The sequence below is a fragment of the Pseudomonas sp. DVZ6 genome, assembly GCF_024259445.1.
Classification (GTDB): Bacteria; Pseudomonadota; Gammaproteobacteria; order Pseudomonadales; family Pseudomonadaceae; genus Aquipseudomonas; species Aquipseudomonas peradeniyensis.
Map to the genome: position 1 here is coordinate 1 of NZ_JANCLM010000044.1, position 52,373 is coordinate 52,373.

Consider the following 52,373-nt stretch of genomic DNA (forward strand, 5'->3'; position numbering starts at 1 on the left):
TCGAGCGCCGCCCGCGCGGCGCATCGCGGCACAAGGCCGCTCCTACATCTGTTTCGGGCCAATTATGCCTGTGAAAGTATCGGCGCCTGCCTTGGTGCATGCCTCGAGTCGTGCGCAGCGACAGTGGTGACCACGCTGAAACCGCGTCGGACCAACAAGGCGGACCAGGTAATGGCACAGGATTGACTGGCCCGAAACAAATGTGGGAGCGGGCTTGTCCCGCGATGCGCCGCGCGGGCGGCGCTTGATCTCATAGGCGCCATAGAACCCTCGGTGAACACTTCTGGAACACAACACAATCCCACGGCGAACACCTCCCACACCCAACCCAACCCCACGGCGAACACCTCCCACACCCAACCCAACCCCAAGCCAGCCACCTGCCAGCCCCGACACCTATATAAAGCAGCCCAAAAAGCAAAGCGGAGCGGCCTCTCGGCCGCCCCGCTTTCACCCCTGCGCCTTACAAGCTCGGGAACGCAAACTGCGAAGCCTCATGGCTGGCCCGCTGTGGCCAGCGCTGGGTGATCGCCTTGCGACGGGTATAGAAGCGCACACCGTCCGGGCCATAGGCATGCAGGTCGCCGAACAGCGAACGCTTCCAGCCACCGAAGCTGTGGTACGCCACCGGCACCGGCAGCGGTACGTTGACCCCGACCATGCCCACTTCAATATCGTCGCAGAACAGCCGCGCAGCCTCACCGTCACGGGTGAAGATGCAGGTACCGTTGCCGTACTCGTGCTCGTTGATCAGCTGCATGGCCTGTTCCAGGCTGTTCACCCGCACCACGCACAGCACCGGGCCGAAGATCTCTTCCTTATAGATGCGCATCTCGGGGGTGACCTTGTCGAACAGGGTGCCGCCGACAAAATAGCCATCCTCGTTACCGGCCACACGGTAGCCACGACCATCGACCACCAGCTTGGCGCCAGCAGCAACGCCGTCATCGATGTAACCCACCACCTTGTCACGCGCGGCGGCGGTCACCAGCGGCCCCATGTCCAGGCCACAGGAAGTGCCGGCACCGATCTTCAGCGCCTTGATCTGCGGTTCCAGCTTGGCGATCAGCGCATCGGCCACCTGGTCGCCAACACACACAGCCACCGAAATGGCCATGCAGCGTTCGCCACAGGAACCGTAGGCCGCGCCCATCAGCGCGCTGACGGCGTTGTCCAGGTCGGCGTCTGGCATCAGCACCGCATGGTTCTTCGCGCCGCCCAGGGCCTGGACGCGCTTGCCGCGCTTGGTGCCCTCGGCATAGATGTACTCGGCGATCGGGGTCGAACCGACGAAGCTCAGGGCCTTGACCTCCGGCGCCTCGATCAGCGCATCAACCGCTTCCTTGTCGCCATGCACGACGTTGAGGATGCCCTTCGGCAGGCCGGCCTCCAGCAGCAGCTGGGCGATATACAGGGTCGAGCTCGGATCGCGCTCGGACGGCTTGAGGATGAAGGCGTTGCCGCAGGCGATGGCCAGCGGGTACATCCACAGCGGCACCATGGCCGGGAAGTTGAACGGAGTAATGCCGGCGACGATGCCCAGCGGCTGGAAGTCGGACCAGGCGTCGATGTTCGGGCCGACGTTGCGGCTGTACTCACCCTTGAGCAGTTCAGGGGCAGCGCAGGCGAACTCGACGTTCTCGATGCCACGCTTGAGCTCGCCAGCGGCGTCTTCCACGGTCTTGCCGTGCTCCTCGCTGATCATCTGCGAGATCTTCGCCTCGTTCTGCTCCAGCAACTGCTTGAAGCGGAACATCACCTGGGCACGCTTGGCCGGTGGGGTGTTGCGCCAGGCCGGGAAGGCGGCCTTGGCCGAATCGATGGCCTGCTGGATGGTGGCGCGGCTGGCCAGTTCGACCTTGCGCACGGCCTGGCCGGTGGACGGGTTGAAGACATCGGCGGTGCGCTCGCCCTTGGTGACCAGCTCGCCGTGGATCAGGTGCTGAACAATGCTCATGCAGAACTCCAGATAAAGAAGGTAGAGACAGGCGCGTGGTACTCACGCGCCCGACGTCAAAATCAGAAAAGTCAGTCGACCTTGTTCAGGGCTTCGCCCACCGCGTCGAACAGGCGATCCAGCTCTTGCGGCTGGGTATTGAAGGTTGGCCCGAACTGCAGGGTGTCGCCACCGAAGCGCACATAGAAGCCGGCTTGCCACAGCTTCATGGCCGCCTCGTACGGACGGACGATGGCATCACCGTCGCGCGCGGCAATCTGGATGGCGCCGGCCAGGCCGTAGTTGCGGATGTCGACGACGTTCTTCGTGCCCTTCACACCGTGCAGCAGCTTCTCGAAGTGCGGCGCCAGGTCGGCGGCGGACTGCACCAGGTTTTCCTTCTGCAGCAGGTCCAGTGCGGCGATGCCGGCGGCGCAGGCGACCGGGTGCGCCGAGTAGGTGTAGCCGTGGGGGAATTCCACCGCGTACTCGGGGGTCGGCTGGTTCATGAAGGTCTGGTAGATCTCGCTGGTGGCGATCACCGCGCCCATCGGGATGGCGCCGTTGGTGACCTGCTTGGCGATGCACATCAGGTCCGGGGTGACGCCGAAGGCTTCGGCGCCGGTCATCGCGCCCATGCGACCGAAGCCGGTGATCACTTCGTCGAAGATCAGCAGGATGTTGTGCTGCGTGCAGATCTCACGCAGACGCTTCAGGTAACCCTTCGGCGGCGGCAGCACGCCGGCGGAACCGGCCAGTGGCTCGACGATCACTGCGGCGATGTTCGAGGCATCGTGCAGTTCGATCAGTTTGAGCATCTCGTCGGCCAGGGCGATACCGCCCTCTTCCGGCATGCCCTTGCTGAAGGCGTTGACCGGCAGCACGGTATGAGGCAGGTGGTCGACGTCCAGCAGCTGGCCGAACATCTTGCGGTTGCCGTTGACGCCGCCCAGGCTGGTGCCGGCGATGTTCACACCGTGGTAACCACGGGCACGGCCGATGATCTTGGTCTTGGTGGCCTGGCCCTTCAGACGCCAGTAGGCACGGACCATCTTCAGCGCGGTGTCGGCGCACTCGGAGCCGGAGTTGGTGTAGAACACGTGGTTCAGGTCACCTGGCACCAGGTCGACGATCTTCTCGGCCAGCTGGAACGACAGCGGGTGGCCGAACTGGAAGGCCGGCGAGTAGTCGAGCGTGGCCACCTGGCGAGCCACCGCTTCGCTGATTTCCTTGCGGGTATGCCCGGCGCCGCAGGTCCACAGCCCCGACAAAGCGTCGAAGATCTTGCGGCCCTTGTCATCGACCAGGTAGTTGCCTTCAGCTGCCACGATCAGCCGCGGGTCGCGCTGGAAGTTGCGGTTGGCGGTGTACGGCATCCAGTGGGCGTCCAGCTTGAGCTGGCTGGCCAGACCGGCCTGGGCGGTTTCGGGCATGTTCATCGGGCGATTCCTCGGAAGACGATTAGGCAACGATGGGTGTTGTTGCAGCTAAATTGTCACGGCGATAAAGTTCGAAAAACCCAGCATTTCTAATCTTCAGTCAGCGGATAACTAAACTAATGAGCCGACGCCCCGATCCCCTCGCCCAGGTCAGCGATTTCGACATCCGCCTGCTGAAAATCTACCGCAGCGTCGTCGAATGCGGCGGTTTCTCGGCAGCGGAAAACGTACTGGGGATCGGCCGCTCGGCGATCAGCCAGCAGATGAACGACCTCGAGCAACGCCTGGGTCTGCGTCTGTGCCAACGCGGCCGCGCCGGTTTTTCGCTGACCGAGGAAGGCCGCGAGGTCTACCATTCGGCGCTGCAACTGCTCAGCGCCCTGGAAACCTTTCGCACCGAAGTGAACGGCCTGCACCAGCACCTGCGCGGCGAACTGAACATCGGCCTCACCGACAACCTGGTGACCCTGCCGCACATGCGCATCACCCATGCCCTGGCCGAACTGAAGGACCGCGGCCCGGACGTGCGCATCCAGATCCGCATGATCGCGCCGAGCCAGGTCGAGCAGGGCGTGCTCGACGGCAGCCTGCATGTCGGCGTGGTGCCGCAGACCAGCCCGCTCTCGGGGCTTGAGTACCAGCCGCTGTACAGCGAGCGCTCGCTGCTCTATTGCGCGGTCGGCCATCCGCTGTTCTATGCCGACGACCAGCAGATCGACGACGATCGCCTCAATGGCCAGGATGCGATCGCCCCGACCTTCCGCCTGCCGGCCGACATCCAGGCCCATTACCAGGCCCTGCGCTGCACCGCCAGTGCCTCGGACCGCGAAGGCATGGCCTTTCTTATCCTGACCGGACGCTACATCGGCTACCTGCCCGACCATTACGCGATGTTCTGGGTGCAGCAGGGACGCCTGCGTGCGCTCAAGCCCGCCCAGCGCTTCTATGACCTGGGCCTGAGTTGGGTGACCCGCAAGGGCCGCCGGCCGAACCTGGTGCTGGAAAGCTTCCTCGAGAGCCTGGCTGCGACACGTTGATACGCATCTGTACCGCTAATGCTTGTCACTTCGGCACAGGCAGGTAATCTGTCGGACATCCGTAACGACCCGCCCGGAATCGTCCATGACCCTAGAAGTCCCTGCGCATCGCTCCCCCGCCTCGGGCAAGCCCGCCGGCCGCATTCGCCAGAAGAACGAACAGGCCATCATCCAGGCCGCCGAAGACGAGTTCGCCCGGCACGGCTACAAGGGCACGAGCATGAACACCATCGCGCTCAAGGCCGGGCTGCCCAAGGCCAACCTGCACTACTACTTCACCAACAAGCTGGGCCTGTACATCGCGGTGCTGAGCAACATCATCGAGCTGTGGGACAGCACCTTCAACGCCCTGAGCGTGGAGGACGACCCGGCCGAAGCGCTCAGCCAGTACATCCGCACCAAGATGGAGTTCTCCCGGCGCAACCCACAGGCCTCGCGGATCTTCGCCATGGAAGTGATCAGCGGCGGCGAATGCCTGAGCGAGTACTTCAGCGCCGACTACCGCGAATGGTTCCGCGGTCGCGCCGCGGTGTTCCAGGCCTGGATGGACGCCGGCAAGATGGACCGGGTGGACCCCGTGCACCTGATCTTCCTGCTCTGGGGCAGCACCCAGCACTACGCCGACTTCGCCACCCAGATCTGCCAGGTGACCGGACGCAGCCGGCTGACCAAGCAGGACATGGAAGACGCCAGCAACAACCTTATCCACATCATTCTCAAAGGCTGCGGCATCAGCACGCCCGCCTGACCCGGACTTATGCCTTCTACCCTGCTCGAGCTCTGCGAGTTCCGCGAGGACATCCGCAAGAGCCGCTTCATCACCCTCGCCGGCCCGATCAGCAGCCCGGCCGAGGCCATGGCCTTCATCGAACGCCACAGCGACCTGGCGGCCACCCACAACTGCTGGGCCTGGAAGCTCGGCGGCCAATACCGCAGCAGCGACGACGGCGAGCCTGGTGGCACGGCCGGGCGCCCGATCCTGGCCGCCATCGAGGCCCAGGACTGCGACCAGGTGGTGGTCCTGGTGATCCGCTGGTACGGCGGCATCCAACTGGGCACCGGCGGCCTGGCCCGGGCCTATGGCGGCGGCGCCAACAAGTGCCTGCAGCAGGCGCCCAAGCGCTTGCTGGTACAGCGCAGCGAGTTCACCTGCAGCTGCACCTTCAGCGAACTGGCGCTGGTCAAGCTGCGCCTGGCGGACGTCGGCGGCCTGGTGCTGGACGAACAGTTCACCGCCAACGGCGTCGACCTGCGCATCGCCCTGGGTGACAGCCACCTCGAGGTGCTGCAGCAGCAGCTCGCCGACCTGAGCCGTGGGCGCATCCTGCTGGAACGGGCCTGAGCATTGCCCACAACTACTGTGGGCCTGCCTGTGGATAAGCTTGGGGTATTCCGATACAGGCCTTGTGCGGCAAGGCCTGTAGAGCATTGAGCATATTTTGATCACAATTGTGTGACACAGACCCAAGTCACTGAAAGCCGATGAGTTATCCCCAGGCGTCAGCGCCATCATGCCCTGGAGCGAGTACTTCCAGGCCGCTGCGCTTGCACACAATTACTGTGGAGCAGCCTGTGGATAACCCGTGAACCACCCTGCCAGACCCCGGCGCCACCGGCCTTTCATACCATCGATCATTTTTTGATCAGTGGTGACGGGGCAACCGACCGGAAGCTGGTTTATGCTCGTCACCCAGGCCTTCCCCTGCGGAGGGCAATCTCCCCCCGCTGTCGCGCGGTGAGCGAAACCGCTCGCCCCGCCCTTGATATGGAGTATCGCTATGACCGCCAACAAGAACGCCCTGATCATCGGGGCCTCCCGAGGCCTTGGCCTGGGCCTGGTGCAACGCCTGCGCGAAGATGGCTGGAACGTAATCGCCACCGTGCGCGATCCGCAAAATCCGGGTGCGCTGGGCGAAGTCTCCGGGGTGCGCATCGAGCGCCTGGAGATGAACGACACTGCCCAGCTCGACGGGCTCAAGCAGCGCCTGCAAGGTGAAGTGTTCGACCTGGTGTTCGTCAACGCCGGGGTGATGGGCCCGCTGCCGCAAGACCTGGAAAGCGTGCAGGTACAACAGATCGGCGAGCTGTTCATGACCAACGCCGTGGCGCCGATCCGTGTGGCCCGCCGCCTCGCCGGCCAGGTACGCGAAGGCAGCGGCGTACTGGCGTTCATGAGCTCGATCCTGGGCAGCGTGACCATCCCCGACGGTGGCGAAGTCTGCCTGTACAAGGCCAGCAAGGCCGCGCTCAACTCGATGATCAACAGCTTCGTGGTCGAGCTGCAGCGCCCCGACCTGGCCGTGCTGGCCATGCACCCGGGCTGGGTGAAGACCGACATGGGCGGCGAGAACGCCGAGATCGACGTGCTCACCAGCACCCGTGGCATGCTCGAGCAGGTCAAGGCCCAGAGCGGCAATGGCGGCCTGCGCTTCATCAACTACAAGGGCGAGACGCTCATCTGGTAATCCCGGGCGATCCTGGCCTGGGTGGGCGCATTGCCCGGCCAGGCCCTGTAGAATGGCGGCCAACCGTACCTGATCGAGATTGCACACATGTATGAATGGCTGAACGCCTTGCCCAAGGCGGAACTGCACATGCACCTGGAGGGCTCGCTGGAGCCCGAACTGCTGTTCGCCCTGGCCGAACGCAACAAGATCGCCCTGCCCTGGGCGGATGTCGAGACCCTGCGCAGCGCCTACGCCTTCAACAACCTGCAGGAGTTTCTCGATCTCTACTACCAGGGCGCCGATGTCCTGCGCACCGAGCAGGACTTCTATGACCTGACCTGGGCCTACCTGCAACGCTGCAAGGCGCAGAACGTCATCCACACCGAACCCTTCTTCGACCCGCAGACCCACACTGACCGGGGCATTCCGTTCGAGGTGGTGCTCGAGGGCATCAACCGGGCCTTGAAGGATGGTCGCGAGCAGTTGGGCATCAGCAGTGGCCTGATCCTCAGCTTCCTGCGCCACCTGAGTGAAGACGAAGCGCACAAGACCCTGGACCAGGCCCTGCCGTTCCGCGACGCCTTCATCGCCGTGGGCCTGGACAGCTCGGAGCAAGGCCATCCGCCAAGCAAGTTCCAGCGCGTGTTCGACCGCGCCCGCAGCGAAGGCTTCCTGACCGTGGCCCACGCGGGCGAGGAAGGCCCGCCCGAGTACATCTGGGAAGCCCTCGACCTGCTGAAGATCCAGCGGATCGACCACGGCGTGCGCGCCATCGAGGACGAGCGCCTGATGCAACGCATCATCGACGAGCAGATCCCGCTGACCGTCTGCCCGCTGTCCAACACCAAGCTGTGCGTGTTCGAACACATGGGCCAGCACAACATCCTCGACATGCTCGAGCGTGGCGTGAAGGTCACGGTCAACTCCGATGATCCGGCCTACTTCGGTGGCTATGTCACCGAGAACTTCCATGCCCTGCACCAGCACCTGGGCATGACCCAGGACCAGGCACGCCGCCTGGCGCAGAACAGCCTGGACGCACGGCTGGTCCGTTAGCCGACCTGCCGGGCCGGGAGGCAGGCGATCGCGTTGATTTGCTGCTGGCCGAGCGGTGTGAGCTGTACCGCCCGGCTGCCTTCCTGCTCACGCACCCAACCCGACTGGGTGAACAACCGGAGCAGGGCCTTGCCCAGGCAACCGCCCAGGTGCGGGCCCTGATCGTTCCATTTGCTGCAATGGCAGATCACGCAGCCGTGCCGGTCACCGGCGGCCAACGCGTCGATGAACACCCCCAGCGCCTCCAGGTGCTCCTTGCCCTCCTGGCTCACCGACAGGTACTGCTCGTTTCCTTCCAGCCAACCGGCCACATGCAGGCGGTGGAGCAGCGCGGCGGCCACTTCGCCGCCCAGGTGGTCGCCACACAGGCGCGCTTTGCGCATCGACAGGGGAATCTGCAGCGTCGTGCCCTGCTCTGCAGGTAAGCGGGTCGCCAGTTGAACGCTGGCCAGCGCCTCCACCGCAGTGCCGACTTCCGGCGCGGCCAGGCGGAAGAAGCGCTTGCGGCCACGCGCCTCGTGCCTGAGCAGCCCGGCACTGGACAACAATGACAGATGCGCGCAGGCCGACGAGGTGCTCAGCCCGGTGAGTACGGCAAGCTCGTCCGCCGCACGCGGGGTGCCATCGATCAACGCCCACAACATGGCGCTGCGCTTGGGATCGGCCATCAGGTTGGCGACCTGACTGATGCTGCGGACTGCGTTCATGAACCTGAAGCTCCCTGTTGAATCCCGCCTGCTGGCGAACGCTGCAGATGCCCTGCCTCCGGTGTGGGCAAGCGCGGGATGGTTCGTGTGCCGGAGGGTGGACGCCAGCCCCGGGAAACGCTCATCCCGCGCTGGTCGCCGGAGGCAGTATAAGCCGCTGGAGGGTGCTCGCCGTGAGGGAGGCATGCCCCGGATGGGTCGGGATTTGCCTCCCCAAAAACGTTCTGAAAGATGCGTCTGTCAGAGTGACAGACGGCTGATTCTGCTCATCCCCCGTACTACCGTGGCTCTAGCGGGAACGAGGCTGACAGTCGCTATCAGGGGGGTCGATGCATCTGACAAGGAGGGGGAAAATTTCCGTCTTGCAAAACAGAACGTCTCCCTACTTCAGACCGTCATGACCGTCAGTCAGGGGACTGATCCCGGTCATGGCACGGGCCGGGGGCGGCGCTACACTAGATCCGCTCCCGCTCACTGGAGGTGGATCGCGATGAAGATTGTCGTCAGTGCGTCGAACCGGAATCCCGCCTGCCCCTGGCAGGTCCAGCTCGACCAGCATGTGGTGAGTTTCCGTAGCGAGGCCGAGGCGCGATCGTTCGTCGCCCTGCTGGAGGCGCGTCTCAACGCGCCCCACCCGCTCACGCAGGCCGGCTGGCCTGCAGGCGCCGGGTCAGCATTGCGACACTGACCACCAACGCGCCGCACAGGCTGATCACCAGCGCCATGGGCACCGCGCTGCCGTCGTGCAGCACCCCGACCAGCGCCGCCGCGCCCGCGGCGACGCTGAACTGCAGGCAGCCCATCAGGGCCGAGGCGCTGCCCGCCCGCGTACCTTGCCCGCTCATGGCACAGGCCGAGGCATTGGGGATGATGCAGCCGAGGCTGGCGATGCACACGAACAGCGGCACCAGTAATGGCCAGAGCTGTGCCGGGCGCAACGCCGCGACCACCAGCAGCGCCAGCGCCGCCACCAGGTACAACCATACCGCCCGCGCCAGCAGGAATGCCGGGCCGCGCTTGGCCAGCAGCCGCGCATTGACCTGGGCCATCAGGATGAAGCCGGCGGCGTTGGTGCCGAACAGCCAACCGTAGTGCTCGGGCGGCACGCCGTAAAGCTTGATGAATACGAACGGCGAACCGGCGATGTAGGCGAACATCCCGGCGATAGCGATGCCGCCGGTCAGCGCATGGCCGACGAACACCCGGTCGCCGAGCAGGCTCAGGTACTGGCGCAGCGCGCCCGACAGCGGCTGGCGTGGAATATGGGCCGGCAGGCTCTCCGGCAAGCCCAGGCCGACCGCCAGCAGGCACGCGGCGCTGAACAGGCCCAGGGCGAGGAAGATCGATTGCCAGCCGGCCACGTTGACCAGCACGCCACCGAGCATCGGCGCGAGGATCGGCGCCAGGCCCATCACCAGCATCAACTGCGAGAACACCTTGGCCGAGGCCACCGCGTCGCACTTGTCGCTGACGATCGCCCGCGACAGCACCATCCCGGCGCAACCGCCCAGAGCCTGGACGAAACGCGCCAGGATCAGGCTGTCGAGATTGGGCGCATAGGCGCAGGCCAGCGATGCCACGGTGAACAGGCCGACCCCGAACAGCAGCGGCAGGCGCCGGCCGAAACGGTCGGCCACCGGCCCGTAGGCGAGCTGGCCCAGGGACAGGCCGAGGAAGTAGGCGGCCAGGGTGGCCTGCACATGCTTTTCGTCGGTGCCGAAGGCATGCGCCATGGCCGGGAAGGCCGGCAGATAGAAGTCGATCGCCAGAGGCCCGAACGCACTGAGGGCGCCGAGAATCAGCAAGGTTCGCAGGTTCATGGAGAATCCATAGCAGGCTAAGCAAGTTTGCTAGTCTACCTGCACTGGATCGCCCGGCGTTGAAAACCTTTGTAATAATTGATCCTGCGTGTCCTGTAGGAAAAGGCAGAAAACAGGGTTGCAGCAGGATCGGCGTGGGAGGATCTGCGTGGGAGCGGGCTTGCCCCGCGATGAGGCCACCCAGGCCAACATCATTGCCTGTTCTGGCGCTATCGCGGGGCAAGCCCGCTCCTACAGAGGTCGCCTTATCAGGCCACTTCGGCCTGATACCCCTCTTCACGAATCGCCGCCAGGATCTGATCCGCCGCCAGGGCACTTTCCACCCGCACCTGCCGCGCCGCCAGGTCCACTTCCACCCGCGCCGCCGCATCCTGCTCCTGCACCGCCCGGGTCACGCCCTTCACGCAATGGCCACAGGTCATGCCTTGCACATTGAACACTTGCATCGAGGTTGCCTCCTTGTGGGTTTTGCCCAGTCTCAGCCTTGCCATCGGGGCAAGGTCAAGTTCCGCGGAAAACGGCCGGGCTGGAAATCCGCGCGCGGCTCGGCCAAGCTGCGCCTTTGACGATTTTGGCAAGCAGGAGATTTTTCATGATCAGGGCAGCATTGGGCCTCGTCGGATTGCTGGGCGCACTGGCCGTCGTGCCACCGGTCAGCGCCGAGGGCAATTCGGACTACAGCGTGCTGATCATTTCCCGGGAACGCCTGGAAGTGGCCACCAGCTGCGAGATCGGCATCTACCTCAACGACCAGTTGTCCGGTCGCCTGTTCCAGGAGCAGGCGACTTCGTTCAACCTGCCGCCGGGCCCGGTGGATGTACGCCTGCGCCTGCTGCCAGGGCAGGTACCCGGCTGCGCGCCGGGCGTCGAGGACCAACGCAGCACGCGCCTGACCCTGCAGGCGGGCCAGATCAACAAGTACCGCATTGCGATGGGGCAAAATGGCCTGGTGCTGAAGCGAGCCGGCCTGGGCTATTGACCTTGCCCGCATGGCAAGGTTGATGCTGGAGGCCAGTCCACGGAGGAGAGAGCCATGCCCGCATCCACCACCTTCGACCTGCCGATCGCCGGCATGACCTGCGCCAGTTGCGCAGGTCGGGTCGAACGCGCCCTGCGCAAGGTCACCGGTACCGAACACGTCAGCGTCAACCTCGCCACCGAGCAGGCCCGGGTCCAGGCCCCGGCCGACAGCCTGCCGGCACTGGTCGGCGCGGTGCGCGACGCCGGTTACAGCGTCCCCACCCGCACCCTCGAACTGCAGATCGGCGGCATGACCTGCGCCAGTTGCGCCGGCCGGGTCGAGCGCGCCCTCGGCAAGCTGCCGGGGGTCGAGCAAGTCAGCGTCAACCTGGCCAGCGAACGCGCCCACCTCGAAGTGCTCGAGGGCGTCGACGACGGCGCGCTGATCGCCGCGGTCGAGAAGGCCGGCTACAGCGCCACCCTGCCGCGTACTCCCCACGATGACCAGGCCCAGGCCCGACGCCGCCTGCGCAACGAACGCCTGGCGGTCGGCGCCGCCCTGCTGCTGGCCCTGCCACTGGTGCTGCCGATGCTGGTGCAACCCTTCGGCCTGCACTGGATGCTGCCGGCCTGGGCGCAGTTCCTGCTGGCCACCCCGGTGCAGTTCATCCTTGGCGCGCGCTTTTATGTCGCCGCCTGGAAGGCCGTGCGCGCCGGTGCCGGCAACATGGACCTGCTGGTCGCCCTGGGCACCAGCGCCGGCTACGGCCTGAGCCTGTACCAATGGGCCAATGCCCACGCCGGCATGGAACCGCACCTGTATTTCGAAGCCTCGGCGGTGGTGATCGCCCTGGTGCTGCTGGGCAAGTACCTGGAAAGCCGCGCCAAGCGCCAGACCGCCAGCGCCATCCGGGCACTGGAAGCCCTGCGCCCGGAACGCGCCGTGCGCGTGCTCGACGGGCGCGAGGAAGACGTTGCCATCAGCCAGCTGCGCCTCGACGACGTGGTGCTGGTCAAGCCCGGCGAGCGCTTCCCGGTCGATGGCCAGGTGCTCGAAGGCAGCAGCCATGCCGATGAAGCCCTGATCAGTGGCGAAAGCCTGCCGGTGCCCAAGCAGCCCGGCGACGCGGTGACCGGTGGCGCCATCAACGGCGAAGGCCGTTTGCTGGTGAAGACCCTGGCGCTGGGCACCGAGACCGTGCTCGCCCGCATCATCCGCCTGGTCGAGGACGCCCAGGCGGCCAAGGCGCCGATCCAGAAGCTGGTCGACCGGGTCAGCCAGGTGTTCGTCCCCGCGGTGCTGGTACTGGCCCTGGTCACCCTGGTCGGCTGGTGGCTGGCAGGCGCACCGCTGGAAACCGCGCTGATCAACGCCGTCGCCGTGCTGGTGATCGCCTGCCCCTGCGCCCTGGGCTTGGCCACGCCCGCCGCGATCATGGCCGGCACCGGCGTCGCCGCCCGCCACGGTATCCTGATCAAGGACGCCGAAGCGCTGGAGCGCGCGCATGCGGTCAACCGCGTGGTGTTCGACAAGACCGGCACCCTCACCTCCGGCAGCCCGCGCATCGTCCATCAGCAGGCCAGCAGCGGCGACGACAACGAACTGCTGCGCCTGGCCGGCGCCCTGCAACGTGGCAGCGAACACCCCTTGGCCAAGGCGGTGCTCGATGCCTGCGCCGAACGCGATCTTGACGTACCGCAAGTGGCCGACAGCCAGTCCCTCACCGGCCGTGGCATCGCCGGCCAGGTGGATGGCCGCGAGCTCGCCCTGGGCAACCGCCGCCTGCTCGACGAGAGCCGGTTGGTGCCGGGCGAATTGGCGGCCAGCGCCCAGGCCTGGGAGGCCGAGGGCCGTACCTTGTCCTGGTTGATCGAGCGTGGCAGCCAGCCCCGCGTGCTGGGCCTGTTCGCCTTTGGCGACAGCCTCAAGCCCGGTGCCGACCAGGCCATCGCCGCCTTGCATGCCCGCCACATCAGCAGCCACCTGCTGACTGGCGACAACCGCGGCAGCGCCAAGGTGGTGGCCGAGGCCCTCGGCATCGACGACGTGCACGCCGAAGTGCTGCCGGCGGACAAGGCCGCCACGGTGGCCGCACTCAAGCAGCAGGGCGTGGTGGCCATGGTCGGCGACGGCATCAACGATGCCCCGGCGCTGGCGGCCGCCGATATCGGCATCGCCATGGGCGGTGGCACCGACGTGGCCATGCAGGCGGCCGGCATCACCCTGATGCGCGGCGACCCGCGCCTGGTGCCCGCCGCCCTGGAGATCAGCCGCAAGACCTACGCGAAGATCCGCCAGAACCTGTTCTGGGCATTCATCTACAACCTGATCGGCATCCCCCTGGCCGCGCTGGGCTACCTCAATCCGGTGCTGGCCGGCGCCGCCATGGCGCTGTCCAGCGTCAGCGTGGTGAGCAATGCCCTGTGGCTGAAGACCTGGAAACCCACCGCCATCGACCAGGAGGCCCCATGAACATCGGCCAGGCCGCCCGCCGCAGCGGGCTCAGCGCCAAGATGATCCGCTACTACGAGTCCATCGGCCTGCTGCGTCCCGCCACGCGCAGCGAAAGCGGCTACCGGCTGTACCAGCAGGAGGACCTGCACAGCCTGGCGTTCATCAAGCGCTCGCGCGACCTGGGTTTTTCCCTGGAGGAAGTCGCCAGGCTGCTGACCCTGTGGCAGGACCGCCAGCGCGCCAGCGCCGACGTGAAGGCCCTGGCCACGCAGCATATCGAGGCGCTGAACAAGCGCATCGAGGAGCTGGTGAGCCTGCGCGACACCCTTGGCGAGCTGGTGGCCCACTGCCAGGGCGATGACCGGCCGGATTGTCCGATCCTCAAGGACCTGGCCAATGGCAGCGGGTGCTGTCACTGACGGCGGCCACTCCTGAAGAAACACGCAACCCATTGATTTAGCTTGACCCTGTGGGAGCGGGTTTACCCGCGAAGAATCCAGCGCGGTGTATGGCACCGGCTCCGCCGGTGTTCGCGGGCAAGCCCGCTCCCACAGGGTAAGCGACTCTCTCTCGGTGTTATTCCCTGCGCGACAGCGCAAGGCAATCTCTTACAGGCGCAGTTCCCCCGGGGTCGCGCCGAACAGTTGGCGGAATGCGGCGATATAGGCCGAGGTCGAGTCATACCCGCAGCCCAGCGCGGCCTGGGTGACGCTCTCCCCGGCCTCCAGCAGCGCCAGCGACGACAGCAGGCGCATGCGCTGGCGCCAGTTGCGAAAGCTCAGGCCTGTCTCGCGCTGGAACAGGCGCATCAGGGTCTTTTCCGATACCCCGAGTTGCACCGCCCACTGCTGCAGGGTCTGGGGCTGGTCGGGGGCGGCGATCAAGCCGTTGCACAACGCCAGCAGGCCCGGGTGGCGCGGCAGCGGCAGCGAGAAGCCCACCTGCGGCAGGGTGTGCAACTGGTCCAGCAACACAGCCACCAGCCGCGCCTCGGCACTGTCGCCTTCCGGGTAGTTCACCGCGAAGGTGCAGAACTGCTTGATCAGCTCCCGCGCCAGCGGCGTGACCTCCAGTACCCGGCATTCGCCCGGCGCCCAGGGGCAGGCGTCGCGGCGCACGTACAGGCTGCGCATCTCGGCCTGCATCGAGGTCAGCACTTCATGTTCGGTGCCGGCGGGGATCCACACGCCCCACTGTGGCGGGGCGAAGTAGCTGCCATCGCTGGTGTAGACGCCAAGCACGCCGCTGATGGCGTAGGAAAACTGCACCCAGTCGTGCTGGTGACGAGTAGTCCAGGACCCGGCGCCCAGGCTCTCGGCACGGGCGTAGAGCGGTCTGGGCAGGTGGTCCAGGGCGGGGATGGGACGTGGTCCGGTGATCGACATGTTGAGGCCTGGTGTCTCGGGTCGGACAAGGGTACCAGCCAACTGATGGAACAACACAAGACGCAAGGATTTAATCGGAACGGCGTGGGAGCGGGCTTGCCCCGCGATCCGTATCGCGGGGTAAGCCCGCTCCCACGCTGGTGATGCTTGCCGGTGCGAAAGCGAAGCCAGCTTATTTCCGAGACAGGGCACTAGCGCTCGACGATCGCCGTCACTCCCTGCCCGCCCGCCGCGCAGATCGAGATCAGCCCACGTCCCTTGCCACGCTCGCCCAGCAGCTTGGCCATGTTCGCCAGTATCCGCCCTCCCGTCGCCGCGAATGGATGCCCCGCAGCCAGCGAGCTGCCCTTCACGTTCAGCCTGGCGCGATCGATCGACCCCAGCGGCCCTTCGAGCCCCAGGCGAGTGCGGCAGTAGTCGGTATCCTCCCAGGCCTTGAGGGTGCACAGCACCTGGGCGGCGAAAGCTTCGTGGATCTCGTAGAAGTCGAAATCCTGCAAGGTCAGGCCATTGCGCGCCAGCAGCCGCGGCACCGCGTACACCGGCGCCATCAGCAGGCCTTCCTGGCCATGGACGAAATCGACCGCCGCCGCCTCGCCGTCCACCAGGTAGGCCTGCACCTTCAAGCCCTGCGCCTCGGCCCAGGCCTCGCTGCCGAGCAACACCAGCGAGGCGCCATCGGTCAACGGCGTGGAATTGCCCGGCGTGAGCGTGCCCAGGCCGCTGCGCTCGAACACCGGCTTGAGCTTGGCCAACTGCTCCAGGGTCAGGTCGGCGCGCAGGTTGTTGTCCCGGGTCAGGCCAAGGTAGGGCGTGAGCAGATCGTCGTGCCAGCCGTCGCGGTAGGACGCCGCCAGGTGCTGGTGGCTGAGCAGTGCCAGTTCATCCTGCTCCTCGCGGCTGATCTGCCAGGTCTGCGCCATGCGCTCGCAATGCTCGCCCATCGACAGCCCCGTGCGCGGCTCGCCATTGCGCGGCAGCTCGGGCTTGAGCAGGCCCGGGCGCAGTTTCAAAAAGGGCTTGAGACGCTCGCCGAGGCTCTTGCCGCGCTTGGCCTGCAGCAGGACCTGCCGCAGCCCTTCGCTCACGGCGATGGGCGCGTCCGAGGTGGTGTCGACGCCCCCGGCAATGCCGCTGTCGATCTGCCCCAGGGCAATCTTGTTGGCCACCAGCAACGCGGCTTCCAGGCCGGTGCCGCAGGCCTGCTGGATGTCGTAGGCCGGCGTCTGCGGCGACAGCCTTGAGCCGAGCACGCACTCGCGGGTCAGGTTCATGTCACGCGAATGCTTGAGCACCGCGCCGGCCGCCACCTCGCCCAGGCGCAGGCCGTGCAGCCGGTAACGCTCCACCAGGCCTTCGAGGGCCGCCGTGAGCATCGCCTGGTTGCTGGCCTTTGCGTAGGCGCCGTTGGAGCGGGCGAAGGGAATCCGGTTGCCACCCAGGATTGCGACCCGGCGAATTGACTGCATGCCTGTTCCTCCTGAAACAATTTGAGCCTTAAGCCTAGGTTCTTTTCACGCATCCGAACGACCCTGCCACAAACTTGGTCCACACTTGCATGCTTGCCTTCAGGGAGAACCGTACATGAGCGACCGCTATCTGGGCTTTGCCAACTCCACCCTCGGACGAAAACTGGTCGATGCCCTCGGCCTGCCCCGCCCGGTGCCGCTGGAGCGCTGGCAGGCCGGACGCCTGCGCCCCATCGAGGGCGCGCTGGTGCTGGGCGGCGGGCCGCTGGCAGGCCAGGTGGCGGCGATCGCCCCGCGTCTGACGGCCGACTGCTACGGCTTCGGCAGCCAAGCGCTCGAGGCCCCCGCCTGGGTCGCGGGTCTCGGGCCGAAGCTCAAGGCGGTGGTGTTCGATGCCAGTCACCTGTCCGACAGCGATGACCTCAAGCAGTTGCGCGAATTTTTCCAACCCCTGCTGCGCAGCCTGGCCTCCAGCGCCCACGTGGTGATCCTCGGGCGTGCGCCAGAAGCCGTGGTCGATGCGCAGGCCAGCGTCGCCCAGCGCGCCCTCGAAGGCTTCAGCCGCTCGCTGGCCAAGGAGCTGCGTAATGGCGCCACGGCCAACCTGCTGTATGTCGCCGAAGGCGCCGAAAGCCAGCTCGAGGGCGCGCTGCGCTTCTTCCTTTCGCCCAAGAGCGCGTTTGTTTCCGGCCAGGTCCTGCGCTTGGCGCCCTGCGCCGCCCAGGTACAGGACTGGACTCGGCCGCTGGCCGGCCGTCACGCGCTGGTCACCGGCGCCGCCCGGGGTATCGGTGCGGCGATTGCCGAGACCCTGGCCCGGGACGGCGCCGAGGTGACGCTGCTCGATGTGCCCCAGGCCCAGCGCGACCTTGACGCCCTCGCCGCGCGCCTGGGTGGCCGTGCCCTGGCGCTGGACATCTGCGCCGCCGATGCCGCCGCGCAGTTGCTCGAAGCCCTGCCCCAGGGCCTGGATATCGTCGTGCACAACGCCGGCATCACCCGCGACAAGACCCTCGCCAACATGACCCCGGAGTACTGGGACGCGGTGCTGGCCGTCAACCTCAAGGCGCCCCAGGTGCTGACCGAGGCGCTGTTCGAGGGCGGCAAGCTGCACGCGGATGCGCGCATCACCCTGCTCGCCTCGGTCAGCGGCATCGCCGGCAACCGTGGCCAGTCCAACTATGCGGCCAGCAAGGCCGGGCTGATCGGCTTCGCCCAGGCCTGGGCGCCACGCCTGGCCGAACAGGGCGCCAGCATCAACGCCGTGGCGCCGGGCTTCATCGAGACGCACATGACCGCGGCCATGCCCATGGGCCTGCGCGAGGCCGGCCGGCGCCTGAGCTCGCTGGGCCAGGGCGGCTTGCCGCAGGACGTCGCCGAAGCCATCGCCTGGCTCAGCCAGCCAGGCTCGGGCGCGGTCAATGGCGAGGCCCTGCGGGTCTGCGGCCAGGCCTTGATGGGAGCCTGACCATGACCCGACCCTGGCACGACCTGCACAGCCCCGACTCACGGCTAAGCCTGTACCTGCGCGCCCTCGGCAAACGCAAGATCCGTGGCAGCCAGCTGCCGGAGCAGGGCCTGCGCTGCTTCCTGCGGGTCGATCCCGCCAACCTGGCGGCCTACCGCCGGCTCTGCCACTTCGCCGACGACGGCCGCCTGCCGGGTACCTACCCGCACATCATGGCCTTCAGCTTGCAACTGCAGCTGCTCACCGCCGAGGCGTTTCCCTTCCCGCTGCTGGGGCTGGTGCACCTGCACAACAGCCTGCAGGTGCTGCGCCCCCTGGGCGGCATCGACGGGCTGCGCTTCGCGGTGTATGCCGACAACCTGCAGCCCCATGAAAAGGGCGGCACCTTCGACCTGGTGACCGAGGCCGAGGACGGCCTCGGCCTGCTCTGGCGCGAGACCAGCCGCATGCTGGTGCGCGGCCTCAAGCTTGACGCGCCAGTGGCCGACCTGACCGAAACGACGCCCGCCGCGCTGCCCGAGGCGACCCGCTGGTATGCCGACGGCGATATCGGCCGGCGCTACGCCAGGGTCTGCGGCGACTACAACCCGATCCACCTGAGCAGCCTCACGGCACGCCTGTTCGGCTTCCCCAGGGCCATCGCCCACGGCATGTGGAGCAAGGCCATGGCGCTGGCGGCCTTGCAGGGGCACCTGCCCAAGACCGGGTATGCCTTCGCGGTGGACTTCCACAAGCCGGTGCGCCTGCCTTCGGAGGTGATACTGAGCGCCAGCGAGGCGGGGCCGAGCGGCGAGCTGCGCCTGGATGGCCACGGCGGGCTGCTGCATATGCTCGGCAGCTGGCGCACGCTCTGATCGGGCTTGCTTTGCAAGGCACCTCGCCGGAAGCTATGCGCCACGAGGAGACCCCGATGAACCTGCAAGAACTGACCGAACGCCTGCACCGCATCCGCGACACCAACGACTGGCGGGTGTTCCACAGCCCGAAGAACCTGGCCATGGCCGCCAGCGTCGAAATGGCTGAACTGGTAGAGATCTTCCAGTGGCTGAGCGAGGACCAGTCCCGCCAGCTGCCCGCCGACAAACTCGCCCATGCCGGCCAGGAAGTGGGCGATATCGTCCTTTACCTGTTGTTGCTGTGCAGCGAACTGGGCCTGGACATGGACGAGGTGGTGCGGGCCAAGCTCACCGACAGCGAGAGGCGCTTCGGCAAATGAACGACCGTCACTTCGATGAACTGGCCAGCCGCTTCGCCGAGAAGATCTACGGCGGCGCCAAGGGCGCCATCCGCCTGGCGGTGCTCCAGGCCGACCTGGCCGAAGCCCTGCCCGACCGTCCACTGCGGGTGCTCGATATCGGCGCGGGGCTCGGTCACATGGCCCTGTGGCTGGCCCAGCGCGGCCACCAGGTGACCCTTGCCGAACCCGCCGCGCCGATGCTCGACGGTGCCCGCGCGCGCTTTGCCGAGGCCGGCCAACAGGCGACCTTCATCCAGGCGCCCTGGCAGGACCTGCTCGGCCAGCTCACCGAGCCGTACGACCTGGTGCTGTGCCACGCCGTGCTCGAATGGCTGGCCGAGCCCGAGAGCATCCTGCCGGTCCTGCATCAACTGACCGCGCCGGGTGGCTGGTTGTCGCTGGCCTTCTACAACCGCGACGCGCTGGTCTACCGCAACCTGCTCAAGGGGCATTTCCGCAAGCTGCGGCACAATCGCCTGGCCGGTGAAAAGCAGAGTCTCACGCCACAGAAACCACTTGATCCGCGCGAGCTCAAGGCGCAACTTGAAGCTCTGTGGAAGGTCGAAAGCGAGAGCGGTGTACGGGTATTCCACGACTACATGCCCAAGGAGTTCCAGGACAAGGCCGAGCTGCTCGATCTGCTGGAGATGGAACTGGCGCACCGCCGCCATCCCAGCTTCGCCGGCCTGGGCCGCTACCTGCACTGGATGTGCCGCCCCCACTGACCCGCTTGCCAGGAGGATCCATGCCGTATCGTCTGCTCTGCCTGGCCTTGCTCCCCCTCGCCCTGGCCGCCTGCCAGGGCAGCAACCCCTATGTCGCCAGCGGCAAGCCGCTGCCACCAGCGCCGCACCAGGCCGCCAGGACCTTCGATGCCAGCGCCTATCCCGCGCCGGTACGCGATTACGGCCGTTATCGCAGCTGGAGCTGGCGCAACAACCAGCCACCCGCAGGCCTGGTCAACGCGACGCCGGGCCAGCTGGCCGACGCGGTGAGCGGCGCCCTCGACCAGCACGGCCTGCGCCCGGCCCACAATGCCCCCGCCGACCTGCTGGTCAGCGCCGACGTACGCCTGGAACGGCGCCTGCGCCAGGTGCGCGACTACGACTACGATCCCTACTACGGCCCCTACCCCTACGGTAGCGTCGGCTACGGTGGCTACCGCAACGGCTATGGCGGCTACGCCAGCGTGCCGATCGTGCGCACCTACGAAGTCGAAGTGATGGTGGTGCGCATCGACCTGTTCGATGCCCGCAACGGCCAGCCGGTGTGGAGCGCCAGCGCCGAAAGCGGCAGCGACAAGGACTCGCCGCGTGAACGCGAAGGCGCCCTGCGCGAGTCGGTGAGCAAGGCGATGAACGGCTATCCTCCAAGCTAACGTTCAACGGAGAACCACCATGTTGCGCCGTCTCGTTCTACTGTCCTTCGCCCTGCTGCTGGCCGCCTGTTCGAGCAACAACGTGCAGCACGACTTCGATGCCAGCCGCGATTTCGCCGCTTACCGCAGTTGGGCCTGGCTGGAGCCGGGCCTGCAATATCGCCCGGACGACCCGCGGATCAAGAGCGACCTGACCGAGCAACGCATTCGCCAGGCGGTCGCCGGCCAGCTCGACCAGCGCGGCCTGCGCCCGGTCCAGGGCAATGCCCGGGCGGATGTGAAGGTGCGCGCCTACCTGATCGTCGAGGACCGCCAGCAGCAGATCACCACCAACTACGGCGGGGCCTGGGGTGGCTACTGGGGCGGTTACTGGGGCGGACCGATGTACAACGAGACGCGCAGCGTCGACTACAAGGTGGCGACCATCCAGGTCGACCTGTTCGACGGACGTGACGGCAAACTGGTATGGCGCGGCAGCGCCGAGCAGATCATGAACAACTACCCGCCCAGCCCGCAGGAGCGCAACGCGGCGATCCAGAAGACCGTGACCCAGGTGCTGAGCAACTACCCGCCGCATTGAACCTTGTGCTGTCGCGTGGAGGACAGCGTTGCAAGCACCACCAGCGTGGGAGCGGGCTTGCCCCGCGATCACCGGCAAAGCCGGTGCCATGCACCACATCGCGGGGCAAGCCCGCTCCCACGCGGCTCCAGCCAAATCAAAGAATTTCGGTATGTTCCATAAGGGCGTAACAGCAGACAAGGCAACTTGCCATCACCTTGACTACACTCCTTGCACCGCCGCCGTGCTGCCGGGCCACAGGCCGGCAAAGGAGTGCCCGTGGTTCCCCGTTCCGCTGTGCGCCAACGCGGCGCGATCGGCCTGATGGCCGCGCTGACCATGGGCCTGGCCCTGGTGTTCATGCTCCTGACCGTCGACAGCGGCCGCCTCTACCTCGAACAACGCAAGCTGCAGCGCATCGCCGACATGGCCGCCCTGGAAGCCGCCGAACACGGCGGCGTCTGCAGCGGCAGCGGCCCACAGGCCTCCACCCTGGCCCGCACCGCGGCCACCCGCAACGGCCACTCGCCCTTCAATCCACTGATCGCCAGCTGCGGCTACCTGCGCACCGGCATCGACAACCTGCGTACCTTCAACGCCGATAACGCGCGCAACGAGGCGATCAAGGTCGAAGTCAGCAACGTGGTGGTCACCAGCGTCGCCGGCGGGGTGTACGCGCTGGTCCAGGGCGGCGCCATCGCCCGCACCACCACCCTGCGCGCCAGCGCGGTGGCCGGCAGCCCCGGGACGCCCCAGGCGCGGCTGAGCATCCGCACCACCCTGGCCACCGTCAACTCGACCCAGGGTTCGGTGCTCAACGCCCTGCTCAAGGCCCTGGGCGGCTCGGCGCAGCTCGATGTGCTGGGCTGGCAGGGCATCGCCAACACCCAGCTCGACCTGTTGAAGTACCTCGACCAGCTGGCCGTGGACCTGCACCTGGATATCGGCGACTACCAGCAACTGCTCAATGCCGACACCAGCGCCACCGTGCTGCTGCAGGCCGCGGTCAAGGTGCTGCAGCAAAGCGGCGCCGCCGTCGATGTGATCACCAACCTGGGCAAGCTGGCAGCGGACCTGCCGGTGGGCGGCCTGCAACTGGGCGAGCTGCTCGACCTGCAGAACGGCACGGCCCAGGCCGGCCTGGATGCCAGCATCCAGCTGCTGCAACTGGTGCAAGGGGTGATCCAGCTGGCGGCCAGCGAGCACGCGGTCAACGCCGACCTGCCGATCAATGTGCTCGGGCTGGTCAATGGCCGCGTGCAACTGCGGGTGATCGAGCCCCCGCAGATCTCGGCGGTGGGCGACCCGCGCACGGACGAGCTGCGCATTCATACCGCCCAGATCCGCGCGTTGGTGTCACTCGACCTGCCCCTGCTGAGCGGCATCGCCGGGCTGCTCAACGCCGTGCTGGACCTGGCCGCGCCACTGACCAATGTGCTCAACAACCTGCTCAGCCTGAACCTGCTGGGCACCGTGCAGTCGCTGACCTGCGCCCTGGGCATTCCGTGCAAGGTCAGCGACATCAAGCTGCTGGACGGCCAGGTGCATATCGATATCGGCATCGAAGTGGCCGAAGGCAGCAGCCGCCTGCGCCCGGCACCCCCCGACAACTACACCTGCACCCCGAAAAGCCTGACCACCCTCACCCAGCGCTCGGCGGCGAAGATCGCCATCGGCAGGTTCGATTCCCCGGCGGACTTCCTAAGCAACGGCACCACCGTGGTCAAGGCCCTGCCGGTCATCGATATCGGCACCAATGTCTGCAGCCGCCTGCTGATCCTGCCGCCGTCCTGCGGCACACGGGTGCCCTATGCCGGCGGTGGCATAGGCCTGCGGGTGGACAGCAAGCTGCTGGGCAATGGCCCGGTCGAAAAGACACTGCTGTTCAGCGGCGCCCACGCCCCGACCGAAATCGGCCAGGAACCTGCCTACCAACCCATGGACAGCGACCAGGCCCAGGTGGTGGCGAGCCTGTCCGACACCCTGGCGGGCATCCACCTGGAAGCCTACAAGCCCACCGGCAATGGCGGCCTCGGCCAGGTGCTGGTGCTCACCGCCGGACTGCTGGACGGGGTGAAGAACATCCTCGAACCGGTCATCAAGAACCTGCTCGGCCCCCTGCTCGATCCCCTGGTCAACGGCTTGCTCAAGGTGCTCGGCATCGACCTGCTCGACGCCCAGGTCGGCACCAACCTCAGTTGCGCCAGCGGCCACGCTCAACTGGTGCTGTGAAGGGGCAGCTCGACCCGCAAGCACGCGCCGTCGGCGCCGTTGTCCACGCTCAGGCGGCCTCCCATCTGGCTGACGATGCCATGGCTGACCGACAGGCCCAGCCCGGTGCCGACCCCGGCCGGCTTGGTGGTGAAGAAGGGTTCGAAGATCCGCTCGTGCAACTGCGGATCGATCCCGCCGGCGTTGTCCTCCACCAGCAGCCATAAGCATCCGCCATGCAGCGCCTGGCGTACCCGGATCCACGGCTGTGCCACCTGCTTTTCCAGCAAGGCGTCACGGGCGTTGACCATCAGGTTGATCAGCACCTGTTCCAGCTGGTCCTGGTGCCCGAGCACCTGCGCCAAGGCCTCCGGCGGTTCCAGGCGCAGCGTCACGCCCTTGCCGCGCAGGCCTTCCTCGAGCAACGCCCCGGCGCCTTCCACCGCGGCCCAGGCGGCGAAGCACTCGCGCTCGACCGCCGAGCGCCGGCCATACACCCGCATATGGTCGACCAGTCGGGCGGCGCGCTCGACCTGGGCCTCGATACGGCGCAGCTTGTCCTGCAGGTAGGCCTGATCGGCGGCGCCGTTCTCCAGGCGCTTGAGGGTGTTGGCCACCGCCATGCGCATCACGTTGAGCGGCTGGTTGATCTCGTGCAGCAGGCCGGTGGCCAGCTCGCCGAGGGTCGCCATCTTCGCGCCCTGCAGCAATTGCTGCTGGCTGCGCCGCACCTCGGTGTTGTCGCGCCCCACGGCCTGGACCTCCAGCAGGTTGCCGTCGGCGTCGAACAAGCCACGGTCGGCCCAGACCCACCAGGCATGCTCGCGGCCGGGCAGTTGCAGGCAGATCTCCGCGCTGCTCACGGGCTGCTCCGGGGTCAGCGCCCGCAGGCGCAGGAGAAAGGCCTCGCGCTGGCCGGCAGACAGCCACTGCCCCAGGTCCGCACCCTGCAACTGCTCGGGCGTGCAGCCCAGGTAATCGGCCAAGGGTCGGTTGCCGAACAATACGGTCAGGTCCGGGCGATAGCGGCAGATCATCGCCGGCGAGTCCTCCACCAGTACGCGGTAGCGCTCCTCGCTCTGGCGCATGCGCTCGGCGGCTTCGGTGGCTTCGCTGACGTCCAGCCACAGGCCGACCACCTCCAGCGGCTGGCCAAGGTCGTCACGCAGCAGGCGGGCCTCGTCGAGCATCCAGTGATAACCACCAAGGTGATCGCGCAGGCGATAGCGGCAACGCACCTGGCCATCACGCAGCAGGCTGCGGGTGCGCTCCAGCCACAGCGGGCGGTCGTCCGGATGCACCGCCAGGCCCGGCTGGCGCGCCTGCTCGCTGTCGGCCGCCCAGCCCAGCAACGGCGCCAGGCTGGCGCTGTAGAAGTCGCTGTGCAGTGCGCCTTCGGCATAGCGCTGCACGTAGATCACCGCGGGTGAGCGGGCGATGAGGTTCTCCAGGCGCGCACGGGCCGCGCCGGCCTGCTGCTCCTGGGCCTTGAGGGCGCTGATATCGAGCAGGAAGCCGCGCAACTGGTCGCCCCGGCCCTGGCCGGCCCAATGGAACCAGCGCGGCGGCGCCAGGGGATCGGGGTCCGGCAAACGCACGCTGAGGCTCAGCGCTTGCCCGTCACGGGCCTGGTCCAGGGCCAGTTGCGCCGGCTCGCGGTCCGCCGGGTGCAGGCGGGCGAGCCATTGGCCAAGGCTGACCCGGTTCGCCAGCCCGAGGGTCGCGGCCAGGGCCGGGTCCAGCTGCAGCTCGCCGTGCGCCGGCCATTCCCACCAACCTGCGCCCAGCTGGCGCTGCAGATCATCAAGGTGATGGGCCTGATGCTGCAGTTGCTGGCGGCGATGGCGCACCAGCAGCGGCTCGGTCAAGGTCCGCACCAGCGCCAGGGCCATGTCGACCGGGGGCGCCTGCCGCGCCCCGGCGCACAGCACCCAGGCCTCGGCCTCCAGGCCCTGGCGGTAGGGCACCAGGAACAGCGACGTACCACCGCACAGGGCGAGCAGTTCGGGGTCGTCATCAACATCGATCAGGGTATGGGCCGGCCAGCGGTCCAGGCGCTCACGCAGCCTGGTATCGTCAGGCCAGGGCCAGGTCTCGTCGCTGCTGGCGTAATGGCGCCAGCCACCCGGCTCGCGCAGCATCAGCCGCAGCGCGGCCGCCTGCCAGTGCTCGGCCAGGCTGTGCAGCTGTTCGCGGGTCGTCTGCAGCAGACGCTCGCTGCCGCATTCGCGCAGGGCGTGGCCGATCTCGCTGAGCAGGGGGCGCTGACGATCCCAGCGCTGTTCGCGCAACAGGTCGCCGATATCGAACAGCTGCAGCATCCAGCCCTGTTCATGGCGCTGCAGCCAGCCACGGGTGTGCAACGCATGGCCCATGACGGTGTGAAAGTCCAGGTCCAGGGGCTGGCCCTGCCAGTCGGCGGGCTGCCCTTCGAGCACCAGCCAGCTGTGGCGTTCCAGATAGTCATGCACCTGCGCGCCTGCCTGGCCGGGCAGCGCCAGCAGGCTGCGCAGCGGGCCGGCCAGGCGCAGCACCCGCGCCTGATCGTCGAGCCACAGTTGCAGGCCAATGGCCGGCGTTACCTCGGGCGTCTGGGACGGGGCAGGCGCGGCAAACCAGCGATCGAACAGGCTACCACTCACAGTTGCAGGCTCGCCTGGGCCTGCAGCCGCGCGGGCAGCTTCGGTACGTCACCGACCACCGGCAGCACCAGGGTCGGCAGCACCCGCGTCAGGCGCGAGCGCGGGTAGTCGATCACCACCGTGAGCACCTTGTCCACACCGACCGTGACCCGGGTGTCGGTGAGCACGTTGAACCCCAACGCGTTGGGCATCCACGCCAATTGCTGGCCGATCACCTGGCGGGCCAGCCCCTGCACGTCCAGCTCAAAGGTCTGGCTGGTCGGGTCCACGGCCACGCAGCGGCGCACCGCCTCGCTGCTGGCCTGGTTGAACGACTGCAGCATCAGCATCGGCAGGGCGTAGCTGACCAACCCGTAGAACACCGCGAAAAACACCATGAATACCGCGACAAACTCGATGGCTGCCGCGCCTTTTTGCCGTCCCGCCGGGCTTGCTTTCATGATCGCGTCTACCCTGACTGTGAGACCTGTCTGAAAGCATAGAACCGTTCAACGAATAGGGATGGCAATTTGCCAATGCAAAGCATTGTTCTCCTGATGTGGCTTGCCTTGTGCACCGAACAAGATGTCCGTGAACGGCAAATCTCCAACGCCCTTACCCTCGGGGTCGCGGCGTGCGCCCTGGCCTGGCTGTTCGCCACCGGACGCAGCTGGATTGGCGCCGACGCCAGCGAGGCCGGCTGGGCCCTGGCCATCGTCATGCTGCTCACCCTGCCCGGCTACATGCTCGGCCGCTTCGGCGCCGGCGACGTCAAGCTGATGGGCGCCCTGGCCCTGGCCACCAGCCCGCAGTACGTGCTCGGCACCTTCATCGGCGCCGGGGTCACCGTACTGGCCTGGATGTTCGGCCGGCGGCGCCTGTGGACCCTGCTTAATCCCAAGGTGAAAAAGCGCCTGCAGGCGCTGGCCGAACAGGTCGGCGACAAGCAGCCCTTTGCCCCGTATGTGCTGGCCGGCTTCCTGTTGACGGCCGTCTGGATCCAATAACCGACCGCTGGGTCGCTTCCATGAGCTAGATGCATGTACATAATTGCAAAGTGCGACTACTTTTCTACCTGCCAGAGCCTCTGGCCCGGGAGCAGAGCCGATACAACAGGGAGTTGATCGTGAATAAATCTGTCAGTGAGGTGAAAGTGCTGGTGGTCGACGACCAGCCAGTGATCGTCGAAGAGTTGTGCGAATTTCTCGAAAGCGAGGGCTACCGTTGTGTGCCCGCCCATTCCACCGGCCAGGCCATCGACTGCTTCAAAGCCGACGAGACCATCGGTTTGATCCTGTGCGACCTGCACATGCCCGAGCGCGATGGCATCGAGCTGGTCCGCACCCTCAAGCAGATCGCCGGGCCGCAGCGCATGTTCGAGGCGATCATGCTGACCGGTCGCGCCGACAAGCAGGACGTGATCCGCGCGCTGCGCGAGGGCTTCGCCGACTACTACCAGAAACCCATGGACCTCGACGAACTGCTCGAAGGGGTGCGCCGACAGGAAGCGGCGCTGCTCGAACGGCGCCGCAACTTCCGCGAGCTGGGCAGCCTCAACCAGCGCCTGCAGGAGCTGGCCGAGTCCATCGACGATCTCTACCAGGACCTGGAAAAAGCCCGGGGCCAGGGCACCCACCGCCGCGCCAGCGACGCCGAGGACGGCGAGGCGGAGCTGCCCGCCGCCTTCGAGAAGCTGTCACCGCGCCAGCTTGAGGTGGCCCGGCTGGTGAGCAAGGGCAAGACCAACTACCAGATCGCCTGCGAGCTGGGCATCACCGAAAACACGGTGAAGCTCTATGTGTCGCAGGTGCTGCGCCTGACCCACATGCACAACCGCACGCAGCTGGCGCTGGCGTTGACCCCGCGTTCGTCGCCGGTGCACCAGCGGTTTACCACGCACTGACCTTGTGAGTACCGCCTCTCTGTAGGAGCGGCCTCGTGCCGCGAAAGGGCTGCGAAGCAGCCCCTGGGCTCCTGCGTTCATGCAGAGATTGCGGGGCCGCTTTGCGGCCCTTTCGCGGCACAAGGCCGCTCCTACACGCATCGTGCCAGTGTTGTGCGATATCAATTGTTCGACGAACTGATCTTGGTCCAGCGATAGAAGTCAGGAATCGCGTACTTGTAGCTGTCCAGCCAGCGCTGCATGGCCTGGTCGCGCTCCTTGTCGGTCTGTTCCTGGCGCACGCTGGAGGCCTGGCGATTGCTCGCCTGCACCTGCAGCAGGGCCTCGGTGGCGGTTTGCGGACGCGGTTGGCGCGGTGGTTCTTCGGCCTGCGCCAGCAGCGGTGTGGCCAGGCAGGCCAGGACGATCCAGGGCTTGAACATGATCACCTCCCGATCAGTTGATGGCCGCGGCCGAGGATTCGGTCGCCGCCAGCGGGCCACGCCCGTTGGACCTGATGCGCTGGGCCCGGGCCTGGGCCTCGGCGAACTGCTCGGGCTTCAGGCGCAGGCGATTGACCAGATCCTCCGCCTGGCGCCAGTTGTCCTGCACCAGCGACAGGGTCACCAGGTTCACCGCCGGCAGCGGGTTGTCGTCCTTGAGCTCGATGGCGGTGAGAAACTCGAAGCGCGCCTGTTCGTGGTTGCCCAGGTTCATCTGCACCACACCCAGGTCGTTGCGCACCTTCTCGTCGGTGGGTGCCAGGCGTGCCGCCCGCTGCAGGTTGCGCAGGGCCTGGACGTCATCACCACGGGCCGAGGCAAGCTGGCCCAGGCCGTGCTCGCCCTCGGCGGCCAGGCAGCCGCCAAGCAGGCTGCGGTAGAGCGGCTCGGCCTCGCCGCGCCCGAGCTGGCGCAGCACCTTGGCCTTGCGCAGGCGGACCTGGTCGAGGGTGTCGGGCAGCTGTTCGAGGTGGGCCAGGCCCGCGTGCGGGCGACCCTCGCTGATCATCTGGTCGGCCATGTCCAGGCTCAGTTGCTGGTCGGCGTCGGGCTTGCCGCAGGTGCCGCCACCGAGCAGACGGGCCAGGCCTTCGGGGGGCTGGCCAGCGCAGCCGGTGAGCAGCAACAGGGTGCTTAGCAGCAGAATCGTTTTCATTGCATTTCCCCCTCTCCAAGGCTGCTCTCATGGAACAAAACGTAATTTGTTGATTTAACTTGAACAGCGTGGGAGCGGGCTGGCCCCGCGATCACCGGCGGAGCCGGTGCCATGCATCGCATCGCGGGGCAAGCCCGCTCCCACGCAGCCCCAGCCAATTCAAAAGTCACGTTTGGGTACATGAAAGCGATGTTCATGAGCCCAAGGCCCGCGCCAGCGCGGAAAAACCTGGCCCGGCCAGGACGATCAGCAACGCCGGGAACAGGAACACCATCATCACCGCCGACATCTTCGCCGACATCTTCGACACCCGCTCCTGCAGGCCAGTCAGGCGTCGGTCGTCGAGCAGTTCCTTGAGCGCCAGCAGCGATTTCATCGACCCACTGCCCTGCACCAGCAGCTGCTGGAGAATGACGCAGGTGTCGATCAGCTCGTCCACCGCCAGCAGGCGCGCGGTCTTTTCCAGCTCAGGGCCCAGGGCCAGGCCGGAATCGACCCGCTGCAGGACCAGGCGCAATTCATCGCTGATGTTCGGCACCAGGCTGCGGCCTTCATGGGCCAGCACCCGCAGGGCCTGCTCCACCGCCAACCCGGTTTCGAAGAGGATGCGCAGCAGCGGGATCAGCAGGCTCACCTCCTGGGCGATCTGCCGCTGGCGCCGCGCCGCCGCCAGCACCAGCAGGCGCTTGGGCAGCAGGTAACCCGCGCCCATCGCGCAGAGCACCAGCACGCCCCAGTGCCCGCGGTTTTCCCCGGGCAGACCATGGGCCAACAGCAGCGCCACGCTCACCGCCAGCAGCGGCAAACCCAATTGCACGGCGGCGAACAGTGCCCGTTGCCGGCTGCGCCGCCAGCCCAGGCGGTCGAGCAGCGCCTGGGTCTCGCCATCCAGTCGTTGCAGGCGCCGCCCCAGCGGACTGCTGCCCAACCACTGCAACCAGTCGCCGAGCCGCTCGTCACGGGCCAACCGTCCCTGCAGCCGCCGCGCCACCCGCTGACGGGCCCGCCACTGCTGCGCGGCCTGCAAGGCCAGCAGCACGAACGCGGCGAACAGGAACAGCGCGCAGAGCAACATGGCCATGCTTACAGGCTCCTCATCATGCGCCACAACACCAGGCAGCCGACGGCCTGCAGGGCAAAGGCGAACAGCAGCATCAGCTGCCCGCTGCGGTCGTGCCACATCGCCAACAGGTAGGTGGGATTGGCGAACAGGAAGTAACCCACCATGGCCAGCGGCAGCGCGCCGAGGATCCACGCGGTAATGCGGGTCTCGCCGGTCATGGCGCGCAGCTGCCGATCACCCTGCTCATGCTCGCGGATCAGCTTGATCAGGTTCTCCATCAGCTCGCTGGCATTGCCGCCGTGGCGCTGGTTGATGCGCAGCCCCAGGGCGAACATGCGCAGTTCGGCCTGGCCATACAGTTCGGCGAATTCGTTGACCGCGTCCTCCAGCGGCACGCCCAGCTGCACGTTGCGCCGTACCCGCAGCATCGCCGAGCGCAGCGGCTCGCGGGTGCTGTCGACGCCACCAAGCACCGCCTCGTTCAGGGTGCGCCCGGCCTTGAGACTGCGCACGCTGTAGTCGAGCAGGCCAGGCAACTGCTGGACGATCTGTTGCAGGCGCCGCCGGCAACGCCAACCCAGGTAAAGGTGGCCAAGCAGCGGCAGGCCGAACAGCACCATCGACGCCGCCACCCAGCCCGCCAACAGGCCGGCGAGCAGGGTCAGCGCCAGCCAGCCGAACAGCCACGGCCTGGGGGAAAAGTCGGCATGGGCCAAGCCCGCCCGCTGCAGCAGCGGGTCGAGCCAGTCGCGCCGGGCATTACCGCTGCGCACGGCGCGGTAGGCCCGGCCCAGGCGTTCAAGAATGCGCTCCTCGCCACGCTTGTACAGGCCCAGACGCAACAGCAGCAGCGCCATGCCCAGGCACAAGGGCGACAGCGCCAGCAGCAATGGGCCCATCACAGCACACCCTCGTGACGCAGCTTATTGCCGGCCGGGTTCGGCGCCTCGCGCAGAAAGCCATCGCCGCTGCGCCGGTCCAGGCGGAACAGGGTGTTGGTCACGTACACATCGTCGCGCACGCCGACCACTTCCAGTACCTCGCTGACGCAGCGCCGGCCATCGGCCAGGCGGGTCAGCTGGATCACCACGTCCAGCGCCGCGCAGATCATCTGCCGCAGGGTCTTCTCGGCCACCTGCCGGCCCGTCAGGCCGACCAGGGTCTCCAGGCGCAACAGCGCGTCCTGGGCGGTGTTGGCGTGCACCGTGCTCATCGAGCCGTCGTGGCCGGTGTTCATCGCGGTCATCACATCCAGTACCTCGGCGCCACGGATCTCGCCGAGGATGATGCGGTCGGGGCGCATGCGCAGGGCGTTGCGGATCAGCTCGCTGGCCTTGATCTCGCCGTGACCCTCGGCATTCGGCGGGCGGGTCTCCAGGCGCACCACATGCGGGTGGTGCAGTTGCAGTTCGGCCACGTCCTCGATGGTTACCAGGCGCTCCTGGGGCGCGATCATCTGGCTGAGGATATTGAGCAAGGTGGTCTTGCCGGTGCCGGTGCCGCCGCTGACCAGGATGTTGCAACGTCGGCCCACGGCGCGTTCGAGGAAGTCGTAGATCGGCTGGTCGATGGCCCGGGTGGCCAGCAGGTCGGCGCTCTTGAGCATGTCCTGGCGGAACTTGCGGATCGACAGGCAAGGCCCGTCCAGGGCCACCGGCGGGATGATCGCGTTGACCCGGCTGCCGTCGGGCATGCGCGCGTCGACCATCGGCGACGACTCGTCCAGGCGCCGCCCGAGGGGCGCGAGGATGCGCTGCATCACTCGCTCGACATGGTGGGCGTCGATGAAACGCAGGTCGGTCTGTTGCAACAGCCCCGCCCGCTCGACGAACACCCGGTACGGGCCGTTGACCAGGATCTCGGTAACGCTCGGGTCGCGCAGCAGCACCTCCAGCGGCCCATAGCCGGTCAGCTCGTCGACGATCTCCTCGGCCAGGCGCTCCATCTCGTAGCGCGACAAAGCCAGGCGCAGGCGCGCCACATAGTCGCCCACCTGTTCCAATACGAACTGCGCCAGTACCGGACGCGCGCCTTCGAGCAGGTTGCGGCCGCTGTCCTCGATGGCGTCGATGACATGCCGGTGCAGGGCGCGCTTGAGCACCTGCGGATCGCTGGCCGCATGGCGCGGCCCGCCAAAGGGTTCTTCGTTGCTCATCGGTTGCCCCATAGCCGGTTGAGCCAGCCCTGGCCTGCCGGCGCCAGGTTTTCCGAACGCTGCGCCAGGCGTTCGCCCAGGCCGCGCAGGGCCTGGGTCAGGCCTTCGCGCGGGGCCAGCTCGAACAGGCTCAGGCCCTGGTTCTTGGCGTTCAGCCTCACCTCCGGGCTGTAGGGCATGACCTTGAGCAGGGCCAGCCCGTAGCGCTTGGCCAGGGCGTCGGCATCCGGCGCCACATGGCGCAGGTAGCGGTCCACCAGCAGGCTGGCGTGCTCCAGCTTGATGCCGCGGTCGCGCCACTGTTCGAGCACATCCAGGTTGCGCCGGCAGTCGAGGATGTTCTGGTCGGTGTAGACGATCAGCTTGTCGCAATGGCTGACGATGGTGCGCAGGGCCTCGCTGTCGACCTGCCCGGTGAGGTTCACGACGATGTGCTGGAAGTGCTGGCGCAAGGCGCTGAGCAGCATATACAGCTCGGCGGCGCTGGATTGTTCCAGGGCCTCGTCGTTGTCGGCATAGGCAAGGATGCGCAGGCCGCCCTTGTCGCGGGTGAAGGCGCTGTCGATCAGGGTCGCGTCGAGCCGGCGCAGGTGACGCAGCGCATCGCCGAAATGAAACGACGCCTCAAGGCCCAGCAGGGCCAGGCTGTCGCCCCGGGGCAAACCCAGGTCGAGCAACAGGGTCTGCTGGCCGCTGTCCTGCACCACCCGCGCCAGGTGCGTGGTGAGCAGCGCGCCGTCGGCGCCGCGCTGGGTGCCAAAGAGCACGGTCAGGCCGCCCAGGCTGGGGTTGCTGGTGACCGCCGGCAGGCGCTTGCCCAGGCGCCGCACCAGCCCCGCCACCTCGCTGGCCCGCGAGCCGTAGGCGACGAAGTCGCGGGCGCCGGCGCGCATGGCGTGCAGCACCAGCTGGTTGTCCATGCCATCGCCGAGGGCGACGATGGCCAGCATCGGCTTGGCTTCGAGCATGCCCTCGATCAGCGCGCACTGGCCGATCAGTTGCTCGCGGTCCAGGCCGATGAACACCAGGTTGCTGAAGGTCATGTCGACCAGCGCCAGCAACTCGTCGAGGTTCGGGCTGCTGGCGCCGATCACCTGCCCCAGCGGCGCCAGCGCGCCCTGCAGCCAGTGCAGGTCCTCGTCGGTGCGGGTCAGGGCCAGGTAGGTCTGGTTCAGGCTTTCGTTCATTGGGACAACCCGCCACGGCCTTCGAAATTGCCGTTTTCCATGAAGAACAGGCGGCCCCAGCTGGGGTCGTAGGTGCGCAGCGTCTCACCCGGCAGTTCCGGCAGGCGCGCATTGGCGGCCAGCGGCTGGACCAGATGCGGGGTGACGATCATCAGCAGCTCGGTCTCCTCGCGGTTGAGCGCCGACTGGCGAAAGAACGCGCCAATGATCGGCAGGTTGCCCAGGCCCGGCATCTTGTCCACGTTCGAACGCACGTTGCTGCTGATCAGGCCGCTGATGATGAAGCTCTCGCCATCGGCCAGGGAGATGCTGGTGTCGGTACGGCGCACGCTCAGCCCCGGCACCCGGGTGCCGGCGATGACCACCGAATTGTTGAAGTCCAGCTCGCTGACCTCGGGGGCAACCTTCAAAGTGATGCGATTGCGGCTGACTACCGTGGGGGTCAGCGCCAGGCGCACACCGAACTCCTTGTACTCGATCGACACGTTGTCGCTGCCGCTGCTGGGCACCGGGATGGGGATCTCGCCACCGGCCAGGAAGCTTGCGGTCAGCCCGCTCAGCACGGTGAGGCTGGGACGCGCCAGGGTGTAGGCGAAGCCGCTGTTCTCCAGGGCGTTGATCATCGCCAGGAAGCGGCTGCTGCCGCCGCCCCAGACGATATTGAAGACGCTGTTGTCGAGGGGGATGCCGGGCCGTGCGTCGGCATAGTTGGCCGAGCTCGGCACGCTGGCGGTGCTCGGCACGTAGCCTGGGCGCACCACCGTGTCGGGCACGGTGCCGGGTGAGCCGATCAGGCTATTGTTCGAGCCCTTGAAGAACAATCGCGCCCCGGCCTCCTTGTACTTGAGGCGGCGCACTTCGACGAAGCGGATATCGGCCTGCACCTGCACCGGCAGGTCCTCCTGGGCGGAGGGCAGCTGCGCCGTTTCCGTCATGTCGGCGCTGGCCCGGCCCTTGACGAACAACATCGCCCGGTGCGGCTGCGCGGCGCAGTCGGTCCACAGCATGATGCTGGTGGTGCCCTGCCCCACCGCCGTCAGCAGCACGGCGCGCTCGCCGCTGGGCTGCACATCGGCCACCTTGGGCTCGCCCACCGCCGCCCGGGTGATGGCCACCGGCAGGCGCAGTTCCTGCTGCAGGCCCTGGTCCATCTCGATCACCGACGGCAACTGGCCGAACGCCGCGCAACCCTTGGCCGCCTGCGCCGACGGCGCCAGCAGGACCAGGGCCAGCAGCGCCGGGGCCAGCCATTCGCCTCGTGGAGTAACACGCAAAGAACTACGCATGGATCGCATCCTTGCCGGTTCAGGGAGTCTTGTTGTTGTCGCCGTTCTGCGCACCACGGATGATCTGCATGGTCGGCGCGCCGGCCACTGCGGAGGCAGCCTGGCTGGCCAGCGGCACCTGGGACAACTGGCTGAAGCGATAGAGATCGCGGTTGGCGCTCTCCAGTTGCGCACTGGCGGCCTGGCCGGACCAGTAGGCCGCCAGCAATTGTTCATCGGCGCTGCGCACCGCCAGGCGCAAGGTCCCGGCCTGGGCCGCCAGCATCAGCCGGCTGGCCAGGGCCTCGGGCACGGCCAGACCCACGGTGCGGGTGGTGTTGCTGTTCAGCGATTGCTGGTCGCGGCGGGCCTTCTGTTCTTCGGCCGTTTGCGCCGGGCGCCCGTCGTTGGCCAGGCCGGTCTGCTGGTCGACGCTGAGCACGCGCAAGGCCGGCAGCACCACCTGGGCGGAGGACTGCGGGTTGTTGTTCTCTTCCCGCAGGAACAGCAGCACGTCGACGAAGTCACCCGGGCGCAACTGCCCGGCGGCACCGCTCACATCGTCAATGGCCACCGCCACGGCGCGCTCGTGGGGGCGGATCATGCGCGCCAGCGGGCCACCGGCCTGGAAGCTCGACTCGTCCAGCCAACTGCCCGCCGCCAGCGGCCGGGTGCTGCGGCGCCCGAGCACCTGGTCGAGTTGCTGGAAGGCGCCGGCCGGTACCACCTGCAGGCGCTCGACCAGCACATCGTCTTCGCTCAAGGGGGTGTTGGCCGGCACCGCCCTGCGCAGCACCACGATGGGCGAACGCGGCGGCTCGGGCGCGGCTACGGGAACGGGCGCGGTGGGGATCACCGCTGCACTGGGAGGCGCCAATGGCGCCGGCGCGGGCTCGGCCGGACGGCTCAGACGCAGGCCCCAGTATCCGGCAAGCAAGGCCGCGATCAGGAACAGGCCGGCGAGGATCATGGTCAGGCGACTGCTCATCTGCGCTCTCCCCTACGCCCGGGACCAATGATGGCAAAAGGTAACTATTTCGCTATTGGACGGTAGCTGAGCCGCTATCTTTCGCCATTACCTGCATCGCATTTTTAGAGCCATGAAATTGACGCGTCGGCAAAACAAAAACTTAGCACCGCCAATTACAACCAATACTTTTGGATTAATGCTTTCTTACATTTGCAGGTCGCCACGGCTTGGCGATGCTCTGATGGCAAAGGGGTATCACTTATCAAGCCCCGCCGACCGGCGCCCATCGAGCGCAAGGAGTAGTGCCATGCTGCTGCAACAGATCCTCATCCATGTGAAGACTTTCCTCCAGCGCAAGGACGGCGCCTCCGGTATCGAATACGCGGTGATCGCGGCCATGGTGGCGGTGGTGCTGGCCGGCTTCGTCACGCCGATCTCGACCGAGGTGTCGGCGATCATGACCACCATCAAGACCGCGATCACCCAGTGATCGCGCAGCACCTGCATGACGCGTAGTCCCACTGCCAGGAGCCGACCATGCCGACCTCTTCCTTGCGTCAACAGATCCTGCTGGTAGACGACGAGGAAGAGGCCCTGCTGGAGCTGGCCGAGCTGCTGGAGAACGAGGGTTTCTGTTGCCACACCGCCACCTCGGTGCGCGGCGCCCTGCAGCAACTGACCCGCCACCCCGACGTCGCCCTGGTGATCACCGACCTGCGCATGCCCGAGGAGAGCGGCCTGGGCCTGGTCCAGCGCCTGCGCGACCACACCGCGCGCCAACACCTGCCGGTGATCGTCATGTCCGGGCATGCCGACATGGACGATGTCAGCGACTTGCTGCGCTTGCAGGTGCTCGACCTGTTCCGCAAACCGATCTATCACGCGCGCCTGCTCGAGACGCTGGAGAACCTGTTTCCCAAGCCGTTGATGCAGGCCGTTAAATAGCTGGCGTCCCAATGGGACAACACGTAACCCATTGATTTTGCTTGACCCTGTGGGAGCGGGTTTACCCGCGAACACCGGCGGAGCCGGTGCCATACACCGCGCTGGATTCTTCGCGGGTAAACCCGCTCCCACAGAGATAACAGTTCCCTGCGCGACAGCGCAGCCCGGAAAGGCTGTGTGATCTCCTACAGCTGATAACTGAAACTCAGGTTCAGCCGTGGCCGCCGGTTGAAGCTGTCCAGGCCGATGTCCGACATCGGCTTGGCAACCTCGACCGCGATGTTGTAGTAGCGCATATCGCCAAACCGCAGCCCCAGTGCCGCCGATGACATCTTCGTGTCCCTCACGTCCAGCTCATTGAACCAGGCCCGCGCCGTGTCGAGCGCCACGTACGGCTGCACGACCTTGAGCCAGGCGCCGTCGCGGTGGAAGCTGTAGTTGAGTTCGTAGGCCAGCCCCCAGCCCTTGTCGCCCGAGCCCTGGTCGCTGGGATAACCGCGCCCGAAGTTCTGCCCGCCGAACACCGCCCGCTCGCTGTCGGGCAAGCTGTCGTTGCTCCAGTAGGCCGCCGCCGAGGCCACGCCCTGCCAGTTGTCGGTGAAGTTGTCGCTCTGCACGCCCGAGACCCGCAGGCGCAAAAAGTCCAGGTCGTAGTCGGCATTGGTGTTCGCCCCCAGCCGGTCGAGCCCCTGGTAGACCCCGGCACTGAGTATGCGCAGGCGCCGCGCCTCGGCCTTGCGCCAGTCGCCTTCGAAGGACAGCGCGCGAATGTCGGTCTCGCTGTCCAGCCGCAACGGAAAGCCCACCACCTGGTAGTCGATGCGGTCGTTGACCACGTAGAAGCGCCCGACCACCTCCAGCCATTCGCTGGGCGAGGCGATCAACGACTGGCTGATGCCCACCGAGTAGCGTTCGTTCTCGCGGTGCTGGGTCAGGTCGATACCGTTGTCCAGGCGGATGCGCGCCTTGGGGTCGCTGCGATAGCGCGAGGCCGACAACAACAGCCGCGAGCCCTCGGCGTCGAGGAACTGGCTGTAGTCGAGGCGGTAGTAATGCTCCTTGTCCTCGCCGGGCGGCACCAGCACGCTGGCGCTCAGTTGCTCGGCAAAACGGGTCTGCGCGTTGCTGCTGGCGCCGAGCAGCGCCTGCAGGTCGTCGCGGCTGCCGTCATTGAGGCTCAGGGTGGTGGTAAACGGTTTGCGCGAGACCTGGGCCAGCAGCCGGGTCGCGCCATCGGTGGTGGCCGGGGGCGGCACCTGGGCCTGGAAGGTCACCCCGGGGATGCGCCCGGCCAGGCTGGTATAGCGCTCGAAGCTCTCGCGGGTCAGCGGACGCTCGGCCTTGAGGCGCTCCATCAACTGGTCCAGGTAAGCCCGCGCCGCGCCGATATCGCCCTCGACCTGATAGTCGTGGATATAGCCTTCCACCAGCACCACCCGCACCCGGCCATCGACGAAGTCCTGGGGCGGCAGGTAGGCGTACGACAGCAGGTAGCCATCCTGCTGGTAGCGTTGGGTGAGGCGGCGGGTGACCTCGATCAGCTCGGCGAGGGTCACCTCGCGGCCGATCAGCGGCTGGTAGTGCTCGCGCAGGTCGCTCAGGGGGTAGACGGTGCCGCCCTCGAAGCGCACCTTGCGCACCGCCACCCGCGTGCTCATCAGCAGCGGCGATTGGCGTGCGCTGTCCACGCTGGGTACGCGCAGGCCGGCGGGGCCGGGGCGATAGGCGTCCACCGGCAGGTTCGGCGTGGGCAGGCGGCGCTCGGTCTCGTTGCTGTTGAGGAAACTCGGCAAGGGCTCGGCCCGCGCCAGACTGGCCAGGGACAGCGCCAGCATCGTCACCAGCCATCGGCGCATTCGGACACTCCATGATCCACGGGTGGCAGGGTGACCGACCGGCGTACGACGCACCGGTCGGTCTCGCTCACCTTGAGCGTAGCCCGTCGCGTCAGCGCTGCCCGCCTGCCAGGGCGCCTGTCACGCCGCTCAACGCACCGCCGAGGCCACCGCCCTGCGTGCCGTTGGCGTTGACCAAGGTGCCGGCTTGGCCGACCGTTGCGCCCACCGCCGTTACCGTCGCGCCCAACTGGCTGACCGTCGGATTGGCAGTGGCGCCGGTCAATTGCGTGCCAACGCTGCCCACCGCACCACCGACCTGGTTCAGCAACCCGGCCACCGGTACCCCCGCGCCCGTACTGGCGCCGACCTGCTGGGTCACGCTGGACACACCGGCGACCACCGGATTGAGCCCGCTGCCCACTTGCTGGGGCAGTGCCGCGGCAGGGGTGCCCGCCGCCGTGTTGGTCACGCCGTTGCCGCCGAGCACCGGGCCCAGGCTGGCGACGCTGTTGCCTGCCTGCACCATGCTGCCGCCGATACCGCTGACCGTCGGGCTGCCAATACTCGCGGCCAGGCCACTGCCGGCACCGGCCACTACGCCGCCAGCGGTTTCCAGCAGCCCAGTGCGCGGGCCACCGGTAACGGGCGCCAGCCCGCTGGCGGTGCTCACGGAGGTGCCAGTATTGGCGACCGCCTGCCCGAGCGTGGTGCCCAGTGGATTACCCGTGCCAGCCAGTTGCTGGCCGGCCTGGTTCAGGATAGTGCCGGTTTGGTTCAACGTCTGGTTGAGCGGCCCGGCGAGCCCGGTCTGCCGGGTGACGTTGGCCGTGGTGTTTTCCACCAGCGAGACCACCGGCACCAGGGCATCGCTCGCGCCTTGGGTCACCCCGGCCAGCGGGCCGCTCGTGCCAACCGGCGAGAGGGTGTTGCCAAGCATGGTCACCGCCTGGCCAACCCGGTCGACGTCCTGCCCGGCCCCGACGACCAGCTGGTTGACCACCGGTACCTGCTCGACCGGCCCGTTGCTGGCCAGCCCGGTCACGCCCTGGCCAAGCCCTGAGACGCCGGTGCCCAGGTCGGCGGTGGCCGCGCCGACCACGCCGACGGTTGTACCCACGGCATTGTTGCCGGTGCCCAGTTGCCCCAGGCCGTCGCTCAGGCCACTGCCGACACTGTTCACCGCGTTGCCGGTGGACGACACCAGCGTGCCCACGCCGCCGGTCAGCGAGGTATCGCCGGCGATGGGCAGCGAGCCGATTGCCTGGCCGAGATTACTCACGCCGTCACCAACGCCGGAGACGGTGTTGCCCAGCTGATCGACCACCTGGCCGGTGACCAGGGCGGTGGGTGTCGTGCCTCCACCGGTTCCGCCATCGCCGCCGCCAGGCGTGGTGCCGCCGCCGGAGCCGCCGCTGCCCCCACCCGTGCCTGCGCTGCCATCGCCCGGAATGCTGCCACCACCACCGGTGCCTGCGCCACCGTCACCGGCCCCGCCGCCCGAACCTCCAGCTCCCGCACCTGCACCCGTGCCGCCGTCGGCCGAGGAGCCGTCGACCTCGCTGTGATGCCCGCCACCGCCACTGCTGCAACCGGTAAGGCCCAGGGAAATGACCATCGTCAGCGCCGTTGCGGCCTTGATCCACGCTTGAGTGTTCATGGGAAGACTCCCGCTGCTGGTTGTTGTGCTTGCTACCAGCAGTGAAAGCCGAGGGGGGTGAGAGGGGTAGATTACAACTTGGTGTTAGTACCTGTGGGAGAGGGCCGGGGATGGAGCATAAGCGTATGAATTTCAGCCGATTTCGTTTGGTGGACAACGCCCAGTGTCGAAAGAGTTAGTCATAAGTCATTAGTACGGGTGGCTGACAGAATGCTGGGGCCGCTGCGCGCCCCTTTCGCGGCACAAGGCCGCTCCTACAGGAATCGCGTCCCATTGTAGGAGCGGCCTTGTGCCGCGAAAGGGCTGCAAAGCAGCCCCAGCGATTTCAAAATGAACACCTATTTATAAGACTTTCCCCATTCCCTGTAGTCCATTTCCCAAACATACTCCCAAGCCCTTTCAAGCCATTGCGGTGGTCTGGGTTGGCCTCTAGTCTCGGGCAGTCGCTGCACAATCAGCGACCGGCTTTGACAGGCCGATTCAAATACGAACGCATGGCTATGCCGCTATGGCGGCTGTGCGTGGGGCATCTTCGGGTGCGCCGGGTTTCCTCTATTTGACCGGTCTGTCAACCCACGTACAGCTGCCACCCTTTGTTTGACAGCGAACGGTGATGGTTCCATCTCAAATTGAGGATTCATCATGCTGAAGATTGTCCCCGATCCACCCCACAACCCTCACTCCCTCGAAGACACCCTCATCCAGGCCACCGAGTACGCCCTGTGCGCCTTGACCGTGGCCCATCATGCCGTGCAGCTCAAACCCAGGTCACCGGCTGCCGTGTTGATGATGGCGTCGATGCATGAAATGGAGTCGCTGCGTGTGTTGCTCGAAGCGGCGTTGATCCAGGTGCAGATGCCGGCGCAGGCGCCGACGTTGCATTAAGCCCAATCGCGGGGCAAGCCCGCTCCCATGCAGCCGAATCCAGCGAAATCCTGGCGTGGGAGCGGGCTTGCCCCGCGATAGCGCCCGCACACGCACCGACCATTTCAGGGAGAACAATCATGACCACAGACAACACCCCCACCACTGCCGGCAAGACCAAGTTCTACCAAGGCGAAGGCATGACCGACCCGCTGTTCTGCATCGAACCCGGCATCCCCTGCCAGCATGCCCGCGACCAGGCCTCGGAGTTGATGGGCTGCGTACGCGACCTGACCATCACCGGGATCATGGAGGAGAAGCCCCAGCTGCTCTGGGCGTCGTACTACCTGAGCGCGCTGGCCAAGGCATTGATGGATGATGCCGAGCTCGGCATGAAGCACTGACTCAACGAAACACTTCGCGGGGCAAGTCGGCGCCGCAGTTCAGAACTGCCAACCTGCAGACGCCACCTGTCCCGCCATGACCGCCCCGCCGCTTGAGCTGATGGCCTGAAGCTCAGGCGGCTCATCTGTAGCACCTATCAGTTTTGCCAGTTTCCTGAAAAACCGCCCCCTCTTAGCATTGAAACCAAAATCACGGTAAACATCTGCGGAGACGTCATGGCACCCGTGAACGAAGCCAGACAGAATCAGCACCCCACAACCCTGCTAGGTGTGGACAGAGCAGGGAGTGTACTGACGACACAAAGCGACCATCAGCGTAATAGCCGCAGCTATACGGTTTATGGCGATAAGCCTTCTGTTACTCCGGAAGCCTGCAAGACAGGCTTCGTGAGTGAGCTGCTGGAGGCCTTGGGCGGGCATTACATATTGGGAAATGGCGTGCGCACTTATGCTCAAACGCTAATGCGCTTTAGGTCACCGGATGCGCTGAGCCCTTTTGGTAGAGGGGGGATAAACTGCTATATGTACTGCTCAGGTGACCCGGTTAACTTTATAGACCGCACAGGTCGAATGCGAGAGCCCCCAACACTTCAGAACCTGGCAAGAAAGGCCTTCATCAAAAATTCAGCCAAAAATAGTACGGAACAGTTTGGGTCATTCTTCAAAGCCACCCAAAATAACCTCGCAAGACTAAGCGCTGCTGACAAGTCATTGGAAAATGTAGACAAAATATCAGGGAATATGGATCCAGAATCATATGCAAAATTCTGGAGAGCTCAACCTCCAAAGGAACTGGATATCGCCAAGGCCCAATCGTGGCAAAAAATAGCAGAAATCCTAGACATACTAGACTCTACCACAGTATTGAGCTTACAAAACGGTGCCTCACCCGAAACAGGAAATTTCTTCGGAGGCACGATAACCGGTGTATTCCCCGAACACCTACACACCGCAATTAAAACCTACAGCAGACATATTCCAGAACATGAAGCATATTCAATAGGCATATCACCTGCAATTGCAAAGAACTACACAAGACCAAAAGTTTTTGACTTTACATCATACAGCCTGACGCAGGCCGAAAGCCATATTCATACGTACTTACTAAATTTCAGACAAGATAATTAAATTTATCAGACAGCGTAGCGATTGGCCTTGGGCCACGGCACTACGTATCGAGCCCCGTTCAACATGGGACCGATGAGTACTGCAGAGGGCCACTGAACAAGTGACTGCACATTCTATCATTTCTCACCACCACGGGGCTGCGTGAAAAACTTCGCTCGGGCAAGCTTTCCATGTAATAGCCCGTCTCTGATTTTGACACTCCTGTCGCTGCATGACTATCCATGGTCAGGTTGACGGATCATACGGAGCGCTCCCTGAAAAACTGGATACCCGCTCCTACAGTGCAGCGAGAGGCAACCTCACTCACTAACCTGAAACGCCACCCGCGCCGTCTCGCCGCTTTCATCCAACGCACTCAACTCGATGCTGCCGGCCTGTTCGAAACGCACCGGCAGACTGTCCTGCCCCTGGGTCTCGCCCAGCGGCTGACCATTCAGGAACCACCAGCGCCGCCCCGCGCCGCCCAGGGCCGACACCCGCAACTGCAAAGGCTCGTGACTGGTGGCCGGGCGGCGCAGGTTGTCGCCGGCGCGCACGCCGACGATCGACAGCGGCGGCGCGCTGGCCACCTGCTGTGGCGGGCAGGCCGGATCCACGCTGGGCAGCCGCGCGGCACGGCGCTCGGCCCGGGGCAACCAGGGCTCCAGCGGGGCCGGCCACAAGGCAACGTCGTGGGCCTTGGCCCCGAGGCACCCGGCATCGACGCGCAGCCCCTGGTCGTTGAGCCACACCGTCTCGCGCAAGCCCAGCCCCAGGGGCTGGTCTGCCGCCAGCAAGGTTGGTGGGGTGGTGCCGTCCAGGGTCCAGGCGAAACGCTGGCGGCGGCAGTTGGGGTCCTGGCGGTTCATCGGCTGGCCCAGGGGCCAACAAATCGCCGCCACGCCCACCGACGCCGGCACCGGCTCGACCGGCACCTCGATGCCGCGCTGGCTGTCGCGATTGCTCAGCAGGTCGTGCACCTGCAGCATCAACGGCGCCGCCGAGGCCAGGCCGAACTGGCCCGGCACCGGGGTGCCGTCGGGGCGGCCGATCCACACACCGATCAGGTAACGCGGGCCTATGCCCACCGACCAGGCGTCGCGAAAGCCGTAGCTGGTGCCGGTCTTCCAGGCCAGTTGCGGGCGCTGCACCAGTTCGGCATGGGGGTCGCGGTCCGGCCGGGCCAGGCCGCTGAGGATGCGCCGGGTGATCCAGGCCGAGCCCGGTGACAGCAGGCGGCGCTCCACCAGCGGGTCCTGGGGTTGCAGGCGAATCTTCGCGCTGTTGCCGCCTCGGCCGAACGCGGCATAGCCACCGACCAGATCTTCCAGGCGGCTGCCCGCGCCACCGAGGATCAGCGACAGGTTCGGCTCGGCCAGCGGCGGCAGCACCAGCGGCATGCCGCCCATGCGCATCTGCGCGGCGAAGCGTTTCGGGCCATAGGCCTCGAGCAACTGCACCGCCGGCAGGTTGAGCGACAGCGCCAGCGCCGAGCTGGCCGACACCGGGCCGCTGAAGCCCATGGAGAAGTTGCCGGGGCGGTAGTCGCCATAGCGCCGGGGCACATCCTGCAGCAGCGATTCGGAATGGATCAGGCCGTCGTCCATGGCCATGGCATAGAGGAATGGTTTGAGGGTCGAGCCGGGCGAGCGCAGGGCGTGGATCATGTCCACGTGGCCGAAGCGGCGCTCGTCACTCAGGTCGATGGAGCCGAGATAGGCGCGCACCGCCATGCTCTGGGTCTCCACCACCAGCAACGCCGCCGAGGTGCGCTCGGGCAGGCGCGCGCGCCAGCCCATCAGCAGGTCTTCGAGGCGCCGTTGCAGGGCGGCGTCGAGGGTGGTGCGGATCAGCGGCGGGCTGTCCGGGGTGTTCAGGCGTCGGGCCAGCAAGGGCGCCAGTGCCGGCTCCTGGCGGGGCGCCAGCAACAGCGGCTCTTCGCGGGCCTCGTCGATGCGCTGGGCCGGCCACACCTGGTACTCGGCCAGGCGCTGCAGCACCTTGTCCCGGGCGCGCTGGGCACGCTCGGGATGCCGGTCCGGACGCAGGCGGCTCGGCGCCTGGGGCAGCACGGCAAGCAGCGCGGCCTCGGCGGGGGTCAGGTGCTTCGGCGACTTGCCCAGGTAGGCCCAGCTGGCTGCGGCAACACCCTGCAAGGTACCGCCGAACGGCGCCCGGTTGAGGTACAACTGCAAGATCTCGGCCTTGGACAGGTGCCACTCCAGCTGCGCCGTGCGCCACAGCTGGCGCAGCTTGCCGGCCAGGGTACGGTCGTGCGGATCAAGCAGGCGCGCCACCTGCATCGACAGGGTGCTGCCGCCGGACACCACCCGCCCGCCGCGCAGGTTGAGCCAGGCCGCCCGGGCCAGGGCCATGGGGTTGACCCCAGGGTGGTGGTAGAACCAGCGGTCCTCGTAGGCCAGCAAGGCTTCAAGGTACAGCGGCGAGACCTCGTCCGGGCCGACCGGGTAGCGCCACACGCCGTCGGCGTCGGCGAAGCGCCACAGCGGCGTGCCGTCCTCGGCTAGCACCACCCGCGCCAGGTCGTCGCCGGGCATGGGCAGCGGCCAGATCCGGTCGGCCAGCCACAGCAGGGCCATGGTCGCCAACAGGGTGATGGCGACACGCCGCAGCAGCTTGAGCAGACCTGGGCGCGCTAAGCTTGGCATCGGGAACCGACCGGGCCAGGTGATGGCCAAAGGCTGGGAATCGCCGATTCGTTGATCAGGAAGCGACTATGCATGTAGAAGGTTTTTTCGAGTGGCTGGGCCAGGTTCTGGGTTCGGTGATCCGTTTCATCGTCGACAGCCTGAGCGGGTTGTTCAACCTGCTGGCCAACGCCGGCGGCAATTTCATCGATGGCCTGGCGCGCACGCTGGGCATGGACACCTCGCTGGTCAGCATCCTGGCGCTGATCGTTGGCCTGATGCTGCTGTACTCGGCGGTTCGCGCGTTCATGCGGGCGTCGATCATCCTCGGGATCATCTGGGCGCTGCTGGGGTTGTGGGTGTTGAGTTGGGTGGTGCACTGAAAGCCCTGTAGGAGCGGCCTTGTGCCGCGAAAGGGCTGCGTAGCAGCCCCGGCGATTCTCGCATTGACGTCGAGATCGGGGGGCCGCTGCGCGGCCCTTTCGCGGCACAAGGCCGCTCCTACAGGGGGCGCGTTGCCTCAGCGGGCGCGTACCACCATTTCGCCCTGGCTATCGCCAATCGCCTGCAGGTTCGGCCGGTACATCGACTCCACCTGCGGCGGCGGGATGCGGTAGCTGCCCGGGGTCACCGCGCGGGCCAGGTACAGCAGGTGGGTGGTGCCGTAGCTGTCGAGCTTGAGCGCGGCCACGTAGCGGTCGTCACGGTACTCCTGGTGCACCACGCTGGCGTTCTGCATCGACTCGCGCCACTGCTTCACCGCACTGCTGGCGTTGTCCAGGCTGGCGGCGCTCTGCGCCAGGTTCTGGTTTTCAAGCTCCAGGCCCGCCGGCAACAGGTCGACCACCAGGGCATCCGGCACCTGGTCCTGGGCCTTGAGCGCCAGGTGCACCAGCACCAGGTCACCGCTGCGCAGATTACGTACATCCAGCGCCTGGCCGTTCATGCCCAGGTACTCGCGGCGGATCTCCATGCCGTTGCCGCTGGCGGCCGGGGCCTGGCGCGGGTAGCCGGACAGGGTCAGCTGCTGGTACAGGGTGTCGCCACCCTGGTTCTGCACGGTCAACGGCGAGGCCAACAGCGGGCCTTCGAGCTTCATGCCCGAGTCGTTGTTGTCGAACTCGCGCACTTCACCGGCGCTGTCCAGGCGAGCTTTCCAGTTGCCTTCCGGCTTGCCCAGCAGGCCACGGCCGGCGAGGAACAGCGCGTTGCGCTCCTGGGTGGATAGCCAGCGGTTGGCGGCCAGCTCGTCGGACAGGCCGAACAGGCGTTGGTCGACCTGGTTGCCGGCAAGGTTGTTCTCCTGCAGCAGGGCGAGGATCAGCGCCTGGTCACGCAGGGCGCTGCCGTAGTCGGCCATCCAGCCTTTGCCGCGTGTCACGGCCAGGCCTGCCTGCAATGCCTGCTGCGAACGCTGCTTGTCGCCCATCTTGTCCAGCGCCACCGCCAGTTGCACCAGCGGCAAGCCGGAGCGTGCGTCAGAGCGGCGCTCGAACAGGCTGCGCAGGGCACCCAGCGGCGCCTGTTGGCTGCGCGCCAGCACCAGGCCGGCGTAGGCCTGCACGGCGAAGCGGGTGTGGTCGGCGTTCTGGCTGTAGTCGACTTCGATCAGGTTGCGCTCCTGCACATAACGCAGCAGGCGCTCGCTGGCCTTCTTCAGTACTTCGGCCGGCACGCCGTAGCCTTGCTCACGGGCACGCAGCAGGAAGTCGGTGACGTAGGCGGTCAGCCAGTACTCTTCCGCGCTGTCCGAGCTCCACAGGCCGAAGCTGCCGTTGTAGCGCTGCATGCCCAGCAGGTGCTCGATGCCCATCTCGATCTTGCGCTTGCGCACATCAGCCGGCTCGCCCTTGATGCCCAAGCGCTTGAGGCTGTCGGCATCGGCGTACAGCGACGGGTACAGGCCACTGGTGGTCTGCTCCAGGCAGCCGTAGGGGTAGGCTTCCAGGGCGCGGATCTGCTCGGCCAGGTTCAGCGGTGGGCGGCTCGACAACGCCAGGCTCGCTTCCAGGCCCGCTGGCTCGAACTCGGCCAGGTCGCTGTCCGGCAGGCTCCAGGGTTGGTCCTTGAGGGCCACGCGATAGTGCTTGAGCATCGCCGGGTAGGCCGGGCGCACACCGAGGGTCCATTCGCGTTCGAAGGTGTTGGCCGGCTCGCCCGGCAGTTGCAGGCCATTGACCTGCACCCGCACCTTGCCCTGGCCCAGACCGCCCTGGGCCTGCACCGGGATCATCAGGGTGGTGCGCTGGCCTTCGGCCAGGGTGAAGTTCTGCTGGGCACCGCCAACCAGGCTCAACTGGCCTTCGGCGATCATCTGCACGCTCAGTTGCTGGTCGCGGCCGGACAGGTTGGCCAGGTCCAGCGCCAGCCGGGTGCGGTCACCGCCGGCGAGGAAGCGCGGCGCGGACAGTTCGGCGATCAGCGGCGCGGCGACCACGGTCTTGCCTTCGGCCATGCCGAAGTGTTCCTCGGTCCAGGCCTGGGCCATCAGGCGCAGTTCACCGTTGAAGTCGGGAATTTCGACAGTGGCCTGGCCTTCGCCCTTCTCGTCGAGGGTCACCGGCAGGCTCTGCTGGGCGACGATGGTCACCGTGGTGTTCGGGCGCTTGCCGCCCTTGGCCATGGCGGCGTCACCACCGAAGGCGAGGCTGGCCAGGCGGCCCTGGCCGGCTTCGATCAGCTGGCCGTAGATGTCCAGCTGGTCGGCGCCATAGGCCTTGCGGCCGAACAGGCTGGCGAACGGGTCTGGGGTCTTGAAGTCGGTGATGTTGAGGATGCCCACATCCACGGCGGACAGCAGCACATGCACCTGCTTCGGCACGCTGCCGTCGGCGTTGACCGCCTTGAACTTCACGGTCAGCGGCTGCTTGGGTCGCATTTTCTCCGGCGCCTGCAGCGACACGGCCAGCTTGCGCTCGGCGCGGTCCAGCGGCAGGTGCAGCACACCCACGGCGCGTTTCGGCGTGGCGTTGGCCTTGCGCTCGCCCGGGCGGATCACCAGGGCGCTGATGTACAGGTCGTGGCGCGCCCACTTCTTGTCCAGCTCGACGTCGAAGGTCTTGCCCTCGGCAGGTACGTCGATCTCCTGCCACCACAGCGGACCATCGGCGGACTCGATCATCAGGTAGCCGCTGCCGGCGGCCGGCGGAGTGACGGTGACCTTGGCGGTGCCGCCTTCCTTGTAGGCGGGCTTGTCCAGGGCGATCTTGACCTGGTCGGGGCGCACGGCGCCGCCCTCGGCGTTGTCCTGGGCACGGTAGCCGGCCCAGAAGCGCGCGCTGGAGACCAGGCCAGTCTGCGGGTCTTCGACCTCGACGCGGTACGGGCCCCACTCCACCTGGAAGTTCAGCTTGGCGGTGGAGCCGGCCTTCACGCTGACGGTTTCCTCAGCCTGGGTGAGGAATTTCTCGTTGTAGTTGTAGCTCCAGCCATCGCTCTGCGAGTAGTTCCAGTAGTAGTCGCGGCGCTCGCGGATCAGGCGCACCTTCAGGTTGTCGGCGGCGAGCTTCTTGCCGTTGCGGTCGGCCACCAGGAACTCGAATTCCACCGGGCCATCGCCGTCGGTCTCTTCGCCGTCGAACAGGCCGCGCAGGCCCGGCAGGCGGTCAGCGGGCCAGATCGGCTGCTCCAGGCGCCGGGTGATCGGCCGGCCGCCGGACTCCTGCAAGCTGGCCTGCACGGTCAGTTGCAGCGGCGAGCGGGCCTCGGCCCAGCGGCTTTCGATATCGATGCGGGCCTTGCCGTTCTGGTCGAGGGTGACTTCGTCCAGCTCCAGGTCCTGGTTCAGGTCGGTCTCGGTGACCGCACCGAACTGGTAGCCCGGCAGCGTTTTCACCGCTTCGCGCAGCGGGCGCACGTAGGCCTGGCCGCTGAGGCGGTTGCCAGCAGCCGGCGCGCCGTAGAGGTAACGGCCATTGACCTGGATGCTGGCGGTCTCATCCGGCGCCAGCGGCGTGCTGCTGCCCTTGAGCTCCAGCGCCAGACGCTCGGGGAGGAAGTCCTCGACAAGGAATTCGTAGACCTGCTTGCGGCCACCGCCCATGTCCAGCAGCAGTTGCCAGCGGCCGGTCGGGGCCTCGCTGGCCAGTTGCAACTGGTACTGGAACAGGCCGTTGTTGTCGGCCTCCCAGACGAACTTGCGGCTGACCTGTTCGTCCGGGCGGCGCACTTCCACATTCACCGGCTGGGCCTTGACCGGCTTGCCGTCCTGGTCGCGCAACAGGCCGTTGAGCAGTACGGTTTCGCCCGGGCGATAGAGGTCGCGCGGGCCGAAGATGAAGAACTGCAGCGGGTTGGCCTGGGGGCCGGTGATGTCGAATTCGGCCAGGTCCAGGGCGGCGGTGTTCAGGCGCAGCAGGGTGGTGTGCACGCCCTGGGTGGCGATCAGGGTGTCGGCCTTGGCGGTGATCGGCAGTTGGGCATGGCCGTCGCCGTCGGTCTTGGCCTGGGCCAGCAGCTTGCCCTTGTCGTCGTGCAGCTCGAGGGTGACGTCCTTGAGCGCCTTGCCACCTTCCAGGGCCTGGCTGAACACGTCCAGGCGGTCGCGGTAACGGTGCGCGGAAACGCCGATGTCGCTCAGGGTGAACAGGGTCGCCGGCTGCGAATAGTCATAGGTGCCCGAGGCGCGCATCACCGCCAGGTACACGCCCGGCTCCTGCAGCGGTTTGATCCCGGCGATCGGCAGCAGCACGGTCTCGCGGGTGTTGCGCGCGGGGTTGAGGTCGAAGCGGCCGCTGTAGACCAGCTCGGCCATCTCCAGGGTTTCCTTGGACTGGTAGTAGTACAGGCTTGAGTTGCGGCCCCAGTTGACCAGGAAGCTGGAGAGCATGTCCGGCTTGATGCGGAAGAACTCGACATCGACCTTGTCGACGTTCAGGGCGATCACCGGCAGGCCTTCGGCCAGGCGCGTGGGCAGCAGTGAACCGCGGCTGGCGAAGCCCACGGTGGGCTGCATGTCGCGGGTCTCGAAGCGGCTGACCGATTCGGCCTCAAGCTGGTTGCCGTTGACCGAGAGCAGGCCCTTGTCGATGGTCAGGACCATCTTGCGCTGCGGCTCCAGGTGGCGCAGGCGCAGTTCCATCTGGTTGTCGGAGAGTTCCCAGGCACCGTCGACCTTGCCCTTGACGGTGTCGACCAGGTGCAGCTTGGCGGCGAAGTCCTGGTTGGCGTCCAGCGGCGCGGAGACGCTGACCGACAGGGTGCTGGCGCCGTCGAGCTGGACTTCCGAGACGTCCAGCACGGTCAGCTCGCGACCAGCGTAGCGCTTGGCAAGCAGCGCCGGGTCTTCGCGCTTGGCCGCCTTGGTTTCGGCGGGCGCAACGGCGGTAGCGGCATCGGCGGGGGCCGATGGCTTGTCCGGCGTGGAGGAATCACAGGCACTGAGCAAGGCCAGCGCGCAGGCCAGCAACAATCCTTTGTTGAGCATTTGAGAGGGGACTCTTCGGCAGCGTGTACGTGAGGGGGGCAACTATAGCGCAACGCCGCGGGGCTTACCTGGCGATGCGCGGCAAGTGAGACCCTGTTCGCGCCGATTGGTTGCCGGGCGGGTAGAATGCTGGCCATTCGTCAATGGGGCGCGCTGCGCACGCCTTTCGCGGCGCAAGGCCGCTCCTACAGGGGCATGCAGTTTCCTGTAGGAGCAGCCTTGTGCCGCGAAAGGGCTGCGCAGCAGCCCCGAGTTCCTCAGGACCTCGCATGTCTTCACTGTCCACCGCCTGGCGCGACCGCCCCACCCACCACAAGGTCTGGGCCCTGGCCGCGCCAATGATCCTGTCCAACATCTCGGTGCCGCTGGTGGCGCTGGTCGACAGCACGGTGATCGGCCACCTGCCCCACGCCCACCAGTTGGGCGCGGTGGCGGTGGGCGCCACGCTGTTCACCTTCATGGTCGGGCTGATGGGCTTCCTGCGCATGGGGTCCACCGGTTTCGCCGCCCAGGCCGCCGGCCGCGGCGACGGCGCCGCGCTGCGCCAGGTGCTGGTGCAGGGGCTGCTGCTGGCACTGGCCTTCGCCCTGCTGATCGGCCTGCTCGCCCTGCCCTTCAGCCAGCTGGCGCTGCACGCGATGCAGCCCAGCGAGGCGCTGCATGCCTCCACCGAGGCGTTCTTCCACACCCGCCTGCTTGGCCTGCCGGCGGCGCTGGCCAGCTACGCCCTGGTCGGCTGGTTCCTCGGCACGCAGAACGCCCGGGCGCCGCTGGCGATCCTGCTGACCACCAACCTGCTGAACATCGCCCTGAACCTGTGGTTCGTGCTCGGCCTGGACTGGGGCGTGGTCGGCTCGGCACGGGCCTCGGTGATCGCCGAGTGGAGCGCCGCCCTGCTCGGCCTGGCCCTCACCCGCCCGGCGCTACGCGCCTACCCCGGGCATATCGCCTGGGCCGCGCTGAAGCGTTGGCAGGCCTGGCGGCCCTTGCTGGCGGTGAACCGCGATATCTTCCTGCGCAGCCTGGCGTTGCAGCTGGTATTCCTGCTGCTGACCGTGCAGGGCGCCCGGCTGGGCGAAGCGACGGTGGCGGCCAATGCCCTGCTGCTCAACGGGCTGATGCTCACCGCCTATGCCCTCGATGGCCTGGCCCATGCGGTCGAGGCGCTGTGCGGGCATGCCATCGGCGCCCGTGATCGCGGCGCCCTGAAACGGGCGCTGGTGGTGGCCTGCGGTTGGTCGTTGATCGTCAGCCTGGGGTTCGCGGTGCTGTTCCTGCTGGGCGGCCATCTGTTCATCGACCTGCAGACCGATATCGCCAGCGTGCGCGAGGCGGCGTATCCGTACCTGCCGTATCTGGCGGTGCTGCCGTTGGTGGCGGTGTGGAGTTACCTGCTCGATGGGTTGTTCATCGGTGCGACGCGGGCGCGGGAGATGCGCAATGCGATGCTGGTGTCGGTGGTGATTGCGTTGCCCGTGGCGTTTGCCATGCGTGGGTTCGGCAATCATGGGTTGTGGCTGGCGTTTCTGGGGTTCATGGCGTTGCGGGCGGGGACGCTGGGGTGGGTGGGGTGGCGGTTGCAGGAAAAGGGGCGTTGGGTTCGGTGACGTTGGGGCCGCG

General features: G+C 66.8%; 47 protein-coding genes. 26 read left to right on the forward strand and 21 right to left on the reverse strand.

Annotated elements, in window-relative coordinates; genetic code table 11:
• On the forward strand, window positions 1–186 hold a 186-nt coding region (locus tag NMG10_RS21940), incomplete at its 5' end, for a hypothetical protein (protein WP_254465129.1).
• Window positions 187–463: 277 nt separating this feature from the next.
• On the opposite strand, the gene NMG10_RS21945 is transcribed toward NMG10_RS21940, so the two are convergent.
• Window positions 464–1,957: a CoA-acylating methylmalonate-semialdehyde dehydrogenase gene (locus NMG10_RS21945; protein WP_254465130.1), complete on the reverse strand. Its 1,494-nt coding sequence runs from the start codon at window positions 1,955–1,957 to the stop codon at window positions 464–466.
• Between the two features lie 71 nt (window positions 1,958–2,028).
• Entirely contained in the window at window positions 2,029–3,375 is a 1,347-nt protein-coding gene (locus tag NMG10_RS21950; RefSeq protein WP_203650409.1) for an aspartate aminotransferase family protein, read from the reverse strand.
• A gap of 119 nt (window positions 3,376–3,494) precedes the next feature.
• Here NMG10_RS21950 and NMG10_RS21955 point away from each other — a divergent pair, with 119 nt between their 5' ends.
• From NMG10_RS21955 to NMG10_RS21975, 5 genes are all read left to right on the forward strand, one after another.
• Window positions 3,495–4,412 (forward strand): LysR family transcriptional regulator, encoded by a 918-nt coding sequence (locus NMG10_RS21955; RefSeq protein ID WP_234562993.1) that lies wholly within the window; start codon window positions 3,495–3,497, stop codon window positions 4,410–4,412.
• Window positions 4,413–4,497: 85 nt separating this feature from the next.
• Window positions 4,498–5,160 (forward strand): TetR/AcrR family transcriptional regulator, encoded by a 663-nt coding sequence (locus NMG10_RS21960; RefSeq protein ID WP_023629633.1) that lies wholly within the window; start codon window positions 4,498–4,500, stop codon window positions 5,158–5,160.
• 9 nt (window positions 5,161–5,169) lie between these two features.
• Entirely contained in the window at window positions 5,170–5,754 is a 585-nt protein-coding gene (locus tag NMG10_RS21965) for a YigZ family protein (RefSeq protein ID WP_254465131.1), read from the forward strand.
• A gap of 436 nt (window positions 5,755–6,190) precedes the next feature.
• Entirely contained in the window at window positions 6,191–6,877 is a 687-nt protein-coding gene (locus NMG10_RS21970; protein WP_254465132.1) for an SDR family oxidoreductase, read from the forward strand.
• 87 nt (window positions 6,878–6,964) lie between these two features.
• A complete protein-coding gene (locus NMG10_RS21975) occupies window positions 6,965–7,915 on the forward strand; it encodes an adenosine deaminase (RefSeq protein ID WP_254465133.1) in 951 nt (316 codons plus the stop codon).
• On the opposite strand, the gene NMG10_RS21980 is transcribed toward NMG10_RS21975, so the two are convergent.
• Window positions 7,912–8,622, reverse strand: coding sequence for a helix-turn-helix transcriptional regulator (locus NMG10_RS21980; RefSeq protein WP_203650400.1), 711 nt, complete (start codon window positions 8,620–8,622; stop codon window positions 7,912–7,914). The two genes, NMG10_RS21975 and NMG10_RS21980, sit on opposite strands and share 4 nt — an antisense overlap.
• Before the next feature lie 490 nt (window positions 8,623–9,112).
• Here NMG10_RS21980 and NMG10_RS21985 point away from each other — a divergent pair, with 490 nt between their 5' ends.
• Window positions 9,113–9,310 (forward strand): hypothetical protein, encoded by a 198-nt coding sequence (locus NMG10_RS21985; protein ID WP_082337625.1) that lies wholly within the window; start codon window positions 9,113–9,115, stop codon window positions 9,308–9,310.
• On the opposite strand, the gene NMG10_RS21990 is transcribed toward NMG10_RS21985, so the two are convergent.
• Together NMG10_RS21990 and NMG10_RS21995 are read right to left on the reverse strand one after the other, a co-directional pair.
• A complete protein-coding gene (locus NMG10_RS21990) occupies window positions 9,261–10,442 on the reverse strand; it encodes a multidrug effflux MFS transporter (protein WP_198744452.1) in 1,182 nt (393 codons plus the stop codon). The genes NMG10_RS21985 and NMG10_RS21990 overlap by 50 nt on opposite strands.
• Window positions 10,443–10,690: 248 nt before the next feature.
• Entirely contained in the window at window positions 10,691–10,888 is a 198-nt protein-coding gene (locus NMG10_RS21995; RefSeq protein ID WP_028691383.1) for a heavy-metal-associated domain-containing protein, read from the reverse strand.
• A gap of 146 nt (window positions 10,889–11,034) precedes the next feature.
• On the opposite strand from NMG10_RS21995, the gene NMG10_RS22000 reads away from it, so the two are divergent.
• Genes NMG10_RS22000 through cueR form a run of 3 tightly spaced genes read left to right on the forward strand, consistent with a single transcriptional unit; the run spans window position 11,035 to window position 14,276 of the window.
• Window positions 11,035–11,421: a hypothetical protein gene (locus NMG10_RS22000; protein ID WP_203650397.1), complete on the forward strand. Its 387-nt coding sequence runs from the start codon at window positions 11,035–11,037 to the stop codon at window positions 11,419–11,421.
• Between the two features lie 54 nt (window positions 11,422–11,475).
• Window positions 11,476–13,875 carry a heavy metal translocating P-type ATPase gene (locus NMG10_RS22005; protein WP_254465134.1) on the forward strand — a complete coding sequence of 800 codons (2,400 nt, stop codon included), beginning with the start codon at window positions 11,476–11,478 and terminating at the stop codon, window positions 13,873–13,875.
• The gene (gene cueR / locus NMG10_RS22010) at window positions 13,872–14,276 is read left to right on the forward strand and encodes a Cu(I)-responsive transcriptional regulator (protein ID WP_186734472.1); all 405 of its coding nucleotides are present in this window, start codon (window positions 13,872–13,874) and stop codon (window positions 14,274–14,276) included. The genes NMG10_RS22005 and cueR overlap by 4 nt, the downstream gene beginning before the upstream one ends.
• Window positions 14,277–14,465: 189 nt before the next feature.
• Here cueR and NMG10_RS22015 read toward each other — a convergent pair whose 3' ends face one another.
• Entirely contained in the window at window positions 14,466–15,242 is a 777-nt protein-coding gene (locus NMG10_RS22015; protein ID WP_232857058.1) for a helix-turn-helix transcriptional regulator, read from the reverse strand.
• Between the two features lie 191 nt (window positions 15,243–15,433).
• Complete coding sequence (locus NMG10_RS22020; protein ID WP_254465135.1) at window positions 15,434–16,711, reverse strand: acetyl-CoA C-acetyltransferase; 1,278 nt, start codon at window positions 16,709–16,711, stop codon at window positions 15,434–15,436.
• A gap of 115 nt (window positions 16,712–16,826) precedes the next feature.
• Between NMG10_RS22020 and NMG10_RS22025 the strand changes: the two genes are divergently transcribed.
• From NMG10_RS22025 to NMG10_RS22055, 7 genes are all read left to right on the forward strand, one after another.
• Window positions 16,827–18,179: a 3-oxoacyl-ACP reductase gene (locus tag NMG10_RS22025; protein WP_254465136.1), complete on the forward strand. Its 1,353-nt coding sequence runs from the start codon at window positions 16,827–16,829 to the stop codon at window positions 18,177–18,179.
• Window positions 18,180–18,181: 2 nt separating this feature from the next.
• Window positions 18,182–19,033: a MaoC/PaaZ C-terminal domain-containing protein gene (locus NMG10_RS22030; protein WP_234562291.1), complete on the forward strand. Its 852-nt coding sequence runs from the start codon at window positions 18,182–18,184 to the stop codon at window positions 19,031–19,033.
• Window positions 19,034–19,089: 56 nt separating this feature from the next.
• Window positions 19,090–19,395 carry a MazG-like family protein gene (locus NMG10_RS22035; RefSeq protein WP_254465137.1) on the forward strand — a complete coding sequence of 102 codons (306 nt, stop codon included), beginning with the start codon at window positions 19,090–19,092 and terminating at the stop codon, window positions 19,393–19,395.
• Window positions 19,392–20,141, forward strand: a complete 750-nt coding sequence (locus NMG10_RS22040; protein WP_110739130.1) for a methyltransferase domain-containing protein — start codon at window positions 19,392–19,394, stop codon at window positions 20,139–20,141. Before NMG10_RS22035 ends, NMG10_RS22040 begins: the two co-directional genes overlap by 4 nt.
• A gap of 20 nt (window positions 20,142–20,161) precedes the next feature.
• The gene (locus NMG10_RS22045) at window positions 20,162–20,794 is read left to right on the forward strand and encodes a DUF4136 domain-containing protein (protein ID WP_254465138.1); all 633 of its coding nucleotides are present in this window, start codon (window positions 20,162–20,164) and stop codon (window positions 20,792–20,794) included.
• A 19-nt stretch (window positions 20,795–20,813) separates the two neighbouring features.
• Entirely contained in the window at window positions 20,814–21,374 is a 561-nt protein-coding gene (locus tag NMG10_RS22050) for a DUF4136 domain-containing protein (RefSeq protein WP_234562288.1), read from the forward strand.
• 258 nt (window positions 21,375–21,632) lie between these two features.
• Window positions 21,633–23,585 (forward strand): pilus assembly protein TadG-related protein, encoded by a 1,953-nt coding sequence (locus NMG10_RS22055; RefSeq protein WP_234562287.1) that lies wholly within the window; start codon window positions 21,633–21,635, stop codon window positions 23,583–23,585.
• On the opposite strand, the gene NMG10_RS22060 is transcribed toward NMG10_RS22055, so the two are convergent.
• Window positions 23,570–26,206, reverse strand: coding sequence for a PAS domain-containing sensor histidine kinase (locus NMG10_RS22060; protein ID WP_254465139.1), 2,637 nt, complete (start codon window positions 26,204–26,206; stop codon window positions 23,570–23,572). The two genes, NMG10_RS22055 and NMG10_RS22060, sit on opposite strands and share 16 nt — an antisense overlap.
• Window positions 26,203–26,646 carry a TadE/TadG family type IV pilus assembly protein gene (locus NMG10_RS22065; RefSeq protein ID WP_203650371.1) on the reverse strand — a complete coding sequence of 148 codons (444 nt, stop codon included), beginning with the start codon at window positions 26,644–26,646 and terminating at the stop codon, window positions 26,203–26,205. The genes NMG10_RS22060 and NMG10_RS22065 overlap by 4 nt, the downstream gene beginning before the upstream one ends.
• A gap of 75 nt (window positions 26,647–26,721) precedes the next feature.
• On the opposite strand from NMG10_RS22065, the gene NMG10_RS22070 reads away from it, so the two are divergent.
• Entirely contained in the window at window positions 26,722–27,192 is a 471-nt protein-coding gene (locus NMG10_RS22070) for a prepilin peptidase (RefSeq protein ID WP_028691368.1), read from the forward strand.
• A 119-nt stretch (window positions 27,193–27,311) separates the two neighbouring features.
• Window positions 27,312–28,088: a response regulator transcription factor gene (locus NMG10_RS22075; protein ID WP_203650369.1), complete on the forward strand. Its 777-nt coding sequence runs from the start codon at window positions 27,312–27,314 to the stop codon at window positions 28,086–28,088.
• Window positions 28,089–28,249: 161 nt separating this feature from the next.
• Here NMG10_RS22075 and NMG10_RS22080 read toward each other — a convergent pair whose 3' ends face one another.
• From NMG10_RS22080 to cpaB, 8 genes are all read right to left on the reverse strand, one after another.
• Entirely contained in the window at window positions 28,250–28,510 is a 261-nt protein-coding gene (locus NMG10_RS22080; protein WP_232857068.1) for a DUF3613 domain-containing protein, read from the reverse strand.
• 13 nt (window positions 28,511–28,523) lie between these two features.
• Window positions 28,524–29,225 carry a tetratricopeptide repeat protein gene (locus tag NMG10_RS22085; RefSeq protein WP_232857069.1) on the reverse strand — a complete coding sequence of 234 codons (702 nt, stop codon included), beginning with the start codon at window positions 29,223–29,225 and terminating at the stop codon, window positions 28,524–28,526.
• Between the two features lie 193 nt (window positions 29,226–29,418).
• Complete coding sequence (locus tag NMG10_RS22090; protein WP_198744463.1) at window positions 29,419–30,306, reverse strand: type II secretion system F family protein; 888 nt, start codon at window positions 30,304–30,306, stop codon at window positions 29,419–29,421.
• A 2-nt stretch (window positions 30,307–30,308) separates the two neighbouring features.
• On the reverse strand, window positions 30,309–31,190 hold the full coding sequence (locus tag NMG10_RS22095; protein WP_254465140.1) for a type II secretion system F family protein: 882 nt from the start codon (window positions 31,188–31,190) through the stop codon (window positions 30,309–30,311).
• The gene (locus NMG10_RS22100) at window positions 31,187–32,443 is read right to left on the reverse strand and encodes a CpaF family protein (protein ID WP_028691362.1); all 1,257 of its coding nucleotides are present in this window, start codon (window positions 32,441–32,443) and stop codon (window positions 31,187–31,189) included. The genes NMG10_RS22095 and NMG10_RS22100 overlap by 4 nt, the downstream gene beginning before the upstream one ends.
• Window positions 32,440–33,630, reverse strand: coding sequence for a pilus assembly protein (locus NMG10_RS22105; protein ID WP_203650360.1), 1,191 nt, complete (start codon window positions 33,628–33,630; stop codon window positions 32,440–32,442). The genes NMG10_RS22100 and NMG10_RS22105 overlap by 4 nt, the downstream gene beginning before the upstream one ends.
• Window positions 33,627–34,916 (reverse strand): type II and III secretion system protein family protein, encoded by a 1,290-nt coding sequence (locus tag NMG10_RS22110; RefSeq protein ID WP_254465141.1) that lies wholly within the window; start codon window positions 34,914–34,916, stop codon window positions 33,627–33,629. The genes NMG10_RS22105 and NMG10_RS22110 overlap by 4 nt, the downstream gene beginning before the upstream one ends.
• Window positions 34,917–34,935: 19 nt before the next feature.
• Entirely contained in the window at window positions 34,936–35,883 is a 948-nt protein-coding gene (gene cpaB, locus NMG10_RS22115) for a Flp pilus assembly protein CpaB (protein WP_232857071.1), read from the reverse strand.
• 289 nt (window positions 35,884–36,172) lie between these two features.
• On the opposite strand from cpaB, the gene NMG10_RS22120 reads away from it, so the two are divergent.
• Both NMG10_RS22120 and NMG10_RS22125 read left to right on the forward strand, forming a co-directional pair.
• Window positions 36,173–36,355: a Flp family type IVb pilin gene (locus tag NMG10_RS22120; RefSeq protein ID WP_203650353.1), complete on the forward strand. Its 183-nt coding sequence runs from the start codon at window positions 36,173–36,175 to the stop codon at window positions 36,353–36,355.
• 47 nt (window positions 36,356–36,402) lie between these two features.
• Window positions 36,403–36,810 (forward strand): response regulator, encoded by a 408-nt coding sequence (locus NMG10_RS22125; RefSeq protein WP_050703614.1) that lies wholly within the window; start codon window positions 36,403–36,405, stop codon window positions 36,808–36,810.
• A 185-nt stretch (window positions 36,811–36,995) separates the two neighbouring features.
• Here NMG10_RS22125 and NMG10_RS22130 read toward each other — a convergent pair whose 3' ends face one another.
• A complete protein-coding gene (locus NMG10_RS22130; RefSeq protein WP_254465142.1) occupies window positions 36,996–38,666 on the reverse strand; it encodes a ShlB/FhaC/HecB family hemolysin secretion/activation protein in 1,671 nt (556 codons plus the stop codon).
• Window positions 38,667–38,757: 91 nt separating this feature from the next.
• Entirely contained in the window at window positions 38,758–40,305 is a 1,548-nt protein-coding gene (locus NMG10_RS22135) for a collagen-like triple helix repeat-containing protein (protein WP_274235422.1), read from the reverse strand.
• Window positions 40,306–40,947: 642 nt separating this feature from the next.
• Here NMG10_RS22135 and NMG10_RS22140 point away from each other — a divergent pair.
• The 3 genes from NMG10_RS22140 to NMG10_RS22150 all read left to right on the forward strand — a co-directional run bounded on the left by NMG10_RS22140 (window position 40,948) and on the right by NMG10_RS22150 (window position 42,701).
• On the forward strand, window positions 40,948–41,190 hold the full coding sequence (locus tag NMG10_RS22140; RefSeq protein ID WP_046854291.1) for a hypothetical protein: 243 nt from the start codon (window positions 40,948–40,950) through the stop codon (window positions 41,188–41,190).
• 119 nt (window positions 41,191–41,309) lie between these two features.
• Complete coding sequence (locus tag NMG10_RS22145) at window positions 41,310–41,573, forward strand: DUF3077 domain-containing protein (RefSeq protein ID WP_102685470.1); 264 nt, start codon at window positions 41,310–41,312, stop codon at window positions 41,571–41,573.
• 216 nt (window positions 41,574–41,789) lie between these two features.
• Window positions 41,790–42,701, forward strand: coding sequence for an RHS repeat-associated core domain-containing protein (locus NMG10_RS22150; protein WP_254465144.1), 912 nt, complete (start codon window positions 41,790–41,792; stop codon window positions 42,699–42,701).
• Window positions 42,702–43,000: 299 nt separating this feature from the next.
• Here the strand turns inward: NMG10_RS22150 and pbpC are convergent, their stop codons facing one another.
• Window positions 43,001–45,349: a peptidoglycan glycosyltransferase PbpC gene (pbpC, locus tag NMG10_RS22155; protein WP_254465145.1), complete on the reverse strand. Its 2,349-nt coding sequence runs from the start codon at window positions 45,347–45,349 to the stop codon at window positions 43,001–43,003.
• A 68-nt stretch (window positions 45,350–45,417) separates the two neighbouring features.
• Here pbpC and NMG10_RS22160 point away from each other — a divergent pair, with 68 nt between their 5' ends.
• Window positions 45,418–45,711: a hypothetical protein gene (locus tag NMG10_RS22160; protein ID WP_254465146.1), complete on the forward strand. Its 294-nt coding sequence runs from the start codon at window positions 45,418–45,420 to the stop codon at window positions 45,709–45,711.
• A 137-nt stretch (window positions 45,712–45,848) separates the two neighbouring features.
• Here NMG10_RS22160 and NMG10_RS22165 read toward each other — a convergent pair whose 3' ends face one another.
• Entirely contained in the window at window positions 45,849–50,753 is a 4,905-nt protein-coding gene (locus NMG10_RS22165) for an alpha-2-macroglobulin (RefSeq protein WP_254465147.1), read from the reverse strand.
• A gap of 269 nt (window positions 50,754–51,022) precedes the next feature.
• On the opposite strand from NMG10_RS22165, the gene NMG10_RS22170 reads away from it, so the two are divergent.
• Window positions 51,023–52,360 carry an MATE family efflux transporter gene (locus NMG10_RS22170; RefSeq protein WP_203650340.1) on the forward strand — a complete coding sequence of 446 codons (1,338 nt, stop codon included), beginning with the start codon at window positions 51,023–51,025 and terminating at the stop codon, window positions 52,358–52,360.
• The last annotated feature ends 13 nt before the right edge of the window (window positions 52,361–52,373 follow it).

Bases quoted from the DNA above. Each gene is read 5' to 3' on its own strand.
- NMG10_RS22080 (WP_232857068.1), bottom strand. From the start codon at position 28,510: ATGTTCAAGCCCTGGATCGTCCTGGCCTGCCTGGCCACACCGCTGCTG.
- NMG10_RS21985 (WP_082337625.1), top strand. From the start codon at position 9,113: ATGAAGATTGTCGTCAGTGCGTCGAACCGGAATCCCGCCTGCCCCTGG.
- NMG10_RS22085 (WP_232857069.1), bottom strand. From the start codon at position 29,225: ATGAAAACGATTCTGCTGCTAAGCACCCTGTTGCTGCTCACCGGCTGC.
- NMG10_RS22020 (WP_254465135.1), bottom strand. From the start codon at position 16,711: ATGCAGTCAATTCGCCGGGTCGCAATCCTGGGTGGCAACCGGATTCCC.
- NMG10_RS22015 (WP_232857058.1), bottom strand. From the start codon at position 15,242: ATGTCGATCACCGGACCACGTCCCATCCCCGCCCTGGACCACCTGCCC.
- NMG10_RS22150 (WP_254465144.1), top strand. From the start codon at position 41,790: ATGGCACCCGTGAACGAAGCCAGACAGAATCAGCACCCCACAACCCTG.
- NMG10_RS21995 (WP_028691383.1), bottom strand. From the start codon at position 10,888: ATGCAAGTGTTCAATGTGCAAGGCATGACCTGTGGCCATTGCGTGAAG.
- NMG10_RS21990 (WP_198744452.1), bottom strand. From the start codon at position 10,442: ATGAACCTGCGAACCTTGCTGATTCTCGGCGCCCTCAGTGCGTTCGGG.
- NMG10_RS22165 (WP_254465147.1), bottom strand. From the start codon at position 50,753: ATGCTCAACAAAGGATTGTTGCTGGCCTGCGCGCTGGCCTTGCTCAGT.
- NMG10_RS22145 (WP_102685470.1), top strand. From the start codon at position 41,310: ATGACCACAGACAACACCCCCACCACTGCCGGCAAGACCAAGTTCTAC.
- NMG10_RS22135 (WP_274235422.1), bottom strand. From the start codon at position 40,305: ATGAACACTCAAGCGTGGATCAAGGCCGCAACGGCGCTGACGATGGTC.
- NMG10_RS22160 (WP_254465146.1), top strand. From the start codon at position 45,418: ATGCATGTAGAAGGTTTTTTCGAGTGGCTGGGCCAGGTTCTGGGTTCG.
- NMG10_RS21945 (WP_254465130.1), bottom strand. From the start codon at position 1,957: ATGAGCATTGTTCAGCACCTGATCCACGGCGAGCTGGTCACCAAGGGC.
- NMG10_RS21955 (WP_234562993.1), top strand. From the start codon at position 3,495: ATGAGCCGACGCCCCGATCCCCTCGCCCAGGTCAGCGATTTCGACATC.
- NMG10_RS22090 (WP_198744463.1), bottom strand. From the start codon at position 30,306: ATGGCCATGTTGCTCTGCGCGCTGTTCCTGTTCGCCGCGTTCGTGCTG.
- NMG10_RS21950 (WP_203650409.1), bottom strand. From the start codon at position 3,375: ATGAACATGCCCGAAACCGCCCAGGCCGGTCTGGCCAGCCAGCTCAAG.
- NMG10_RS22000 (WP_203650397.1), top strand. From the start codon at position 11,035: ATGATCAGGGCAGCATTGGGCCTCGTCGGATTGCTGGGCGCACTGGCC.
- NMG10_RS22065 (WP_203650371.1), bottom strand. From the start codon at position 26,646: ATGAAAGCAAGCCCGGCGGGACGGCAAAAAGGCGCGGCAGCCATCGAG.
- cpaB (WP_232857071.1), bottom strand. From the start codon at position 35,883: ATGAGCAGTCGCCTGACCATGATCCTCGCCGGCCTGTTCCTGATCGCG.
- NMG10_RS21980 (WP_203650400.1), bottom strand. From the start codon at position 8,622: ATGAACGCAGTCCGCAGCATCAGTCAGGTCGCCAACCTGATGGCCGAT.
- NMG10_RS21975 (WP_254465133.1), top strand. From the start codon at position 6,965: ATGTATGAATGGCTGAACGCCTTGCCCAAGGCGGAACTGCACATGCAC.
- NMG10_RS22100 (WP_028691362.1), bottom strand. From the start codon at position 32,443: ATGAGCAACGAAGAACCCTTTGGCGGGCCGCGCCATGCGGCCAGCGAT.
- NMG10_RS22070 (WP_028691368.1), top strand. From the start codon at position 26,722: ATGCAAAGCATTGTTCTCCTGATGTGGCTTGCCTTGTGCACCGAACAA.
- NMG10_RS22005 (WP_254465134.1), top strand. From the start codon at position 11,476: ATGCCCGCATCCACCACCTTCGACCTGCCGATCGCCGGCATGACCTGC.
- NMG10_RS22040 (WP_110739130.1), top strand. From the start codon at position 19,392: ATGAACGACCGTCACTTCGATGAACTGGCCAGCCGCTTCGCCGAGAAG.
- NMG10_RS22105 (WP_203650360.1), bottom strand. From the start codon at position 33,630: ATGAACGAAAGCCTGAACCAGACCTACCTGGCCCTGACCCGCACCGAC.
- NMG10_RS22035 (WP_254465137.1), top strand. From the start codon at position 19,090: ATGAACCTGCAAGAACTGACCGAACGCCTGCACCGCATCCGCGACACC.
- NMG10_RS22045 (WP_254465138.1), top strand. From the start codon at position 20,162: ATGCCGTATCGTCTGCTCTGCCTGGCCTTGCTCCCCCTCGCCCTGGCC.
- NMG10_RS22120 (WP_203650353.1), top strand. From the start codon at position 36,173: ATGCTGCTGCAACAGATCCTCATCCATGTGAAGACTTTCCTCCAGCGC.
- cueR (WP_186734472.1), top strand. From the start codon at position 13,872: ATGAACATCGGCCAGGCCGCCCGCCGCAGCGGGCTCAGCGCCAAGATG.
- NMG10_RS22125 (WP_050703614.1), top strand. From the start codon at position 36,403: ATGCCGACCTCTTCCTTGCGTCAACAGATCCTGCTGGTAGACGACGAG.
- NMG10_RS22130 (WP_254465142.1), bottom strand. From the start codon at position 38,666: ATGCGCCGATGGCTGGTGACGATGCTGGCGCTGTCCCTGGCCAGTCTG.
- NMG10_RS21970 (WP_254465132.1), top strand. From the start codon at position 6,191: ATGACCGCCAACAAGAACGCCCTGATCATCGGGGCCTCCCGAGGCCTT.
- NMG10_RS22170 (WP_203650340.1), top strand. From the start codon at position 51,023: ATGTCTTCACTGTCCACCGCCTGGCGCGACCGCCCCACCCACCACAAG.
- NMG10_RS21960 (WP_023629633.1), top strand. From the start codon at position 4,498: ATGACCCTAGAAGTCCCTGCGCATCGCTCCCCCGCCTCGGGCAAGCCC.
- NMG10_RS22110 (WP_254465141.1), bottom strand. From the start codon at position 34,916: ATGCGTAGTTCTTTGCGTGTTACTCCACGAGGCGAATGGCTGGCCCCG.
- NMG10_RS22030 (WP_234562291.1), top strand. From the start codon at position 18,182: ATGACCCGACCCTGGCACGACCTGCACAGCCCCGACTCACGGCTAAGC.
- pbpC (WP_254465145.1), bottom strand. From the start codon at position 45,349: ATGCCAAGCTTAGCGCGCCCAGGTCTGCTCAAGCTGCTGCGGCGTGTC.
- NMG10_RS21965 (WP_254465131.1), top strand. From the start codon at position 5,170: ATGCCTTCTACCCTGCTCGAGCTCTGCGAGTTCCGCGAGGACATCCGC.
- NMG10_RS22050 (WP_234562288.1), top strand. From the start codon at position 20,814: ATGTTGCGCCGTCTCGTTCTACTGTCCTTCGCCCTGCTGCTGGCCGCC.
- NMG10_RS22025 (WP_254465136.1), top strand. From the start codon at position 16,827: ATGAGCGACCGCTATCTGGGCTTTGCCAACTCCACCCTCGGACGAAAA.
- NMG10_RS22140 (WP_046854291.1), top strand. From the start codon at position 40,948: ATGCTGAAGATTGTCCCCGATCCACCCCACAACCCTCACTCCCTCGAA.